51 protein-coding genes, 2 tRNA genes, 1 pseudogene and 1 other annotated feature (1 of these 55 cut by a window edge) are annotated in these 57,671 nt (G+C 42.1%); of the genes and pseudogenes, 31 read left to right on the plus strand and 23 right to left on the minus strand.

Annotation, left to right across the window (positions count from 1 at the left end; all coding sequences use genetic code 11):
* Positions 1-337: 337 nt before the first annotated feature.
* From thrS to Xedl_RS01295, 17 genes are all read left to right on the plus strand, one after another.
* A complete protein-coding gene (gene thrS / locus Xedl_RS01215) occupies positions 338-2,266 on the plus strand; it encodes a threonine--tRNA ligase (RefSeq protein ID WP_074022246.1) in 1,929 nt (642 codons plus the stop codon).
* Between the two features lie 3 nt (positions 2,267-2,269).
* Positions 2,270-2,809, plus strand: a complete 540-nt coding sequence (gene infC / locus Xedl_RS01220; protein WP_074022247.1) for a translation initiation factor IF-3 — start codon at positions 2,270-2,272, stop codon at positions 2,807-2,809.
* A gap of 94 nt (positions 2,810-2,903) precedes the next feature.
* On the plus strand, positions 2,904-3,101 hold the full coding sequence (rpmI, locus tag Xedl_RS01225; RefSeq protein ID WP_006118955.1) for a 50S ribosomal protein L35: 198 nt from the start codon (positions 2,904-2,906) through the stop codon (positions 3,099-3,101).
* 42 nt (positions 3,102-3,143) lie between these two features.
* Positions 3,144-3,500: a 50S ribosomal protein L20 gene (gene rplT / locus Xedl_RS01230; RefSeq protein WP_010847342.1), complete on the plus strand. Its 357-nt coding sequence runs from the start codon at positions 3,144-3,146 to the stop codon at positions 3,498-3,500.
* Positions 3,501-3,604: 104 nt separating this feature from the next.
* Positions 3,605-3,729, plus strand: a sequence feature (Phe leader region).
* 82 nt (positions 3,730-3,811) lie between these two features.
* The gene (pheS, locus tag Xedl_RS01235) at positions 3,812-4,795 is read left to right on the plus strand and encodes a phenylalanine--tRNA ligase subunit alpha (protein WP_074022248.1); all 984 of its coding nucleotides are present in this window, start codon (positions 3,812-3,814) and stop codon (positions 4,793-4,795) included.
* Positions 4,796-4,809: 14 nt separating this feature from the next.
* The gene (gene pheT / locus Xedl_RS01240) at positions 4,810-7,197 is read left to right on the plus strand and encodes a phenylalanine--tRNA ligase subunit beta (protein ID WP_074022249.1); all 2,388 of its coding nucleotides are present in this window, start codon (positions 4,810-4,812) and stop codon (positions 7,195-7,197) included.
* Between the two features lie 4 nt (positions 7,198-7,201).
* Positions 7,202-7,498 carry an integration host factor subunit alpha gene (gene ihfA / locus Xedl_RS01245; RefSeq protein WP_038233943.1) on the plus strand — a complete coding sequence of 99 codons (297 nt, stop codon included), beginning with the start codon at positions 7,202-7,204 and terminating at the stop codon, positions 7,496-7,498.
* 95 nt (positions 7,499-7,593) lie between these two features.
* Positions 7,594-8,589 (plus strand): vitamin B12 ABC transporter permease BtuC, encoded by a 996-nt coding sequence (btuC, locus tag Xedl_RS01250; protein WP_083600249.1) that lies wholly within the window; start codon positions 7,594-7,596, stop codon positions 8,587-8,589.
* A gap of 48 nt (positions 8,590-8,637) precedes the next feature.
* A complete protein-coding gene (gene btuD / locus Xedl_RS01255; protein WP_074022251.1) occupies positions 8,638-9,405 on the plus strand; it encodes a vitamin B12 ABC transporter ATP-binding protein BtuD in 768 nt (255 codons plus the stop codon).
* A 154-nt stretch (positions 9,406-9,559) separates the two neighbouring features.
* The gene (gene arnB / locus Xedl_RS01260) at positions 9,560-10,705 is read left to right on the plus strand and encodes a UDP-4-amino-4-deoxy-L-arabinose aminotransferase (RefSeq protein ID WP_074022252.1); all 1,146 of its coding nucleotides are present in this window, start codon (positions 9,560-9,562) and stop codon (positions 10,703-10,705) included.
* Complete coding sequence (gene arnC, locus Xedl_RS01265; protein ID WP_074022253.1) at positions 10,706-11,683, plus strand: undecaprenyl-phosphate 4-deoxy-4-formamido-L-arabinose transferase; 978 nt, start codon at positions 10,706-10,708, stop codon at positions 11,681-11,683.
* Entirely contained in the window at positions 11,683-13,668 is a 1,986-nt protein-coding gene (gene arnA / locus Xedl_RS01270; protein ID WP_074022254.1) for a bifunctional UDP-4-amino-4-deoxy-L-arabinose formyltransferase/UDP-glucuronic acid oxidase ArnA, read from the plus strand. Before arnC ends, arnA begins: the two co-directional genes overlap by 1 nt.
* Before the next feature lie 41 nt (positions 13,669-13,709).
* Positions 13,710-14,603 (plus strand): 4-deoxy-4-formamido-L-arabinose-phosphoundecaprenol deformylase, encoded by an 894-nt coding sequence (gene arnD, locus Xedl_RS01275; protein WP_074022255.1) that lies wholly within the window; start codon positions 13,710-13,712, stop codon positions 14,601-14,603.
* 5 nt (positions 14,604-14,608) lie between these two features.
* Positions 14,609-16,270 (plus strand): lipid IV(A) 4-amino-4-deoxy-L-arabinosyltransferase, encoded by a 1,662-nt coding sequence (gene arnT, locus Xedl_RS01280; RefSeq protein WP_074022256.1) that lies wholly within the window; start codon positions 14,609-14,611, stop codon positions 16,268-16,270.
* On the plus strand, positions 16,267-16,614 hold the full coding sequence (gene arnE / locus Xedl_RS01285) for a 4-amino-4-deoxy-L-arabinose-phosphoundecaprenol flippase subunit ArnE (protein WP_074022257.1): 348 nt from the start codon (positions 16,267-16,269) through the stop codon (positions 16,612-16,614). Before arnT ends, arnE begins: the two co-directional genes overlap by 4 nt.
* A complete protein-coding gene (gene arnF, locus Xedl_RS01290) occupies positions 16,614-17,000 on the plus strand; it encodes a 4-amino-4-deoxy-L-arabinose-phosphoundecaprenol flippase subunit ArnF (protein WP_074022258.1) in 387 nt (128 codons plus the stop codon). Before arnE ends, arnF begins: the two co-directional genes overlap by 1 nt.
* A gap of 41 nt (positions 17,001-17,041) precedes the next feature.
* Entirely contained in the window at positions 17,042-17,545 is a 504-nt protein-coding gene (locus tag Xedl_RS01295) for a C40 family peptidase (protein WP_422645885.1), read from the plus strand.
* A gap of 70 nt (positions 17,546-17,615) precedes the next feature.
* On the opposite strand, the gene Xedl_RS01300 is transcribed toward Xedl_RS01295, so the two are convergent.
* Positions 17,616-17,981 carry a helix-turn-helix domain-containing protein gene (locus tag Xedl_RS01300; protein WP_074022259.1) on the minus strand — a complete coding sequence of 122 codons (366 nt, stop codon included), beginning with the start codon at positions 17,979-17,981 and terminating at the stop codon, positions 17,616-17,618.
* Positions 17,982-18,106: 125 nt separating this feature from the next.
* On the opposite strand from Xedl_RS01300, the gene Xedl_RS01305 reads away from it, so the two are divergent.
* Entirely contained in the window at positions 18,107-18,739 is a 633-nt protein-coding gene (locus Xedl_RS01305; RefSeq protein ID WP_074022260.1) for a hypothetical protein, read from the plus strand.
* 115 nt (positions 18,740-18,854) lie between these two features.
* Here Xedl_RS01305 and Xedl_RS01310 read toward each other — a convergent pair whose 3' ends face one another.
* From Xedl_RS01310 to ppsR, 7 genes are all read right to left on the minus strand, one after another.
* Positions 18,855-19,649 carry a heme ABC transporter ATP-binding protein gene (locus tag Xedl_RS01310; protein ID WP_074022261.1) on the minus strand — a complete coding sequence of 265 codons (795 nt, stop codon included), beginning with the start codon at positions 19,647-19,649 and terminating at the stop codon, positions 18,855-18,857.
* Positions 19,649-20,650 (minus strand): FecCD family ABC transporter permease, encoded by a 1,002-nt coding sequence (locus Xedl_RS01315; RefSeq protein ID WP_074022262.1) that lies wholly within the window; start codon positions 20,648-20,650, stop codon positions 19,649-19,651. The genes Xedl_RS01310 and Xedl_RS01315 overlap by 1 nt, the downstream gene beginning before the upstream one ends.
* Entirely contained in the window at positions 20,647-21,465 is an 819-nt protein-coding gene (locus tag Xedl_RS01320) for a heme/hemin ABC transporter substrate-binding protein (protein WP_074022263.1), read from the minus strand. The genes Xedl_RS01315 and Xedl_RS01320 overlap by 4 nt, the downstream gene beginning before the upstream one ends.
* Positions 21,462-22,535, minus strand: a complete 1,074-nt coding sequence (locus tag Xedl_RS01325) for a hemin-degrading factor (protein ID WP_074022264.1) — start codon at positions 22,533-22,535, stop codon at positions 21,462-21,464. Before Xedl_RS01325 ends, Xedl_RS01320 begins: the two co-directional genes overlap by 4 nt.
* Before the next feature lie 75 nt (positions 22,536-22,610).
* Positions 22,611-24,647 carry a TonB-dependent hemoglobin/transferrin/lactoferrin family receptor gene (locus Xedl_RS01330; protein ID WP_074022265.1) on the minus strand — a complete coding sequence of 679 codons (2,037 nt, stop codon included), beginning with the start codon at positions 24,645-24,647 and terminating at the stop codon, positions 22,611-22,613.
* A 268-nt stretch (positions 24,648-24,915) separates the two neighbouring features.
* The gene (locus tag Xedl_RS01335) at positions 24,916-25,962 is read right to left on the minus strand and encodes a 3-deoxy-7-phosphoheptulonate synthase (protein ID WP_074022266.1); all 1,047 of its coding nucleotides are present in this window, start codon (positions 25,960-25,962) and stop codon (positions 24,916-24,918) included.
* Between the two features lie 152 nt (positions 25,963-26,114).
* The gene (gene ppsR, locus Xedl_RS01340) at positions 26,115-26,978 is read right to left on the minus strand and encodes a posphoenolpyruvate synthetase regulatory kinase/phosphorylase PpsR (RefSeq protein WP_074022267.1); all 864 of its coding nucleotides are present in this window, start codon (positions 26,976-26,978) and stop codon (positions 26,115-26,117) included.
* 190 nt (positions 26,979-27,168) lie between these two features.
* Between ppsR and ppsA the strand changes: the two genes are divergently transcribed.
* The gene (ppsA, locus tag Xedl_RS01345; RefSeq protein ID WP_074022268.1) at positions 27,169-29,547 is read left to right on the plus strand and encodes a phosphoenolpyruvate synthase; all 2,379 of its coding nucleotides are present in this window, start codon (positions 27,169-27,171) and stop codon (positions 29,545-29,547) included.
* Positions 29,548-29,987: 440 nt separating this feature from the next.
* Here ppsA and ydiK read toward each other — a convergent pair whose 3' ends face one another.
* Complete coding sequence (ydiK, locus tag Xedl_RS01350) at positions 29,988-31,097, minus strand: AI-2E family transporter YdiK (RefSeq protein WP_074022269.1); 1,110 nt, start codon at positions 31,095-31,097, stop codon at positions 29,988-29,990.
* A gap of 214 nt (positions 31,098-31,311) precedes the next feature.
* Between ydiK and ydiJ the strand changes: the two genes are divergently transcribed.
* From ydiJ to Xedl_RS01365, 3 genes are all read left to right on the plus strand, one after another.
* On the plus strand, positions 31,312-34,383 hold the full coding sequence (gene ydiJ, locus Xedl_RS01355; RefSeq protein ID WP_074022270.1) for a D-2-hydroxyglutarate dehydrogenase YdiJ: 3,072 nt from the start codon (positions 31,312-31,314) through the stop codon (positions 34,381-34,383).
* On the plus strand, positions 34,380-34,793 hold the full coding sequence (locus Xedl_RS01360) for a hotdog fold thioesterase (protein ID WP_074022271.1): 414 nt from the start codon (positions 34,380-34,382) through the stop codon (positions 34,791-34,793). Before ydiJ ends, Xedl_RS01360 begins: the two co-directional genes overlap by 4 nt.
* Before the next feature lie 153 nt (positions 34,794-34,946).
* Positions 34,947-35,999 (plus strand): L,D-transpeptidase family protein, encoded by a 1,053-nt coding sequence (locus Xedl_RS01365; RefSeq protein WP_074022272.1) that lies wholly within the window; start codon positions 34,947-34,949, stop codon positions 35,997-35,999.
* A 63-nt stretch (positions 36,000-36,062) separates the two neighbouring features.
* Here Xedl_RS01365 and Xedl_RS01370 read toward each other — a convergent pair whose 3' ends face one another.
* The 5 genes from Xedl_RS01370 to Xedl_RS01390 all read right to left on the minus strand — a co-directional run bounded on the left by Xedl_RS01370 (position 36,063) and on the right by Xedl_RS01390 (position 40,490).
* The gene (locus tag Xedl_RS01370; RefSeq protein WP_047770169.1) at positions 36,063-36,299 is read right to left on the minus strand and encodes a major outer membrane lipoprotein; all 237 of its coding nucleotides are present in this window, start codon (positions 36,297-36,299) and stop codon (positions 36,063-36,065) included.
* Between the two features lie 534 nt (positions 36,300-36,833).
* The gene (gene pykF, locus Xedl_RS01375; RefSeq protein WP_074022273.1) at positions 36,834-38,243 is read right to left on the minus strand and encodes a pyruvate kinase PykF; all 1,410 of its coding nucleotides are present in this window, start codon (positions 38,241-38,243) and stop codon (positions 36,834-36,836) included.
* 517 nt (positions 38,244-38,760) lie between these two features.
* A tRNA-Val gene (locus Xedl_RS01380) sits at positions 38,761-38,837 on the minus strand.
* Positions 38,838-38,869: 32 nt separating this feature from the next.
* Positions 38,870-38,946, minus strand: a tRNA-Val gene (locus Xedl_RS01385).
* A 170-nt stretch (positions 38,947-39,116) separates the two neighbouring features.
* Positions 39,117-40,490 carry an MATE family efflux transporter gene (locus Xedl_RS01390; RefSeq protein ID WP_074022274.1) on the minus strand — a complete coding sequence of 458 codons (1,374 nt, stop codon included), beginning with the start codon at positions 40,488-40,490 and terminating at the stop codon, positions 39,117-39,119.
* A gap of 307 nt (positions 40,491-40,797) precedes the next feature.
* Between Xedl_RS01390 and Xedl_RS01395 the strand changes: the two genes are divergently transcribed.
* Complete coding sequence (locus tag Xedl_RS01395; RefSeq protein WP_074022275.1) at positions 40,798-41,439, plus strand: riboflavin synthase subunit alpha; 642 nt, start codon at positions 40,798-40,800, stop codon at positions 41,437-41,439.
* 83 nt (positions 41,440-41,522) lie between these two features.
* Here the strand turns inward: Xedl_RS01395 and cfa are convergent, their stop codons facing one another.
* The gene (gene cfa / locus Xedl_RS01400) at positions 41,523-42,674 is read right to left on the minus strand and encodes a cyclopropane fatty acyl phospholipid synthase (protein WP_074022276.1); all 1,152 of its coding nucleotides are present in this window, start codon (positions 42,672-42,674) and stop codon (positions 41,523-41,525) included.
* Between the two features lie 310 nt (positions 42,675-42,984).
* Complete coding sequence (gene punC, locus Xedl_RS01405; protein WP_074022277.1) at positions 42,985-44,172, minus strand: purine nucleoside transporter PunC; 1,188 nt, start codon at positions 44,170-44,172, stop codon at positions 42,985-42,987.
* 123 nt (positions 44,173-44,295) lie between these two features.
* Here punC and punR point away from each other — a divergent pair, with 123 nt between their 5' ends.
* Positions 44,296-45,204, plus strand: coding sequence for a DNA-binding transcriptional activator PunR (gene punR / locus Xedl_RS01410; RefSeq protein WP_074022278.1), 909 nt, complete (start codon positions 44,296-44,298; stop codon positions 45,202-45,204).
* Between the two features lie 3 nt (positions 45,205-45,207).
* On the opposite strand, the gene purR is transcribed toward punR, so the two are convergent.
* Positions 45,208-46,233, minus strand: coding sequence for an HTH-type transcriptional repressor PurR (gene purR, locus Xedl_RS01415; protein ID WP_074022279.1), 1,026 nt, complete (start codon positions 46,231-46,233; stop codon positions 45,208-45,210).
* A gap of 501 nt (positions 46,234-46,734) precedes the next feature.
* Positions 46,735-47,313 (minus strand): superoxide dismutase [Fe], encoded by a 579-nt coding sequence (sodB, locus tag Xedl_RS01420; protein ID WP_074022280.1) that lies wholly within the window; start codon positions 47,311-47,313, stop codon positions 46,735-46,737.
* A 361-nt stretch (positions 47,314-47,674) separates the two neighbouring features.
* On the opposite strand from sodB, the gene Xedl_RS01425 reads away from it, so the two are divergent.
* On the plus strand, positions 47,675-48,049 hold the full coding sequence (locus tag Xedl_RS01425) for a Grx4 family monothiol glutaredoxin (RefSeq protein ID WP_074022281.1): 375 nt from the start codon (positions 47,675-47,677) through the stop codon (positions 48,047-48,049).
* 71 nt (positions 48,050-48,120) lie between these two features.
* On the opposite strand, the gene rnt is transcribed toward Xedl_RS01425, so the two are convergent.
* Positions 48,121-48,780, minus strand: coding sequence for a ribonuclease T (gene rnt / locus Xedl_RS01430; RefSeq protein WP_074022282.1), 660 nt, complete (start codon positions 48,778-48,780; stop codon positions 48,121-48,123).
* 178 nt (positions 48,781-48,958) lie between these two features.
* Positions 48,959-49,366: a lactoylglutathione lyase gene (gene gloA, locus Xedl_RS01435; protein WP_074022283.1), complete on the minus strand. Its 408-nt coding sequence runs from the start codon at positions 49,364-49,366 to the stop codon at positions 48,959-48,961.
* A gap of 237 nt (positions 49,367-49,603) precedes the next feature.
* Here gloA and Xedl_RS01440 point away from each other — a divergent pair, with 237 nt between their 5' ends.
* Positions 49,604-49,843 carry a DUF1289 domain-containing protein gene (locus Xedl_RS01440; protein WP_074022284.1) on the plus strand — a complete coding sequence of 80 codons (240 nt, stop codon included), beginning with the start codon at positions 49,604-49,606 and terminating at the stop codon, positions 49,841-49,843.
* Positions 49,844-50,522: 679 nt separating this feature from the next.
* A complete protein-coding gene (slyA, locus tag Xedl_RS01445; protein WP_074019440.1) occupies positions 50,523-50,960 on the plus strand; it encodes a transcriptional regulator SlyA in 438 nt (145 codons plus the stop codon).
* An 80-nt stretch (positions 50,961-51,040) separates the two neighbouring features.
* Here slyA and Xedl_RS01450 read toward each other — a convergent pair whose 3' ends face one another.
* Positions 51,041-51,514 (minus strand): outer membrane lipoprotein, encoded by a 474-nt coding sequence (locus tag Xedl_RS01450; RefSeq protein WP_074022285.1) that lies wholly within the window; start codon positions 51,512-51,514, stop codon positions 51,041-51,043.
* 347 nt (positions 51,515-51,861) lie between these two features.
* Here Xedl_RS01450 and anmK point away from each other — a divergent pair, with 347 nt between their 5' ends.
* The 4 genes and pseudogenes from anmK (at position 51,862) to pdxY (ending at position 56,251) form a co-directional block, all read left to right on the plus strand.
* Positions 51,862-52,971, plus strand: coding sequence for an anhydro-N-acetylmuramic acid kinase (gene anmK / locus Xedl_RS01455; RefSeq protein WP_074022286.1), 1,110 nt, complete (start codon positions 51,862-51,864; stop codon positions 52,969-52,971).
* A 103-nt stretch (positions 52,972-53,074) separates the two neighbouring features.
* Entirely contained in the window at positions 53,075-53,728 is a 654-nt protein-coding gene (pdxH, locus tag Xedl_RS01460) for a pyridoxamine 5'-phosphate oxidase (RefSeq protein WP_074022287.1), read from the plus strand.
* A gap of 267 nt (positions 53,729-53,995) precedes the next feature.
* Positions 53,996-55,267: a tyrosine--tRNA ligase gene (gene tyrS / locus Xedl_RS01465; protein WP_074022288.1), complete on the plus strand. Its 1,272-nt coding sequence runs from the start codon at positions 53,996-53,998 to the stop codon at positions 55,265-55,267.
* Between the two features lie 105 nt (positions 55,268-55,372).
* Positions 55,373-56,251 (plus strand): annotated as a pseudogene (pdxY, locus tag Xedl_RS01470) (pyridoxal kinase PdxY).
* A 62-nt stretch (positions 56,252-56,313) separates the two neighbouring features.
* Here pdxY and fabI read toward each other — a convergent pair.
* A complete protein-coding gene (gene fabI, locus Xedl_RS01475) occupies positions 56,314-57,105 on the minus strand; it encodes an enoyl-ACP reductase FabI (RefSeq protein WP_074022289.1) in 792 nt (263 codons plus the stop codon).
* A 206-nt stretch (positions 57,106-57,311) separates the two neighbouring features.
* A protein-coding gene (gene sapF / locus Xedl_RS01480; RefSeq protein ID WP_074022290.1) for a putrescine export ABC transporter ATP-binding protein SapF crosses the window boundary here: on the minus strand, positions 57,312-57,671 show its 3' end. It continues 450 nt past the right edge of the window; only the last 360 of its 810 coding nucleotides appear in the window; the start codon falls outside the window, past its right edge — the gene reads right to left on this strand; its stop codon occupies positions 57,312-57,314.

Genomic DNA, 57,671 nt, shown 5'->3' on the forward strand with positions numbered 1-57,671 from the left:
TCGGTCCGTTGGGTGATTTGTGATTTTTCGCAATTGATCAGATCGCAAAAACCGGACTGAGTTCCCTCCAAGTGATCTATTATTTTGAAATCTTATTTACTTGCATGGAGATAGTTTAAATATATTCCACAGAGCTATTTTAACACCTACTCTGTATGCTAGTATGTCGGGCGAGTTAGGGCAAATGTACCAGATACATTTTGGAAATGTGACCTTAAATCTGTACACATCTTGCGGAGTGAAGCAAGGATTTGTTTCTAACGTACTGATTAATAATAAATTTGGTTTAATGCACGTGATCTTTCGTGTGGGTCACCACTGTATATAAGGATTTTAAATGCCTGTAATTACTCTTCCTGATGGTAGTCAACGTCAATTTGATCATGCTGTTTCCGTAATGGATGTGGCTCGTGATATCGGTGCTGGTTTGGCAAAAGCATGTATCGCTGGTCGTGTTAATGGTGAATTGGTTGATGCTTGTGAATTAATTGAGACTGATGCCAATCTTGCTATTATCACCAACAAGAATGAAGAAGGTTTGGAAATTATCCGCCATTCATGTGCACATTTGTTGGGCCATGCCATTCAGCAGTTGTGGCCTGATACGAAAATGGCTATCGGTCCTGTTATTGACAATGGTTTCTACTATGACGTTGATTTAGACCGCTCTTTGACGCAGGAAGATATCGAGCTGCTTGAAAAACGTATGCTGGAACTTGCTAAAAAAGACTACGATGTCATCAAGAAAAGGGTTGGCTGGCAAGAAGCGCGTGACACATTTGCGGCTCGTGGTGAAGAGTATAAAATTCAGATTTTGGATGAAAATATTAGTCGTGATGATCGTCCAGGTCTGTATCACCATGAAGAATACGTTGATATGTGCCGCGGGCCGCATGTTCCTAATATGCGTTTCTGCCATCACTTTAAACTGCAAAAAGTGGCAGGGGCATACTGGCGCGGCAATAGTGACAACAAAATGTTGCAGCGTATTTATGGTACAGCATGGGCGGATAAGAAACAGCTTAATGCCTATTTACAACGTTTGGAAGAAGCAGCAAAACGCGATCACCGTAAAATTGGTAAGCAGCTTGACCTGTATCATATGCAGGAAGAAGCACCAGGCATGGCGTTTTGGCATAATGATGGCTGGACAATTTTCCGTGAATTAGAAACTTTCGTCCGCATGAAGCTCAAAGAGTACCAGTACCAGGAAGTAAAAGGCCCGTTCATGATGGATCGTATTCTGTGGGAAAAAACAGGGCACTGGGAAAACTATAAAGAAAATATGTTCACAACTTCATCGGAAAACCGCGAGTATTGTGTAAAACCGATGAACTGCCCTGGTCATGTTCAGATTTTTAACCAAGGATTGAAATCCTATCGTGACTTGCCGTTGCGTATGGCTGAATTTGGTAGCTGTCATCGTAACGAACCATCGGGCGCGTTACATGGTTTGATGCGTGTACGTGGCTTTACTCAAGATGATGCCCATATCTTCTGTACTGAAGATCAAATCCTTCAAGAAGTCAGTAGCTGTATCAAAATGATTTACGATGTGTATAGCACATTTGGCTTTGAGAAGATTGTTGTTAAATTATCAACTCGCCCAGAAAAACGTATTGGTACGGAAAAACAATGGGATGAAGCAGAAGCTGATCTTGCTGAAGCATTAACCCGAAACGGTATTGAATTTGAATACCAGCCGGGCGAAGGGGCATTTTATGGCCCTAAAATTGAATTTACCCTATATGATTGTTTGGATCGTGCGTGGCAATGTGGTACTGTGCAACTCGATTTTTCACTACCAGCACGCTTGAACGCGTCATATGTAGGTGAAAATAACGAACGTAAGATTCCTGTCATGATTCACCGCGCGGTTCTGGGATCGCTAGAACGGTTTATCGGTATCCTGACAGAAGAGTATGCTGGGTTTTTCCCAACATGGTTGGCACCTCAGCAGGTCGTTGTTATGAATATTACTGATGGCCAGTCAGATTATGTACAGGAATTGGTTAAAAAATTGCAAGATGCAGGCATTCGTGCAAAAGCAGACTTGAGAAACGAGAAGATTGGTTTTAAAATCCGTGAACACACTCTGCGTCGTGTGCCTTACATGCTTGTTTGTGGTGATAAAGAAGTCGAATCAGGAAAAGTATCCGTTCGTACTCGCCGCGGCAAAGATTTAGGTAGCATTGTTGTCAGCGAGTTTACAGAAAAACTGCTGACAGAAATACGCAGTCGTAATCTTCGTCAATTGGAGGAATAAGGTATTAAAGGCGGAAAAAGAATTCAACCGGCGCGCCCAAATCGCATTAATGAAGAGATTCGCGCCTCTGAAGTTCGTTTAACTGGATTAGATGGCGAACAGATTGGTATTGTCAGTCTGAGAGAAGCTCTTGAGAAAGCTGAGGAAGCTGGTGTTGATTTAGTTGAAATCAGCCCAAATGCCGAACCGCCGGTTTGTCGTATTATGGATTACGGCAAGTTCCTCTATGAGAAGAGTAAATCAGTCAAAGAACAGAAAAAGAAACAAAAGGTTATTCAGGTTAAGGAAATTAAATTCCGTCCTGGTACAGATGAAGGCGACTATCAGGTCAAACTACGCAACCTGATTCGTTTTCTGGAAGATGGCGATAAAGCCAAAATCACCCTGCGTTTCCGTGGGCGTGAAATGGCACACCAGCAGATTGGTATGGAGATGCTTAACCGTATCCGTGACGATCTGAGTGAGCTGGCAGTGGTCGAATCCTTCCCAACGAAGGTTGAAGGCCGCCAGATGATCATGGTGCTCGCTCCTAAGAAGAAATAGTCAGGCAAACAAGTAATGGGTTCCGGTTAATTTTGGCTGGAATCTATTCGCCTTACTAGTTCGTTGTAATTAACAATGCGAAGTGGAAATTAAAATGCCAAAGATTAAAACAGTACGCGGCGCAGCTAAACGCTTCAAAAAAACCGCAAGCGGCGGTTTCAAGCGTAAGCACGCTAACCTTCGTCACATTCTGACTAAAAAATCAACTAAGCGTAAGCGTCATTTACGTCCAAAAGGCATGGTCTCCAAAGGGGATCTGGGCCTGGTTGTTGCTTGTCTGCCATACGCATAAGCAATTTTTTAGATTAGAACTCAGAGACGATAGGAGAAGTATATGGCTCGCGTAAAACGTGGTGTTATTGCCCGTGCACGTCACAAAAAAATTCTGAAACAAGCGAAAGGTTACTACGGTGCTCGTTCGCGCGTTTATCGTGTTGCTTTCCAGGCTGTTATCAAAGCTGGTCAGTACGCTTACCGTGACCGCCGTCAGCGTAAACGTCAATTCCGTCAATTGTGGATTGCACGTATCAACGCTGCTGCACGTCAGAACGGCATGTCTTACAGCCGTTTCATCAATGGCCTGAAAAAGGCTTCGATTGAAATCGACCGTAAGATCTTGGCTGACATCGCTGTATTCGACAAAGTAGCATTCGCTGCTTTGGTTGAAAAAGCGAAGGGCGCTCTGGCATAAGTCAGGTTAAAAGAGGGAGCTTGCTCCCTCTTTTACTTTTTTCCAAAATGTGGCTTACTGTTGATCAAATGATGATCAGCAAAAGGAATGCAGGAGAAAGAACACAAATGATAAAGTTAGTCTTTTTTCGTTTCTTTTTTTACTTTAACACCTGAGATCAGGGGGCTTCGCGCGTAAGAAAAGAAACGAAAAATAGCGCTTGAGCCTCCAGTGTGGAGGCTTTTTTATTTTTATGGCCTCGTTAGTCGAATAACATGAGGACATAGTCGATAACAACTAAAGGGCCGTCAGGCCAAAGGAAGAGGAAAACGATGTCACATCTCACTGAGCTGGTTGCAAAGGCAAAAGCAGCCGTGGAAGAAGCCCAGGATGTTGCCGCGTTGGATTTGGTGCGAGTTGAATACCTGGGAAAAAAAGGCCATTTAACCCTCCAGATGTCATCGCTGCGTGACTTACCCGCCGAAGAACGTCCAGCGGCAGGGGCTGTCATTAATCAGGCAAAACAAGAAGTTCAAGAAGCCTTGAATGCGCGTAAGGCAAAGCTGGAAGCTGAGATTTTGAATGCGCGCTTGGCGGCAGAAAAAATCGATGTTTCATTGCCTGGCCGTCGTATGGAAAATGGTGGCTTGCACCCTGTGACCCGCACGATTGAACGTATTGAAACTTTCTTTGGCGAGTTGGGCTTTTCTGTTGAGTCTGGCCCGGAAATCGAAGATGACTATCATAACTTTGATGCTCTGAATATTCCTGCACACCATCCTGCGCGTGCTGATCATGATACTTTTTGGTTTGATGCGACGCGTTTGCTGCGTACCCAGACTTCTGGAGTACAGATCCGCACGATGAAAGAACGTCAGCCACCAATCCGTATCATTGCGCCGGGGCGTGTGTACCGTAACGATTACGATCAGACACATACTCCAATGTTCCATCAGGTAGAAGGGTTGATTGTTGATAAAAATATCAGCTTTACCAACCTGAAAGGAACATTGCATGACTTTTTGAATAACTTCTTTGAAGAAGATATGCAGATACGTTTCCGTCCTTCTTATTTCCCATTTACAGAACCCTCCGCAGAAGTTGATGTGATGGGCAAAAATGGGAAATGGTTAGAAGTTTTGGGTTGCGGTATGGTGCACCCTAGCGTATTGCGCAATGTTGGTATTGATCCTGAAATTTATTCTGGTTTTGCTTTTGGCATGGGAATGGAGCGTCTGACCATGCTGCGTTATGGTGTGACAGATTTGCGGGCATTCTTCGAAAATGATTTGCGTTTCCTCAAACAATTTAAATAAGGCGGGTATATCACATGAAATTCAGTGAACTCTGGTTACGCGAGTGGGCAAACCCAGCCATTAATAGTGAAGCATTGTCTGATCAAATCACCATGGCTGGTTTGGAAGTTGATGGTGTTGAAAAAGTGGCAGGTCAATTCCACGGTGTATTTGTTGGTGAAGTTGTTGAATGTGGACAACATCCAAATGCAGATAAATTACGTGTCACAAAAGTTAATATCGGCGGCGAACGTCTGCTGGATATTGTTTGTGGCGCACCTAATTGTCGTCAAGGGCTTCGTGTTGCTGTCGCTACAATCGGCGCTGTGCTGCCGGGTGATTTTAAAATTAAACCGGCTAAATTGCGTGGTGAGTCGTCAGAAGGCATGTTGTGTTCGTTTTCTGAACTAGGTATTTCTGACGATCATGATGGCATTATTGAACTGCCAGCAGATGCGCCAATTGGTGTTGATCTGCGTGATTACATGAAATTAGATGATAACGCGATCGAAATCAGCATTACACCAAACCGTGCTGACTGCCTGAGTATCATGGGGGTTGCCCGTGACGTTGCGGTTATCAATAAATTGTCCATGACAGAACCGCAAATTGAAGCGGTTAAATCAACTACAGATGCAACATTCCCTATTCGTGTTGATGCTCCTGAAGCCTGCCCACGTTATATGGGGCGCGTGATCAAGAATGTGAACGTCAAGGCAACTACTCCATTGTGGATGCGCGAAAAATTGCGTCGGGGTGGAGTTCGTTCTATTGATCCGGTTGTTGATATCACCAATTATGTTTTACTCGAATTGGGCCAGCCATTGCATGCGTTCGATTTAGAACGTTTGCAGGGTTCAATTATTGTGCGTTTTGCTGAACAAGATGAAAAACTCACTCTGTTGGATGGCAATGAAGTAGAACTTTCTGCTGAGACACTGGTTATTTCTGATGAAAAGCAAACACTTGCTATAGCGGGTATTTTTGGCGGGGAATATTCTGGTGTTAATGCTGAAACTCAGCATATTATGCTAGAGTGCGCGTTTTTTGCACCACTGGCGATTACTGGCCGTGCTCGCCGTTATGGTCTGCATACCGATGCTTCTCACCGTTTTGAACGTGGTGTTGATCCACAGCTTCAGCACAAAGCGATGGAATATGCCACTCAGTTGTTGATCGACATTTGTGGGGGAGAAGCAGGAGAAATCGTTGATGTTGCTAGCGAATCTCACTTACCAAAGTCAGCAACGATTACGCTTAACCGCGATAAATTGGATCGTTTGATTGGTCATCATATTACTGATGAACAAGTAACAGATATCCTGACGCGTTTAGGCTGCCAGGTAACAGTTCAGGATGGTAGCTGGCAAGCTGTTGCACCTAGCTGGCGTTTTGATATGCAAATCGAGGAAGATCTTGTTGAAGAGGTCGCTCGTATTTACGGTTATAACAACATTCCTGACGTCCCAGTGCGTGCAGATCTGATTATGACTTCACATCGTGAAGCTGATTTGCCATTGAAACGGGTTAAAACAATGCTGGTGGACAGAGGTTATCAAGAAGCGATTACTTACAGCTTCGTTGATCCCAAAGTTCAGAAATATCTTCATCCACAGGAAGAAGCATTGATCTTGCCTAATCCGATATCGGCGGATATGTCTGCAATGCGTTTGTCCTTGTTGACAGGATTATTGACCACTGTTGCCTATAACCAAAACCGTCAACAAAACCGTGTTCGTTTATTCGAAACAGGGTTACGTTTTGTGCCGGATGCCAATGCGGAACATGGAATTCGTCAGGAATTAATGCTCGGCGGTGTTATTGCAGGAAATCGGTTCGAAGAGCACTGGTCGATTGAAAAACAAGCAGTTGATTTCTTTGATTTGAAGGGTGATTTAGAATCTGTTTTAGAACTGACAGGTAAACTATCTAACATTTCCTTTAAGGCAGAAGAACATCCTGCTTTACATCCTGGGCAAAGTGCTGGGATTTATCTGGAAAATAATTACATTGGTTATATCGGTGTTGTTCATCCAGAACTGGAGCGTAAACTTGACTTAAACGGCCGTACCGTGGTATTCGAGTTGTTATGGACTGGTCTGGTAAACTGCGTGATCCCTGAGATGAAAGAAGTTTCTCGCTTCCCATCTAACCGCCGCGATATCGCCATCGTTGTGCCTGAAAATGTAGCCGCAGAAGATGTTCTGGCTGAATGTAAGAAAGTTGGCGTAAATCATATAGTTGGCATAAACTTATTTGACGTGTATTGTGGTAAAGGTGTCGCGGAAGGCTACAAGAGCCTTGCTATTAGCTTAATCTTGCAGGATACCATTCGTACACTGGAAGAAGAAGAAATTGCTGTGGCTGTCAACAAATGCGTTGCTGCATTAGAACAGCGATTCCAAGCATCCTTGAGGGACTGAACTTATGGCGCTTACTAAAGCTGAAATGTCAGAAAATCTGTTTGAAAAACTGGGTATTAGCAAGCGTGATGCTAAAGATCTGGTAGAAATGTTCTTTGAAGAAGTTCGTCGTTCTTTGGAGAATGGGGAGCAAGTGAAATTATCTGGATTCGGCAACTTTGATTTGCGAGATAAAAATCAACGTCCAGGCCGTAATCCAAAAACAGGTGAAGATATTCCGATTACGGCTCGCCGTGTTGTCACTTTTCGCCCCGGCCAAAAACTGAAAAACCGAGTGGAAAAGGCGTTACCCAAAGAATAACTACATAAAAAGGCCGCATTTTGCGGTCTTTTTCTTATCTTTTATATTTATTTGCTCAGTGGAAAGAGCATTTATTTCCTAACATGGCCTCACACATGCGCTCTGTTTATGAGTTGATCACCTATCAGAGAAAACGTAACCATCGGGTGATGGCGGTTTTGTCTGTCCTGTTCGTTATTTTGTTCATGTTGTCATTATGTGCCGGTGAAATTTGGTTTTGGCCTGATCAATGGTTATCGGAGCCTGCCCAGTTGTTTATTTGGCAGTTGAGATTGCCCAGAGCGATTGCAGTGATAGTGGTTGGTGCGAGCTTAACGCTGTCAGGGGCAATTATGCAGGCTCTGTTTGAAAACCCGTTGGCAGAGCCAGGATTGCTTGGGATCAGTAATGGTGCTGGTGTTGTCGTGGTATGTTTAATACTTATCTTTCATGGCATTGCGCCATTGTGGTTATTAAGTGCTGGTGCGGTATTTGGGGCATTTTTCATGACTGCAATTTTGCTGGGGTTTTCCAGAAAACATCAAATGACTAACGCTCGTCTGTTATTGATTGGTGTTGCATTTGGTGTGATCTTTGGCGCCTTGATGACATGGATGGTCTATTTCAGTACCAGTTTAGATCTCCGTCAATTGATGTATTGGATGATGGGAAGTTTCAGTGGTGTTGATTGGCGCCAAAAATGGCTGATTGTTGTATTGTTCCCCGCTATTTTATGGTTAAGCAGCAAAGGCAACATTTTGAATTATCTCTCTCTTGGGGAATTACAGGCTCGGCAATTAGGTGTGTCTCACCATAAATGGCGTAATGTGTTTGTATTGGTAATCGGATTATTAGTTGGTTTGAGTGTTGCCCTTGCGGGAGCGATCAGTTTTATCGGTTTGGTTATTCCCCATATCTTAAGATTGATTGGCTTGACTGATTATAAAGCATTACTTCCGGCCAGTGCATTGGCTGGAGGCAGTGGTTTACTGTTGGCAGATTTAGTTTCCCGTTTGTCATTATCTCATGCAGAAGTGCCAATCGGGGTTGTCACGGTAACCTTAGGTTCACCAATTTTTATATGGCTTTTATTAAGAACACGTCATTATTAAGAAATACCGTTTTGCTTGTTAATGCAGATAAGGAGATGGGGGCAAAACATGATCGGTCAGCCGATTTTGGAACTGGATAATGTGAATGTAAACAATAGATTAATTTCACTGTCTGAATCTGTTACGGCAGGAAAACAAATTCATCTGGTGGGGCTCAATGGTTCAGGGAAAAGTACACTGCTTGCCGCAATTGCGGGTGTTTTATCCTATAGCGGTACTATTTGCTTGCATGGTCGGAACTTGCAGGATTACCGCCAGCACGAATTGGCAAAGCGCCGAGCCTGGTTCTCCCAATCTTCTTCTGTTCCTGTCATGCCGGTTTTTCAATACTTAGATATGTTCCGCCCTGAATGTGCGCCTTTAGCTCAAAGTGAACATGTGTTGTATGAACTTTGCCAGCAAATGAAACTTCTGCCATTGCTTTCTTCGTCAATTGGTCAACTCTCCGGCGGAGAGTGGCAGCGGGTCAGATTGGCAGGCACGTTTTTTCAGATATGGCCGGAGCTGAATCCTGATGGGAGTTTACTCTTACTTGATGAGCCGACAAATAATTTAGATATCACCCAACAAGCTATTTTAGATAAGTTAACAAAAAGATTTTGTGCATTGGGGGGAACCGTATTATTGAGTAGTCATGATCTTAACCATACATATGAACAAGCGACAGAAGTATGGTTGCTCTTGCATGGAAGATTGTTAGTATCAGGTCTGCCACAGAATGTAATGACAGAACGAAATTTGTCAGAAGTTTTTGAGGCCAATATTGGACATATCAGAAATGCCAGCTATAAATTATGGAGGGTCAGCCACGTGTAGTTCTCGTAAGCAAATCCACCATAATCATTGCTTGCTATCTACTTTTGGTGTTTGGTTGACCATAATTTGTTTTACGTTGATGTTTTGTTAAAGAACCATCATCTAAAATTGATCAATTATAACACAATTAGGATATACAAGGCATAAGGCGGTTATGGATAGTTTTTTGCCATTTTCTCGTCCTGCAATTGGCAGTGAAGAGATTGAAGCGATAGAGAAAGTTCTACACTCAGGTTGGATTACGACAGGCCCACAAAACCATCAGTTAGAGCAAGATTTTTCTCTTATGTTTGGATGCAAACATGCTATTGCTCTATGTTCTGCTACGGCGGGAATGCATTTGGCTTTGTTGGCGTTAGGCATAGGCCCAGGTGATGAAGTTGTTACGCCTTCCCAAACTTGGGTTTCCACTATCAATATGATTTGTTTGTTAGGCGCTGAACCTGTCATGGTTGATGTTGACCGTGATACGTTGATGGTCAGTGCAGAAACAATCAAAAAAGCGATTACTCCCAAAACCAAAGCAATTATTCCCGTCCATTATGCGGGAGCGCCTTGTGACCTTGACGCTCTTCGCGCTGTCGCTCAAAAAGCCAATATTCCCTTGATTGAAGATGCAGCCCATGCTGTCGGCACCCGTTATAAGAATGAATGGGTCGGAGAGCGAGGTACTGCAATCTTTTCTTTTCATGCCATTAAAAACATGACCTGTGCAGAAGGTGGCATGTTCGTTACCGATGATGATGAGCTTGCCCAACGGGTTCGTTGTTTAAAATTTCATGGTTTAGCTGTCGATGCTTTTGATAGACAAATTCAGGGTAGGAAACCCCAAGCGGAAGTGATTGAGCCGGGTTTTAAATACAACCTATCAGACATTCATGCAGCAATGGCAGTTGTGCAACTAGGCAAACTGGCATCAATGAATGAACGTCGTCGGGAGTTGGTGGCTCGCTATGCTGATGCTTTTATTGATTCACCATTGCAAATGCTGAAAGTTCCCGAATATGCGCATTTGCATTCCCATCACCTTTTTATGGTACGTGTTGACAAAAATCTCTGTGGTATTGACCGCGATACTTTTATGGCACGCTTAAAGGACAGAAATATTGGCACAGGTTTGCATTTTAGAGCCGCGCACACACAAAAATATTATCGTGAGCGTTATCCACAACTTTCCCTGCCTGTATCTGAGTGGAATTCGTCAACGCTTTGTTCATTACCGCTTTTTCCAGATATGAGCAATGACGATGTAGATCGTGTCGTAAATGTGATAACTGAAATTCTTTCGGAGCGTAAGTAAGTGACATTTGAGAAGATCAAAAAAGTTTCAGTCGTTATTCCTGTTTACAACGAAGAAGAAAGTTTACCCCAGTTACTGGAAAGAACTCTCGCAGCGTGCCAAAAATTAGAACAGAAATACGAATTAATCTTGGTCGATGATGGCAGCCATGATAGTTCTGCCGAGATCTTAACTCAGGCGGCTGAATCTCCAAAAAATCATGTGATTGCGATTTTACTTAACCGTAATTATGGACAACATTCAGCAATTATGGCTGGTTTCCATCAAGCTGATGGTGATCTGGTTATTACACTGGATGCTGATTTACAAAACCCACCAGAAGAGATCCCCCGTTTGGTTAAAACGGCAGAAGAAGGATATGACGTTGTGGGTACACGTCGTATTCATCGTCAGGATTCTTGGTTCCGTAAAACTGCGTCTAAGATAATCAATGCGATGATAACCAAGGCGACGGGACGTTCAATGGGCGATTATGGTTGTATGTTGCGCGCCTATCGACGTCACATTGTATGCGCGATGCTGCAATGCCATGAACGCAGTACGTTTATTCCCATCCTTGCCAACACCTTTGCACGTAAAACAATAGAAATTGATGTAGCCCATGCCGAGCGTGAGTTTGGCGACTCCAAATACAGTTTTATGAAACTGATAAACCTGATGTATGACCTTCTGACGTGCTTAACAACTGCACCATTGCGGTTATTAAGTGTCGCGGGAAGTATCATTGCCATAGCAGGTTTTTTATTGGCGGTGTTATTGATTGTTCTACGCCTTATATTTGGTTCAATGTGGGCTGCTGAAGGGGTGTTTACCCTGTTTGCTATTCTTTTCATGTTCATCGGAGCACAGTTTGTCGCCATGGGGCTGTTGGGTGAATACATTGGTCGAATATATAACGATGTCCGTGCTCGTCCGCGCTATTTTATTCAAAAAGTGGTCGGAGTTAAGAAGACTAACGATAATCAGGAAGAAAGCTAATGAAAGCAGTTATTTTTGCCTATCACGATATTGGTTGTGTCGGACTTAATGCATTAGTCAAAGCGGGTTTTGATGTTCAGGCTGTATTTACTCATACCGATGATCCCAATGAAAATCATTTTTTCTCTTCTGTTGCACGTATTGGTGCTGATTTGGGTTTACCCGTGTTTGCGCCAGAAAATGTGAATCACCCGCTTTGGGTTGAGCGCATTCGTGAGATGAAGCCCGATGTCATTTTCTCTTTTTACTATCGCAATATGCTTAGTCAGGAAATTCTGTCACTGGCTGAAAAAGGGGCATTTAACCTTCATGGCTCTTTGCTACCGAAATATCGTGGTCGTGCTCCGGTTAACTGGGCAATACTCAATGGAGAGAGCGAAACCGGTGTAACATTACATAAAATGCTGGAAAAGCCGGATGCGGGAGACATTATCGCGCAACAGTCTGTTCAGATAGCTGAAAATGATACTTCCTTAATAGTTCATGGAAAAATAGGCGAAGCGGCAGTTGAGCTATTGGATCATATTCTGCCGCAAATAAAATCAGGCCATTATCCATCAGTTCCACAGAATGAAAGTCAGGCAACTTATTTTGGCCGCCGCACCGCCGAAGAGGGTGAAATAGTGTGGAATAGGTCTGCCAAAGAGATTAATAACCTAGTCAGGGCAGTGACAGAGCCATATCCAGGAGCGTTTACTTTTCTTGGTGAGCGTAAGATTACAATTTGGCGTTCACGGCCACTAAATCAATCCCACGGAAAACGCCCTGGAACCGTAATTTCGGCTGATCCATTTGTGATTGCTTGTGGTGATGGTGCACTGGAAATTATCAGCGGACAAGGGGAGTCAGGGCTTTATGTACAAGGTAATCGATTAGCTCTTGAGATAGGCATTGTAGCTGGGGCTTATGTTGGCCCCAAAGCGACAACCCAAGTCAGTCGTCGTAAGCGTGTACTCATTTTGGGCGTCAATGGGTTCATTGGTAATCACCTGACTGAACGATTGTTGAGTGATGGCAATTATGACATTTACGGGATGGACATTGGCTCTTCCGCCATTGAACGATTTATTGGCAATCCTCGCTTTCACTTCATCGAAGGTGATATCAGCATTCATACCGAATGGATTGAATATCACATCAAAAAATGTGATGTCATCCTGCCATTAGTGGCAATTGCAACTCCGATTGAATATACCCGTAATCCTTTGCGAGTATTTGAACTGGATTTTGAAGAGAATCTTAAAATTGTCCGTTATTGTGTTAAGTACAATAAACGGATTATTTTCCCATCCACATCCGAGGTTTACGGTATGTGTGATGATACAGAATTTGATGAAGATACTTCGCGTCTGATTGTGGGACCTATTAATAAACAGCGGTGGATCTATTCAGTTTCAAAACAATTACTTGATCGAGTCATTTGGGCATATGGCTCGCAAGAAAGTCTGAAATTTACCTTATTCCGCCCATTTAACTGGATGGGTCCAAGGCTGGATAACCTAAATTCAGCGCGTATTGGGAGTTCAAGAGCCATTACCCAATTAATTTTGAACTTGGTGGAAGGTTCTCCGATTAAACTGGTGGATGGAGGAGAGCAAAAACGCTGTTTTACGGATATCCATGATGGTATTGAAGCACTGTTCAGGATCATCGAAAACCGGAATGGGTTATGCGATAACCAAATAATCAACATCGGTAATCCAACAAATGAAGCGAGCATTCGCCAGTTGGCTGAAATGCTATTAGCTAGCTTTGAGAAACATACATTGCGAGGGCATTTCCCCCCATTTGCTGGGTTCAAGAAAATTGAAAGCAGTAGTTATTACGGGCAAGGCTATCAGGATGTTGCCCACCGCAAACCCAGCATTAAAAACGCAGAGCGTCTGTTAGGTTGGAAACCCACTATTGATATGAAGCAAACCATTGATGAAACATTGGATTTTTTTCTGCGTGGAGCAGTTGAAGAATCCAAAGGAAAAAACTAAAAAGTCAATTGGAAAACGAGGAAGAGAGCGGGAAGGGCGTAATGAAAAAAGTTGGTTTGAGAATTGATGTGGACACTTATCAAGGCACTAAGGAAGGTGTACCACGGTTGCTTGAAGTGTTACAAAAGCACCATATTCAAGCCAGCTTTTTCTTCAGTGTTGGTCCAGACAATATGGGGCGTCATTTATGGCGCCTGTTGCGTCCGAAGTTTCTCTGGAAGATGCTGAGATCAAATGCGGTGTCTCTCTATGGTCTGGATATTTTGTTGGCTGGTACAGCTTGGCCAGGGAAAAAAATCGCAAAAGATTTAGGGCATTTGATGAAACAAACAATGGATGCAGGCCATGAAGTGGGTTTACATGCATGGGATCACCAAGGTTGGCAGGCAAAAGCCGGGCGTTGGTCGGAGAAGGAATTAACAGAACAGGTGAAGTTAGGGGTTGACGCTTTGGCAAAGGCAACAGGGAAAGCCGTCACATGCTCAGCCGTTGCGGGTTGGCGAGCCGATGAACGTGTTCTGGCTGTTAAACAGCGTTTTGGTTTTGATTACAACAGCGATTGCCGCGGAACACATCCATTCAGGCCACTTTTACCTGATGGACAAGTGGGAACTGTACAAATTCCTGTCACATTACCTACCTATGATGAAGTTGTTGGAACACAAGTCAGCGATGCAGATTTTAATCGCTTTATTCTTGAAGCGATTAAAAGTGATCATGGAGTTCCTGTTTATACGATCCATACCGAAGTCGAAGGGATGTCGAAATCTGAACAGTTTGCGACATTGCTGGATATGCTCCATCAACAAGATATTCAGTTCTGTAAATTAAGCCATTTGTTACCAGAAAATAGGGATACGCTCCCTGTTGGGAAAATTGTTCGTGCGGATTTTCCTGGTCGTGAAGGCTGGTTAGGTTGCCAACAAGAGGTATAACGCAGATGTTGAATACTCGGACGAGTAAAGCAGGAGCCGCTCTGATGGCTCTTTTTTTTGTTCTTACTTACTTATTGCCTCTGAATAGTCGTCTATTATGGCAACCGGATGAGACTCGGTATGCTGAAATTAGTCGGGAAATGTTGCAACGTGGGGATTGGATCGTCCCTTACTTCTTGGATATTCGCTATTTTGAAAAACCAGTAGCAGGATATTGGATCAACAATATTAGCCAGTGGATTTTTGGAGACAGTAATTTTGCTGTTCGTTTTGGCTCTGTGTTCAGTATCCTAATCAGCACATTTCTTCTTTATCGTTTGGCAATAATGATGTGGCAATGTCGCCAGACGGCTTTCGTTTCCAGCCTGATTTATATTTCCATGTTTATTGTTTTTTCCATTGGCACTTACAGTGTCCTCGATCCTATGTTTTCTTTATGGATCACAGCAGGAATTGTGAGCTGTTATTGGGTGCTTAAGGCGGTGGCGATCCAAGAACGAATTTTGGCATGGTCTGTTTTGGGATTGGCCTGTGGGATGGCTTTTATGACAAAAGGGTTTCTGGCATTGGCGTTACCCGTGATTGCCATGCTGCCCATAACGATATACCAGAGACGCTTTTGGGAAATGGTTCGTTTTGGGCCTCTTGCCGTGATTTTTGCTATTTTAATCAGCCTGCCGTGGGTGATTGCAATTGCTGCGCGTGAGCCGGATTACTGGCATTATTTCTTTTGGGTAGAGCATATACAGCGTTTTGCTTCTGAGAAAGCGCAGCATATTGCACCTATTTGGTATTATTTACCCATATTGATCTTAGGCGTGATCCCGTGGTTAGGATTACTACCAGGTGCTTTAATCAAAAGCTGGCAAGAGAAAAAAAGTCATCCGGAAATGTTTTTCTTGTTTTGCTGGTTTGTTGTTCCATTGATATTTTTTAGCATCGCAAAAGGAAAATTGCCGACTTACGTTTTACCCTTTATCGGCCCTTTAGCATTGATGATGGCAAAATATGGTGTCGATTGTGTCAAAAATGGCAATATGAATGCGTTGAAAATAAATGGATTAATGAATGTTTTTATCGGATTAATCGCCATTTTAGCCCTTTTTGCTATGGAAACCTTAAAATCTCCTCCACTTTATCAACCTGATGAATGGTTGAAATGGATTATGGGAATTATTGCCTTTGGTGTTTGGGGGGGGATTGGTTTTCTTTGTTTTATTCACGATGGTAAATATTGGCTATGGGCTGCCGCTTGTTCAATTATGCTCAGTTTATCTATAGGTAGCGCATTACCTGACAAGACAATCAATTCCAAACTTCCTCAGCATTTTATTCAACAAAACAAAAAAGAGTTAGCTGATAGTCAATATATTTTGACCCAATCGGTTGGCGTTGGTTCGGCGATTGCGTGGGAATTAAAACGCAGTGATATTTATCTACTCGATCGTCCAGGGGAATTAAAATATGGGCTTGATTATCCTGACAGCCGATACCGATATATCACGGAGAAAGCATTTCCTGCGTGGCTGGCGAAAGCACGTAAAAAAGGTCAAGTTGCTGTTGTTTTCCTATTACCCTCAGGAGGTGAATTGTCTGAATTACCAGAACCCGATTTTGTGCGGCGTAATCATAGATTCGTGCTTGTGATTTATAAGAAACAGCCATGAGCAGCAATATAATATTATTGATTTTGGTTAGCTTGCTGACTTGTGCGGGGCAATTATGCCAGAAGCAGGCGGTTAGTTGTTGGCAGGAAAAAGATACCCCGCATAAAGTGGTATTGATGGTGATATGGCTGTCCAGTGCTATTCTTCTGTTAAGTATAGGAATGATATTTTGGTTGCGATTATTGCAATTTTTTCCACTGAGCATTGCTTATCCTATGCTTAGTATAAATTTTGTTATAGTGACTTTGATTGGGCAATTTTTATATCAGGAAAAGGTGGGGTTAAAGCACTGGATGGGGGTTTTTGCCATTATGTTTGGCATCTTATTGATGAGCTTAAGTTAATGAAAGGTTATCTTTGGGGAATTGCGAATGTTCTGCTGATCACTGTAGCGCAATTGTTACTGAAATGGGGAGTTGCCCGTCTGCCAGAACTTACGTTATCAATGCATTGGCTGGATATCAACTGGCTTTGGGCGAATCATAATCCTTTGCTGATGGTTATGGCTGGATTGGCGGGTTATGCACTATCCATGTTATGTTGGTTTTTTACATTGCAATATTTGGCGTTAAATAAAGCGTACCCTCTTATTAGTTTGAGTTATGTCTTTGTTTATTTAATGGCGGTTTTACTACCTTGGTTTAATGAAACTATTTCGCTGTTAAAAACGTTGGGATTTTTTTTCATCTTATTGGGCGTTTGGTTAATCAGCAAACCAGAAGCAAAATAGTAAAAGTTTGTTGTTTCTATGTGGTGATTGAGGAAAAAGTGATGACTGAGGGAAAGCGGATAGTAATAAGTATAAAGCATTTATGCTTATTATTGAGTTTCGTTCTTATTGGATGTAGCAATCCTGTTTCCAGGCCTGACTCGTCTCCACTGAAGGTGGCTCTCTCTGATCCGATAAGAGTTATTGCTCAGTTAAAAGATCAACTTGAACGATGGCAGAATACGCCCTATCGCTATGGTGGCATGGATAGACGTGGTATCGATTGTTCCGGTTTTGTGTACCGAACTTTTTCTGATCGCTTTGGTATCCAGCTTCCTCGCACGACCAGTGAACAAACACAAATAGGCACGCGGATAAGTAAAGATGATCTGAGGCCAGGGGATTTGGTTTTTTTCAAAACCGGCAGTGGAAAAAGTGGATTGCATGTGGGTATTTACGAGATTAATAATCAGTTTATTCACGCATCCACAAGTAAGGGCGTAATACGTTCATCTCTTGATAATGTGTATTGGCATCGTGTTTTTTGGCAAGCCCGTAGGATTTAACGTCACTGCCATCTTATTGTTTTATTATAAATAGGATTCCGAAATATTGGTGTTATTTTGGATTACGTGCTTATTCTTCACAATGTAGGAACGTCTTGAGCTCAGGCAAGTGTCCATTTTCCCGGAATTTAGCGGGCGTAGTATTAAAATGTTTTTTAAATATTCGGGTAAATGTAGCTTGAGAGCTAAAACCATATTGAAGAGCAATATCAAGAATGGGTAAGTTGCCTTCACGTAAAGATCTGGCCGCTTCATGAAGACGACGACGGCGCACATATTGACCTAACGTACAGCCTTTCAATTCCTTAAAAATTCGTTGTAAGTGCCATTTTGAGTAACCACTTTTGTGGGCTATAGCATCTATTTTGATGCCTTCAGTCCGTTGAAGTTGGCTTTCTAACCATCTTACAATATCGTTGATAATATTTTCTAACATGTTTACCTTCCACATGGGCGAGGGTTTGCTAAAAATACACAGACTAATAATTAGTAAAGTTATGTGTGAGCCATTTTAAGAATTTCTTTTTTATCGTATACGCAAAATGTGCGGTCGAGGATGTCATGCAGTCGGATATTATCTATTTAACCAGAAAGCTGACTTTTTTTATTTTCTACGCATTAGTGATAGCAGGAGTTACAGGTTTACTCTTTTTGGATGTTAATTACCTGAAAAATGGTGTTCGGGAAGATTCACTGACTGAGATTTTTCAGGAGTTAACGTTGCTGATTATTGCTGTTTTGTTGTTTTATGAAGTAAAGAAAAATGTAAAACTGCGCCCGTCATTGGTATTAATGGCTGGTTTTTTCAGTTGTCTTCTGATTAGAGAATTAGATATCTATTTTGATAATCTCTTTTTTCATGGTGCATGGTCATGGTTTGCCATTCCGCTCGCTTTAGTCTGTATTGGTTACGCCTGTAAAAATGGGCAGCAAACTTTTGCCGGACTCGTCCATTTCACACGTCACCAAAGCTATCCGATGATGGCTTGTGGCCTGTTGTGTGTACTGGTGTTTTCCCGTTTATTTGGCATGGGGGCGCTATGGCAGGGACTGATGGATGAACATTTTAACCGGACGGTTAAAAATATGGTGGAAGAAGGCTGTGAAATGTTGGGTTATGCTCTGTGTTTTATTGCTACACTTTGGTATCTTCCTTCAGCCCGCAAACAGCGTATTTCTAAAAATATTCATTAATTTCAAACCATTTTGAACCCAATTTTTACTTATTCAAGGCAAAATTTGCCGATCACAACAAAATTTGCCTTTTTTATCTGCATCTCACTATAAAAAGGGAATAAATGCTAACCTTTTATTGCCGGAGATAGATTTGTGGCTGATGAGTTTCAGGATGCTGCATAACACCCAAATCGGCTTGATACCATTGCTTAAGAATATCGTCACGCAGTACATCTTGTGGAGTACCGGAGGCGACTAATCGGCCTTTATGCAATAAGATAATCTTATCGGCGTAAAGTGATGCCAGATTCAAATCATGCAGTACACAACAGGCAGCAATCGGCTGCTGTCGTGTCAGGCGGTGAACCAATCGTAATGTATGTTGCTGGTGATAAAGATCCAATGCTGACGTGGGTTCATCCAAAAACAGACAAGATTCGGTAGGTTCAGGGTGCCAAAGTTGAGCTAAAACTCTTGCCAGTTGAACCCGTTGTTGTTCTCCCCCAGATAATTGCTGATAATTCCTGTTTCTCAGCGCTTCACACTCTGTCAGTGCAATCGCTTCATCAATGGCAGTTTTTTTGTGGGCATTTTCATGGGGAACACGTCCCATAGCGATGACTTCCTCTACGCTAAAGGGAAAGGTGAGGGCGCTATATTGCCGCATGACGGCACGAATACGAGCTAACTGCTGAGTTGGCCAGCGGGAAATGGGAATTCCTTTTAACAGACAATCTCCTGAACTGGGTAGGACATAGCCAGTCAATAGACGCAATAGTGTTGATTTTCCCGCTCCGTTTGGGCCAATAATTGCTACAACTTCCCCTTGACGCAGGGAAAGGGAAACCTCCTTGATTATCTGACGCTGCCCGATGAAATAATTTAAATTTTGCGCTTCAAGTAAATTATTTGACATGATCGGTTCCATTATGAACGGTTTCTTGATGGCTTAAGAATGAGCCATAAAAAATAGGGGGCACCGATCAAACCAGTGATGAGGCCTACTGGCATTTCAGCAGGAGAAACTAATGTTCTGGCTAATGTGTCGGCTTTTAACAGAAGACAGGCACCACCTAGGGCAGATATCGGCAGTAACCAGGTATGATCGCCCCCAAACCGTTGTCTGGCAAGATGCGGGATAACTAACCCAATGAAACCAATGACACCGGTCAAGGCAACCGCACATCCAACTAATAAGGCGCTTAACAGCAATAATTGATATTTGGTGCGTTGGACATTAACACCTAAATAGTGCGCTTCTTCATCACCCAGTTGCAGCAAATTGAGTTTACGTGACTGACTGATTGTCAGTATACAAACAGGAATAATGAGTGATGCCGCAATAGCTAGTGTTGGCCACTCGATTTGACTGAGTGAACCCATCATCCAAATGGAAAATTGGCGTAATTGCTGGTCGTTACTGATATAACTCAATACACCAATAAATGATGAACATAGTGCATTAATGGCAATGCCGGCAAGGAGTAGCTTTGACAGGTTGCCGTGGTTATATTTATTGAGGGTGAATATCAGGGATGATACCAATAAACTGCCGATAAACGCGGCAATAATATGTCCGTACAATGCAATGCTGGCAGGTAAAGCGAAAGGCAACACAATAAACATTGCGACGGTAAGTGCTGCACCACTACTAATCCCTAATAATCCAGGATCGGCCAGAGGATTACGGAATAACCCTTGCATGACCGCACCAGATATAGCCAGCGCTCCTCCAATGAGGATCGCCAGCAAAATACGTGGTAACCGAATATTTAACCAAATTTGCCACTGTGGATCATCCAAAGAGGATTGCCACAGTGTTTTAAAAGAGAGTGGCAATGCCCCCATATTTGCTGAACTAATTGCCAGAAAAAACAACAATAAGCTCAGTACTATCACACCGAGACTGGGGGAGCGGGAATGACTCATTGCACTTTCTCCGCGGCATCACGGACTTGTTTCATCACAGCAGGTGTTTGCAGACCAAATCCAAGCAGGCCCATTTCATCAATAATCACGACCTGTTTTTTCTTTCCTGCGGGTGTGAAATTTAACCCAGGAAGTTGCCAGACTTTATCCATTCCACCCAATGTTTTTAGCCCTTCGGTGCTGACGAGTAGTAAGTCCGGCTTGCTGGCAATAACACCTTCTTGAGATAAAGGACGATACCCTTGGAAGCCTTGCATCGCATTTTTTGCACCAATAGCACGAATAATTTGATCGGCTGCGGTTTTTTGACCTGCGGCCATTGGCATGATACCACCATGACTCATGACAAAGATGACTTTGGTGGAAATATCTGACGTAGCGATATTTGCGAGTTGTTGCCGATATTGGGCAACCAATGCTTCGCCACGTTTTTCCTGGTTGACCGCCTTAGCGACGGTCATGATTTTTGCAGGAACGGCTTCTAACGAGGTTTCGCTGGTTACTTTAATGACTTTTACACCGGAATCTTCGACTTGCTTGAGTGTCAGGGAAGGTTGAGCCGACTCACTTGCAATCACGAGTGATGGGCGCATGGATAGGATCCCTTCTGAATTCAGCATCCTCATATACCCGATATCGGGTAAGGAGAGTAGTTCCTTGGGATTTTGGCTGGTACTGTCCCTTGCGACAACGTGCTGTCCTTCGCCAAGTGCAAAAACAATTTCAGACACATCGCCACCAATGGTAACAATGCGTTCAGCAGAGAACACATTGCAAGAGATGGCAAGCATAAATGTTAGAAGCCATTTTTTCATGCTACACAAGTTTCCTGTTCTGATTGCAGTTTAGGTAAAGCAGCAATTTGTTCACGCCATTGAGCTTGTTCAGGAGTGCCTTCAGTGCGTTGGCCGTACAACTGTGCGATTTGGTTGCCACTGGCATCAAACAATTCAAGACTGGTGACGAAGCCACAATCGGTTGGCTTGCGGGTCACCCAACTTTCCGCGATGGCACTTTCAATCAGGTGCAGCGTGAAATTGCGGTTGAAAATGTTGAGCCATTTCTGGGGAGAATTTTCTTCCTGATAAGGCATCAGACGTTCCAATTTACCCGTGAAAATCTGGACACAACCACGATTTCCGACAAAGATCATGATCTCGTTTTGATCTTTATAGGCAACGTCAATAAGTTGAGTGAGCGCTGAATTATCCACACGATAAGCCAAATCATCTTTAACCGCATTGAAAATCTGCTGGCGGTTAAGATTGTGGCGTTTCATCATGATGAAGAATTGATGAACGTCAGTCATGGCGCGCCATTCCTCATCTAACTGTGCTTTCAGTTGTTCTGTGACTTTTGCATGTTCAGCTATTTCTTCCGGTTGGATTTCCAGCGCGGGGTTTTCACCAGTCTGATATTTTTCGATCAGTGCATCCCATGCAGCCATATCGGTGTTGCTGGTGGCATAGACTTTATGCAACGCATCGCCTTGGCGGTCAAAGAATTGAATGCTGTGACGCACTCCATTCTTGGCGGGTTCAATCAAGGAGAACACGCTGCTCCAGTGATCGAAGAATAGACGCAGGTCAAGCTCACGCGGATTAAGGATCAAACCAACATGTGGGCTAAATTTGGTATTTTCGTAGCGGCCAATATGTTCATGAACGGCGAAGTCATTACGGGTAATTGCCTTGGTTTCACCAACTGTAGCCAGTTCCTGAAGCAGAGTCGGCGCGTCAATATTCAAACGTTTTGCGTCGATACCGACACGGCTATGCAATAACTCTCCTTCGCTGACGTTAAGGTAAGCTGCCAGATCGCGGGCATACTTAGCTTTGTTTTCTGCCTTGGCTTGTAAATAACGTTCATAAAGTGATTGATTCACAGTTGCTAGCTCCTTAAAAAACGGGGTTTAAAAACAATTTTTTTCTAAAATTGAGATAATAGTTTGTTTGTTCTTTTACCACTGGTAGCTCACAAACAGTTTGGCATTACGGCCATGCTGTGGTGCTCCCAGCGATGAGTAGTAGGTTTTATCAAAAGCGTTACCCAGTACAACGGAGGTAGTTAGACCTTTTAATGTTCCAGTGCCATGGTAGCTGACGTAGAAGTCATTGACGCCATAACCAGCGTATTGGAGGATTTTCTGGCCACGTTCATTCCTATCACCGTTTACTCCTCTGAGGTTAGTCTGTTGGGTAAATTTACCAATCCATCCGATAGAGAAATCCGTGTTAGATAATGGAATATCCAATGTGCTGGTTAGGATGTCAGGGGTCAGTGCTCCTATAGAGGCTCCAGTTTGTTCGTTCTTACCCGTTGTACGGTTATAAGCGAGATCCCATGAGAACCAATCAGAGTCATACGTCATAGAAATATCCCAGCCCCAAATTTTAGCCTTTGGAATATTAAAGGATGTCGTAAACCTCATATCAGATGTCACAGTAGAAGATATGTAATCTTTTGCTTGAGTATCAAAATAGCTGGCTTTAAATTTCAAACCATCATTGTTGGCTAAAACATCATCGAAACGTAGTCCGAAGCCATATTCCTGAGTTTCATTGCTTTCAGGGCGTAGGTTTGGATTGGGTTTCCAGTAGTTTCCAGGAAAATGTCTGGAATCGTTATACATTTCGCCCATAGTCGGGGCACGGAATGCCTGGGAATAAGAAGCAAATAGCATTGACCAATCTGTGGGGGTAATACTAATGGCACCTTTTGATGACCACTTATCGGCACTGATATCATCATATTTGCTATTTGTGGCTTTGTAATTGTCGTAACGTGTACCCACAATAAATGAAACAGGTAAATCACGCAGGGTCATTTCGTCTTGGATCCAGCCAGATGCGAAATGAATATTTGCGTTAGGAAAACCTTCTACAATGCTGCTACTTGGCTTTTGTTTTTGTTTATAGGTTTCACCACCATAGGTCAATTGGTGTGCTGCAAAGGTCGTGGTGCCAAAATGGGAGCGGTTTTCAAGCTTTATACCATAAGTTTCTTGTTTACGGCCTTCAAAGCCCTTGTCTTTGCTTCTGTTATTAATATTGATATCGGAATAATAAATATCTGCTTTGGCATTTAACCAGCCATATTTTGCTGGATTTAATTGATAAGACAGTTGAGCATCACGTTGTACAGTGGTGCGATCTATCCGTTGACTGTTATCTTTGTCTAGAAGTTGTGGATTTTTAGGTTCATGTGCTTCATTACGGTAATAGCGCAGGTTACCGCTGAGCTTTTGGTTGTCGTCTATTTTCCAAGAACCTTTTGCCAATAGGTTACCAATGGTTTCGTCATTATGATCTTTGACGCCATTCCCGAAACGGATATTGCCTACATCACGGGTACCAAATGCAACTACCCCATCAAGCTGTTCTGTTTTACCGAATGCGGCTCCCCCAAATCCCAGACTGTGGTCACCGCTCCCTGCGCGACTAAAGATCCGAAAACCCGTATTTTTGCCTTCTTCCAATAAATCTGTAGCATCGACGGTTTGATAGGCAATAACGCCACCCAAAGCACCACTGCCATATAGTAGTGCTGATGGGCCACGGACAACTTCAACCTGTTTGATCAATGCAGGATCGAGGAATATGCCATTGAGGTGTCCGGTATCGGTTCCTTGCCGAATACCATCAACAAGAGTCAAAACCCCTTTTTGGGTATAACCCCGAATGCTGATATCTTGTCCATTGGCACGACCAATGCCAGCGACATCAATTCCCGGAATATTGTGCAGTAAATCATTTGCGTTGCCTGCAACCTGATTGCTGGCAGAATTGCTTTCAATGACTGTAACCATCATAGGGGCTTCAAAACTGTCACGTTGGTTGCCAGTGGCATAGACAGTTACAGTGTCTTTGGAAGATTTCTCTTTCTTGGAATGTATTGTATCCGAAGGTACTGTGGTGGCATTCGCAGAAGATAAACTTGCGAAGATGAGTACACTTAATGTAGCCAGTTTCAGGTTTGGTGATTTAATTAAAGTCATGCAAGTCAATTTCCATGGTGAAATAGCGTGTTCCTATGAACACAATCAACGGATATATCACTGTTATTCAGCAGTGATTTTGTTGGATGTTTTATTTCATTGAACAATAATTATTCTGATATTGAGAATAATTATCGTTTCAACTGTGGTTAACTTCAAGCTCTTTTTTCTTCACTTGAAATGGTGTTTTAATATTTTGATTTTAAATGATTTACTTCTTTAGATGATTGGCTCCGACGGTCGGCAGGAGCCAAAATAAGGAAAGGATTCAGGAACGATTTCTCATGGCTTGGTCAAGAATATTGATAAATTCTTCCGTATCCTGCCAACCAAGGCATGGATCGGTAATAGATTGGCCATATGTCAAAGCTCCTTCTTTGGTAACTTTTTGAGTTCCTTCGACTAAAAAACTTTCAGCCATAACACCAGCAATAGCGGTTGAGCCAGATTGGATTTGTTCGCCAATATTTTTTGCTATATCCAATTGACGATGATGGACTTTCTGGCAATTAGCGTGGCTGCAATCCACAATTAAACGTTCAGGTAAGTGAAATTCACGTAATTTCTGGCAGGTTACCGTAATATCTTCAGCACTGTAATTCGGTTTTTTCCCACCACGCATAATAATATGTCCATAGGGATTTCCACTGGTTTGATAAATAGTCATCTGACCATTTTTATCTGGGGACAAAAACATGTGCTTGGCTCGCGCTGCACGCATTGCATCAATAGCGATAAGTGTATTGCCATCCGTTCCGTTTTTAAAACCAATTGGACATGACAAAGCAGAGGCCATTTCTCGGTGAATTTGGCTTTCCGTTGTTCTGGCGCCGATTGCTCCCCAACTAATTAAATCGGCAATATATTGACCCGTGACCATATCCAGAAATTCTGTAGCAGTCGGGACGCCTAATTCATTGATATCAATTAGTAGCTTACGAGCCAGGGTGATCCCTTTATTAACCCGGCAAGAGCCGTCCAACATAGGATCTGAAATTAAGCCTTTCCAGCCAACAACGGTTCTCGGTTTCTCGAAATAGGTTCGCATTACAATTTCCAGATTTTGCTGGTATTTTTTGCGCAGGGTGTGTAAGCGAGAGGCATAATCAAGGGCGGCATCAACATCATGAATGGAGCAGGGACCAATAATGACCAATAGACGTTGATCCTCCCCTGTTAGGATAGATTGAATACGCTTTCGTGACAATGTCACATTTTGTAATATTTTGTCTGATATAGGATATTGTTCTGCAAGCGTTTTAGGTGTGATTAGGCTATCAATGCGGAGGGTTCTTAACTCATCTGTTTTGTACATATACTTTCTTTCTCGGATTCTACTTCTTATTGAGACAGAGTCTGAAATGACTGGGGAATTACAATAACTCAACCCCCAGTAAATTCAACAGACAATCATAATATTTGCGCGAGAAAGTGTTGTGAATAAATATTGTTAAATATGTTTTGAAATTAGAACATACGGCGTTTTAATCCCATGCTGTCAATAATTTTGGTCGAAATCTCTTCGACAGAATAATTAGTTGTATTCAGGTAATTGATCTTATTTTTTCGGAATAAAGCCTCAACTTCAGCGATTTCAACCCGACATTGTCGCAATGAAGCGTAACGGCTATTTTCACGCCGCTCTTCACGGATAGCAGCAAGCCTTTCTGGGCTAATCGTCAGGCCGAATAATTTATGCTGAAAGGGTTTTAAAGCGGCGGGTAACTGCAAATTATCCATATCATCTGCGGTAAAAGGATAGTTTGCAGCCTGAATACCAAATTGCATGGCAAGATAGAGGCTGGTTGGTGTTTTCCCGCACCGAGATACACCAAGAATAATGACTTGCGCCTGATCAAGATTACGTAATGAAATACCATCATCATGGGCGAGAGTGTAATCAATAGCCGCAATGCGTGCATCATATTGCCCCAAATTTTTTCTAGATAAACCGTGGGTTCGGTGTAATTCTGGTTTGGGTTCGATGCCAATTTCTTGCTGCAATGGTGCAACTAATGTTTGCACAATATCCTGACAAAATCCGTTGCTGAGGGTAATAATACTTTTAACTTCATCCGAAATGATGGAATAAAAAACTAATGGCTTAATTTGGGTTTGCTGGTATATCGCATTGATTTGATCTCTGACTTTCTCAGCTCTGGTTTTGCTCGTCACGAAAGGTAAGGTATAGGAAGTAATAGCAATTGGAAATTGGGATAACACGGCATGGCCTAATACTTCCGCCGTGATTGCTGTTCCATCAGAAATAAAAAATACACTGCGTTTCGGTGTTTCATTTTCCGCAGTTTGGGGAGGATGGGTGTCTATCATGATCTCTCTTCTTTTATCGTTATGCCCTTAGGATTTTTTCCGAATTATACCCGTAAAAAAATAATATTGTTGGGTTGATCGATTCACCTTTCTATATCTGGCAAGACAATGTGCTAGGCTATTTCCTGCTGTGAAGTGCAGCTTTAATTTTCCGATTTGTACCTCCGAATGTAAAAAAGGATAGTTTCTAATGTCCAATAGTGGCCTCACCCCAAACAATGTGCTCTGGTATAACCAATTAGGCATGAATGATGTTAATCGGGTTGGTGGTAAAAACGCCTCGCTTGGCGAGATGATCACCAATCTGGCTGAACTGGGCGTGTCTGTTCCTAATGGTTTTGCGACAACGGCACAGGCATTTAATGATTTTCTGGAACAAAGTGGTGTGAACCAGCGTATTTATCAATTGCTGGATGAAACCAATGTTGATGATGTTAATCAATTGGCTAAAGCTGGTGCGCAGATCCGTCAGTGGGTGATTGATACGCCATTGACAGTCCAGCTTGAAAAAGATATTCGTGATGCCTATCTGCAATTGTCTGAAGGCGAGCCTGATGCCTCTTTCGCCGTGCGCTCTTCTGCAACAGCGGAAGATATGCCAGATGCTTCTTTTGCTGGACAGCAAGAAACTTTCTTGAATGTGCAAGGCATTGACGCGGTGATGGTGGCTATCAAGCATGTCTTTGCATCCCTTTTTAATGATCGTGCCATTTCTTACCGCGTCCATCAGGGTTATGACCACCGTGGTGTTGCACTTTCTGCCGGTATACAACGCATGGTGCGTTCTGATTTGGCTTCGTCTGGGGTGATGTTTACGATTGATACTGAATCAGGTTTTGATCAGGTTGTGTTCATTACATCTGCTTATGGTTTGGGGGAGATGGTTGTGCAGGGGGCGGTAAACCCTGATGAATTTTATGTCCACAAACCGACGTTGAAGAACAATCGGCCTGCAATAGTGCGCCGTAATCTTGGCTCTAAAAAAATCCGCATGGTTTATGCAGAGAGTAAAGAGCATGGGAAGCAAGTGCGAACAGAAGCTGTCTCAGAGGAATTGCGCAATCGTTTCTCTTTGGCCGATAGTGAAGTGGAAGAGTTGGCCAGACAGGCTTTGCTGATAGAGAAACATTATGGCCGTCCGATGGATATCGAGTGGGCGAAAGATGGACACAATGGCAAGTTATATATTGTTCAGGCTCGTCCGGAAACGGTTCGATCAAATCAGCAAGTCATGGAACGTTACCAACTCAATGAGCAAGGCAATGTCTTGATAGAAGGTCGGGCAATTGGGCATCGTATTGGTGTTGGAACAGTCAAGGTTATCCACAATCTTAGTGAGATGGATCGCATTCAAGTGGGAGATGTCTTAGTCACCGATATGACTGATCCGGATTGGGAACCGATCATGAAAAGAGCAGCCGCTATTGTCACCAATCGTGGTGGACGGACTTGCCATGCCGCTATTATTGCTCGTGAACTGGGTATTCCTGCTGTTGTTGGTTGTGGCGATGCGACTGAACGTTTGCAAGAAGGCCTACAGGTAACGGTTTCTTGTTCAGAAGGTGATACGGGGTACGTTTATCAGAATAAATTAGACTTTAGTGTTCAGAGTTCCCAAATTGATAAACTGCCGGAATTGGATGTGAAGATCATGATGAATGTGGGTAATCCTGATCGCGCATTTGATTTCGCTTGCTTGCCAAATGAGGGGGTTGGTTTGGCTCGACTGGAGTTTATCATTAACCGAATGATCGGTGTGCACCCTCGCGCACTGCTTGAATATTCCAAACAACCTCTTGAGCTGCAAGAGCAAATTAACTCGTTGATGGTTGGTTATGATAATCCGATTGAGTTTTATGTAGGGAAATTGACGGAAGGGATTGCAACGCTCGCAGCGGCATTCTGGCCTAAGCGTGTGATTGTTCGCTTATCAGATTTCAAATCCAATGAATACGCGAACTTAGTGGGTGGAGACAGGTATGAGCCACATGAAGAAAACCCAATGCTGGGTTTCCGTGGGGCAGGGCGTTACGTTTCTGACAATTTCCGTCAATGTTTTGCTTTGGAGTGTGAGGCGATCAAGCGGGTACGCAATGTGATGGGGTTGTCTAACGTTGAAGTGATGATCCCGTTTGTGCGTACCGTTGCTCAGGCGGAAGCGGTGATAGCGGAATTGGCATCTCAAGGTTTGAAGCGCGGTGAGAATGGCTTGAAAGTCATCATGATGTGTGAAATTCCATCGAATGCGTTGTTAGCAGATCAATTTCTTGAATATTTTGACGGCTTCTCAATTGGCTCAAATGATATGACGCAATTGGCTTTGGGATTAGATCGCGATTCTGGTGTGGTATCCGAATTATTCGATGAACGTAATGAAGCGGTGAAACAATTGCTTTCTATGGCAATTCGAGCAGCTAAACGGCAGGGGAAATATGTTGGTATCTGTGGGCAAGGACCTTCGGATCATGAAGATTTTGCTCAATGGCTAATGAAGGAAGGAATTGACAGTTTATCATTGAATCCTGATACAGTCGTGAAAACGTGGATTGCGTTAGCTGAAAATAATTAGCTGGAAATAACTCATCGCATTTAATTCAAATATAAAAGCCTGTTAAGATACTTTCAGGCTTTTATATTTTATGTCACATGATTTTTGAATGCAAAAAAAAAGCCTATCATGGGCTGACAGGCAAAGACTACACACAGCAATATATATTACTTTATGGAACCTAGCCTATGGCGTTATAGGCCTAGGTAGCAATACTCTGGGAAACATTTGTTTCGATGAAATGAATACTAATTTAATAAGTTGGCTTATTCATTAAGAATCCTCTTAATAAATAGAGATTAGAAAAGAAATTTTGTGAAAATAACTTTTTTGCAACAATTTTTTGCAGTAGGTTTTATTTTTTTCGAAAAATAACTTTGTATTTTGGATAGAATCTTGATGATATATTTACTAGTTTTATAATTGCGCGAAAATATTATTTTTTTCGCGCAATCATTTGGTTATTTTATGTGCTTTTTCCCGAAATGTTTTTTTATGTCTGTCATTTTTTCTTCGGGCTTAGGAACTTCATTCATCCACGCCAATAGTAAGCTGTAAGAAACAGCCAATACAACAGGCCCAATAAATAGCCCGATGACACCCAATGAAAGTATCCCGCCGATGACACCAGTAAGAATTAACACCATAGGTAAATCAGCCCCAAGACGGATCAGGAAAGGGCGCAGGACACCATCCATTGTGGTTAATATCAGGCTCCAGATAATTAAAATGGTTCCCCAGGTTGTTTCTCCCGTCCAATAAAGCCATGCAATAGATGGAACGAGAACAAGCAGAGGCCCAAGCTGGGCAACACAGCATACAAACATCAGTACTGTCAATATCATTGGATACGGAATGCCGACAATGGCCAGTCCAATTCCGCCTGCAATGGCTTGAACCAATGCCGTTACCACCACGCCAAGAGCGACGGCTCGGATGGATTGGGCAGCCAGCAACACGACGGCATCCCCTCGTTTATCTGCCAGCCGGATAGCAAAATGGCGGATACTCAGCATCACCTGATCACCTTTCCAATAAAGTAATACACTAAACATGACCATCAGTGCCAGATGGAAAAGAAAGCGCCCTGCATTAGCCGCTTGGGTGAAAAACCAGGTTGCTGCTTTACCGATGTAAGGGGGAATTTTGTTGAGAAGCATGTTACTGCCATCAGCAATCAAATCCTGCCATTTAAGATATAAATCTTTACCAATGACAGGTATCCGATTAAGCCACTCCAACTGTGGAAGTTGGAAAGAGGAAGGCGATTTTGCCCATTCAATCAATGGCGCACTGTTTTCTACCAGGCTGCTGACAAGTAATGCAATAGGGATAACAAACAACAAAACTAATAGCAACGTCATGATAGAAACTGCAATCCAGCGTTTTCCCCATAATCGTTGTTGTAATTTCTCCAATAATGGCCAGGTTGCGATAACTACCATTCCTGACCAAATAAATCCTAAAATAAAGGGACTTAAGACCCAAAAGCTGGTGGTAATGAGCAATAAAATGAAGAATAGAGCAAATAATAGTTTAGGTAAATCTGGGTGTGATTGTGATTTTTCCATGAAATCATTTCTCAAGTAATTAAAAGTGGTATTGGCAGTAACAACGGTAATTAAATATAACGTTATTTCACTGGTTGCTCAAAATCGATAAATATTGTGATATGGTTGAAAGCCTGCCTACTCAGAAACCAGAAAATTATCTTAGTTACGTTATCCAAGATAGTATACAGATAAAGCAATGTGGATATTTATTAGAATAAGGGGCAATTAGCCAATGATCCCACGTATATCACAAGCCCCCCATGTCAGTGAACTGGCACAGGACTATTTGACTGCACTGAAAGAAGTTGGTTTTACTGGAGATACCGCCAGTAGCTATGCCGACAGGCTGACTATGGCGACAGATAATAGTATTTATCAACTATTACCACAAGCCGTTGTATTTCCTCGTTCCAGTGCCGATGTTGTATTGCTGACAAGAATAGCAGAAGAGAAGCGTTTTAAGACTCTGACCTTTACCCCACGCGGCGGGGGAACGGGCACGAATGGGCAATCACTTAACAATGGCATTGTGGTGGATATGTCCCGTTATATGAACCGCATTCTGGAAATCAATCCAGAGCAAGGATGGGTAAGGGTAGAAGCCGGTGTTATCAAAGATCAGCTTAATCAATATCTAAAACCTTTCGGTTATTTTTTCTCCCCAGAACTTTCAACCAGTAATCGTGCCACGTTGGGCGGTATGATCAATACCGATGCTTCCGGTCAGGGATCGTTGGTTTATGGCAAAACCTCGGATCATGTATTGGGTGTACGCGCTGTTCTACTGGGAGGGGAAATGTTAGATACCCGTCCTATGAGCACAGCATTGGCGGAATCGATTGCCCAAGAAGAGAGCATCGTTGGTTGTATTTATAAAACGGTATTGGAGCGTTGCCGCGAACAACGGCAATTAATCATTGAGAAATTCCCTAAACTCAATCGATTTCTGACGGGATACGATTTACGCCATGTATTCAGCGACGATATGCAGTCTTTTGATCTTACCCGTATTTTGACGGGTTCTGAAGGTACGCTGGCCTTCATTACTGAGGCGACACTGGATATCACGCCGTTACCTAAAGTCAGACGACTGGTAAATGTCAAATATAACTCCTTTGATTCTGCCCTGCGTAATGCCCCCTTTATGGTCGAAGCCAAGGCGCTCTCAGTTGAGACGGTAGATTCGAAGGTACTCAATCTGGCGCGTGAAGATATCATCTGGCATTCAGTGAAAGAACTGATTACTGATGTGCCTGATAAGGATCTGCAAGGCCTGAATATTGTCGAATTCAGTGGTGATGATGAACAGAAAATTGATCAGCAGTTGCAGGCGCTTTGCTTACGCCTTGATGAATTGATAGAAAAAAATCAGGCGGGCATTATTGGCTATCAGACGTGCCATGAGTTAGTGGATATTGAGCGCATTTATGCCATGCGAAAAAAATCCGTTGGATTGTTAGGCAACAGTAAAGGCCCAGCTAAACCTATTCCGTTTGTCGAAGATACCTGTGTTCCTCCTCAACATCTTGCCGATTATATCGCTGAATTTCGCCAGCTTTTGGATAATCACAACTTGAATTACGGCATGTTTGGACATGTAGATGCAGGTGTTTTGCACGTGCGTCCTGCGTTGGATATGTGTGATCCTCAACAAGAAATTTTGATGCAACAAATTTCTGATGAAGTTGTTCATTTGACGGCCAAATATGGTGGTTTGTTATGGGGAGAACATGGGAAGGGTTTTCGGGCAGAATATAGCTCTGCCTTTTTTGGTGAGGTCTTGTATAACGAACTGCGCCGAATAAAAGCGGCGTTTGATCCTCTCAATCGACTGAATCCGGGGAAAATTTGTCCACCCATTGGAGTCGATGCCCCAATGATGAAAGTCGATGCAGCCAAGCGTGGAACTTACGACCGTACCATCCCGATCAATGTCAGGGAGGCATTCCGCGGAGCGATGGAATGTAATGGTAATGGATTATGCTTCAATTTCGATGTCAGAAGCCCAATGTGTCCATCAATGAAAATCAGTCAGCACCGCATACACTCCCCCAAAGGCAGGGCGACCTTGGTAAGAGAGTGGTTGCGGCTTTTGACAGAACAAGGGATTGAACCCAAATTGTTGGAGTATGGGCTGGATCAAGCGAGTCCCAGTTTACGCGGGCTGATTGAAAAGACACGGCATAGTTGGCGGGCGTGGCGAGGTGAATATGATTTTTCACATGAAGTTAAAGAGGCAATGTCAGGTTGTTTAGCCTGTAAAGCGTGTTCAACACAATGCCCGATCAAGATCGATGTTCCTTCATTTCGTTCACGTTTCTTAGCGTTGTACCACAGCCGTTACTTGCGTCCATTGCGTGATCATATTGTTGCTAATGTTGAACACAGTACGCCATTAATGGCAAAGGCCCCGCGAGTATTTAATTTTTTTCTGAAGCAACCGTGGGTACAAAAAATTAGCCGGCATACCATTGGCATGGCTGATCTACCGTTACTCTCCTATCCGACATTGCAGCAACAACTTGCCGGTCATTATGCTGCAAGGACAACTCTGGAACAGTTGGAAGGCTTATCGTCACTACAGCGTGACCAACATGTGCTTATTGTCCAAGACCCTTTTACAAGTTATTACGATGCGAAAGTGGTCACCGATTTTGTCTTGCTGGCAGAAAAGTTGGGGTATAAACCGGTCTTATTGCCCTTTTCACCCAATGGAAAAGCCCAGCATATTAAGGGGTTCTTGAATCGATTTGCCAAAACCGCGGAAAAAACGGCTGACTTCCTTAATCGGATAGCGCATCTGAATATTCCTATGGTAGGTGTCGATCCTGCTTTAGTTCTGTGTTACCGAGATGAATACAACGCTATTCTCGGTGAACGGAGAGGGAGTTTTAACGTTCAGTTAGTACATGAATGGCTGACCAGCATTCTACCGGAAACAATGTCACAAGAAAAAAACGATAATTCAATATCCAGACATGACTGGTATCTCTTTGGCCACTGCACCGAAGTGACAGCATTGCCTAATAGCGGTAAACAGTGGGCTGATATCTTCTGCCATTTTGGTCATCAATTGAATCAAGTCAGTGTCGGCTGTTGCGGCATGGCGGGTACATATGGTCATGAAAAGAAAAATCTGGAGAAATCCATTGGCATCTACAAACTTTCATGGGCTCCGGCACTGAAAAATTTGTCCTTAGAACATTGCCTGAGTACAGGGTATTCATGTCGCAGCCAGGTGAAGCGCATAGAAGGAAAATTACTTAAACATCCATTACAAGCCTTATTGGAGATAATGCCGTGATTTGGAAACGTAATATAGATGTAAATACACTTAATCAATTTAATGGTGAGTGTATGGTAAAACATGTAGGGATCGAATTTACCCAACTTGGCGAGGATTTTATCGAAGGAACAATGCCAGTCGACCAACGAACTAAACAGCCATTCGGGATCTTGCATGGCGGAGCATCTGTGGTATTGGCTGAAACACTCGGTTCGATTGCTGGTTATCTTTGTTCGGAAGGCGAACAGAAAGTGGTGGGGGTAGAAATTAATGCTAACCACCTTAAATCAGTTCGTGAAGGTGTGGTTAAAGGGGTTTGCAAACCTGTCCATCTTGGCCGTTCACATCAGGTCTGGCAGATTGATATCTACAATGATCAGCAACAATTATGTTGCACATCTCGCCTGACAACGGCCATTTTATCTTAGCTATTTTGTTTTTTTATTCCTGTCAGTATTTCACTGGCAGGAACAGCCGAATATATACACCTCTCTTTAATAACTACGAATGAGATAGAATAGTTTTGTAAAATAGACTATTAATTAACCACAAACATTCAATATCATTTTCAGGAAGCACGTATGAAGCGATCTTTAACTGTTATCGGCATGTTCTTGATTGGCATGTTGTCGTTAAGCGGATTGACTAATATCGCCCATGCTATCGAGTATCCATTGCCTCCTGCTAATAGCCGTCTGATTGGCGAAAATTCTACCTATACTGTGCCCGATGACGGGCGCCCGTTAGAATCCATTGCAGCCAAATACCAAATAGGATTATTGGCGATGTTGGAAGCAAATCCTGGGGTTGATCCCTATTTACCTAAACCTGGCACTGAGTTAATTATTCCATCACGGATGCTGCTTCCAGACACGCCTCGTCAAGGAATTATTATCAATCTGGCTGAACTTAGGCTCTATTATTTCCCTGAGGAAAAAAATTATGTTGTTGTGTACCCTATTGGAATAGGGCAACTTGGGCGTAACACGCCGACTATGACAACATCAGTCAGCCAATTGATTAAGAACCCGACATGGACACCCACCGTTAATATTCGCAAGGATTATGCTAGTCGGGGAATTATTTTACCTGCCGTAATACCCGCAGGTCCAGATAATCCAATGGGGGATTTTGCCTTACGTTTAGCCGCTGGGCGTGGTGAATACCTGATCCATGGAACAAATGCGAATTTTGGCATTGGTATGCGTGTCAGCTCAGGATGTATTCGTTTGCGGCCTGATGATATCGAAGCCCTGTTTCAGACTGTTCCGCGAGGAACGCGTGTCCAGGTCATTAATGAACCGGTGAAATATGCCATAGAGCCAGATGGTAAGCGCTATGTGGAAGTTCATCAGCCACTTTCTAATAAAGAGACAGATGATCCACAAACAATGCCTATTCCACGTTCTGAAGGCTTAGTGAAGTTTATTAATAATCGTGCAACAGATGAATTCCGTGTTGATCAAGCTATTATTCGCCGTTCAGGAATGCCAGTACAGGTGAATAATGGGCAAGTGGAAAAGGCGATTTTAGATCCAATTGAAGATACGGAAGAAACGGTTACCTCAGGAATTAAACCGGCCAAGATACCGCTATTACATCAGCCAGGGCCGATTTATCAACCTGAAACGTAAGGAATAGGAATGGCGTACAGAGGTACGCCATTTTTTAGCAACAATTTCTACCTACTGTAAAGATTATTTCTTGTATGAACGAACTTGGTTATCAAGGCGCTGGTTCGCGCGAGCAGCTTCATCTCTGGCTGATTGTACATCAGAACGGATAGAACTGAGATCACTGCTCAATTGGTCAACTTTAGAACCGAGAGTTTGAACCTGAGAGGCGAGTTGCTCAACTTTAGTCGCGCTTGAGCAACCCGCTAACAGAGTAGAAGCCAGAATTACTGCACCAAATACAACTTTAGTACGATTCATCACATTACCCTCTAGATTAAGTTAATCTCCAAGTAGCTATCTAAGTATTACACAAACTATTTTAGAAAGAGAATAAATTTTTGCTATGAAAAAATTTTTACCATTTTTTATTTCAAAATAAATCAGTAATTTTTTGATATCGACAATAAAGGGTTACCGAATAAATGATTTAACCAGAATAATCTTAACTGTTGCGTGATGTCTATTCCATTTTTGTCTTTTCATCATAATAAACATAGTGCTACTTATCTGTTTAATTAATTTAATGATAAAAGGATAATTGAATCAATATTGTTAAATTAACATGAATTATTGTTATATAAAAAATCCGCAGAGATAAACATAATTGAATGAAAATAGTAAAATATTCTTGTATTTAGCAGTAACTTGAAATAAGAATATTAGTTTATAACGTTCACTACGACGATTGTGCACCATAGAAATATAAAAAGCCCAATTTGCATAAATATGGGCTTCTTTATGATTCCAGTACTGTCCAAATTTAGACAGCACTGTTGTTTAATTTATATAGTCTTATAGCACGTGAACGGAGGAAGTGTTTGTGGTGCCACTAGGTACTAATGCACCAGATACCATGACAACGATATCGCCTTTGTGTGCCATACCACTTGCTAATGCCGCTTCTTTACCAATACGGTAAAAATCATCGGTAGAGGCGATTTCTTTGACAACCTGAGTGGAAACACCTTTGATCAACAGCAATTGGCGGGCAGTGATTTCATTGGTTGTTAACGCAAGGATTGACGCATTAGGGAAATATTTGCGGATAGATCGTGCAGACTTACCACCATATGTTGCCACAACAATTAATGGAGATTCCAATTTCTCTGCGATTTCAACCGCACCACGGCACACGGCTTCGGTAACGCGCAGTTTCTGAGTTCTGGTATGTTCAATTCGGCTGCCCATAACGCGATCTGTGCGTTCACAGATTGTTGCCATGATAGAAACGGCTTCAACAGGATATTTTCCTTTCGCACTTTCGCCAGAAAGCATCACAGCATCTGTGCCATCTAAAATAGCGTTAGCAACATCGCCAGCTTCAGCACGGGTAGGACGTGGGTTTTTGATCATTGAATCCAGCATTTGGGTTGCAGTGATAACAACCTTACGCGCTGAATTACATTTTTCGATCATCATTTTTTGTGCGAAGATAACTTCTTCAACTGGGATTTCAACACCCAGATCACCACGGGCAACCATGATACCGTCAGATGCTTCGAGAATTTCATCGAAGTTATTCAGACCTTCCTGATTTTCGATTTTAGAAATGATTTGGATGTGTTCGCCGCCATGCGCTTTCAGGTGTTCACGGATTTCCAGAACATCGGAACGTTTACGGATAAAAGACGCCGCAACAAAATCTACGCCTTGCTCACAACCGAAGATCAAGTCTTGTTTATCTTTTTCTGCTAGTGCTGGCAGGTTGATGGAAACATTTGGCAGGTTAACGCCTTTGTTTTCACCCAAGTCGCCGTTGTTCAATACTTCACAGATGACTTCGGTCGCGGTAGTTTCTTTAACTGTCATGGCAATCAAACCATCATCAACCAATACGGTGTTTCCTGGTTTTAGATCTTCTGGCAGTCCTGCATAAGTCACGGCGACACGATCTCGATTGCCGATAACAGATTTATCTGTTGTAAAAGTGAAGGTTTGACCCGCAGTAAGGGAGACGTCATTGCCATCTTCCAGTTTTATGGTACGGATTTCAGGACCCTTAGTATCCAGTAAGATTGCTGCTTTTTTGCCAGTTTTTGCTGCGACCGCGCGAATGTTTTTAATGCGTTGACCATGTTCTTCGTAATCACCGTGAGAAAAGTTCAGGCGCATCACATTCATACCCGCATTAAGCAGTTCGGTCAATTTCTCTTCGGATTCTGTTTTTGGCCCGATAGTACAAACAATTTTGGTTTTTTTCATGACAATCTATCTACTGATTTAATGGATTAAAAGAGTGAATCACTAGCCATTAACATTTATGCCTGCATCATCTGCTGTTTTCAGTTGCGCAACATAGTGGAATGGATAGCAATGGAAAATGGATAGCAGTAAGCGTCAAATGGTTTTTCAGCGTGAAGTTAGGTATGTGTAGATATGTGGATTTAGTTCGACTAATCATCTGTAATTTTTTCTGGATTCGGTAAATTAATTGGCTGAAACCATTCAACTTATGACATAAGCGTATTATAGAGACTAATTTCTGTGAAATGAATCAAAAAATGGCTCTGGCAAGGATTTCCATACAGAAAAGAGAAGATAGTTATGGTTCATGATTAAAGAAATCAGAGAGTTGTTGCGCAAACAAGATATGATTGAATTTTTGAGTACACAGGTAGATTGGGTTGCTATTTAGTTCATGAACCAAGAAGGTATAGAATGAAAAAACTGGAAAAAGTTAAAAAGAGTATAAGGAAAGTATGAGGTGATAAATTAGATATGGTGCGTCCGAGTGGACTCGAACCACCGCCCCCCACCATGTCAAGGTGGTGCTCTAACCAACTGAGCTACGGACGCACATTAAGATTCTTTTTTGTCAACCAGATATTTGGTGCGTCCGAGTGGACTCGAACCACCGACCCCCACCATGTCAAGGTGGTGCTCTAACCAACTGAGCTACGGACGCAATCTAAATTTTCGTGGCTGACAACGGGGACGAATATTAGCGGGCACTGAGCTTTCTGGCAAGGGGAAAAATGCAAATTCTTGTTCAATTGCTCGCATTTACATCTTTTAGCATGAATTCGCAGCTTTTTCCCCTTGTATTGGTAAATCAGGACACTGAAATGTGCTGAATTAACGGGTAGAACGTTTCAGAACATAATGGGCGGGCTGTTTTTGTGTCCACAGAATACGGTAACCCATCATAAATGCTGATGCGGTTAAACCGATAATAAACCCAATCCAGAAACCCTGAGGTCCCATCGGCTTAGTGACATAATCAGTCAATGCCAGAATATAACCACTGGGCAGCCCTAAGATCCAATAAGCAATAAAAGTGATAAAGAAAATAGAACGTGTATCTTTGTATCCGCGCAATACCCCTGATCCAATGACTTGAACTGCATCGGAAAGCTGGTAAATAGCAGCAAACAGCATCAAGTGGGAGGCGAGAAGAACAACCTCAGGGTTATCGTTGTACATAAACGCAATGTGTTCACTAAACAGTATCGTGAAAGTTGCTGTCACACAGGCAATAATCAAGCCAACAATAATACTCGTATATGCAGATATCTTAGCACCTTCTGTTGATTGTTGGCCCAGGTTGTAGCCAACGCGAATGGTTACCGCTATCCCCAATGACAGCGGGAACATAAACATCATGGAGCTGAAATTGAGAGATATTTGATGCCCTGCAACGGCCACGACCCCAAGTGGAGAAACCAACAGTGAAACGATAGCAAACAGAGTAACCTCAAAGAACATCGCCAAAGCGATGGGCAGGCCAAGCAGTACAATACGTTTCTGTGTATGCCATTCAGGGCTTGCAAATTTGTGGAATGTTTGGATATCTTTTTGGGAAGGCGAGTACTTCACATAGACAAGCAACAACAGGAACATCACCCAGTAAACAGTCGCCGTTGCAACACCACAACCTACACCACCCAATGCAGGCGCACCAAATTTACCATAAATAAAAATATAGTTAACGGGAATATTGACCAGTAATCCGGCAAGGCCAATGACCATTGCTGGTTTGGTTTTCGATAATCCTTCACATTGACCACGCAAAACTTGATAAAACAAATAACCTGGCGCTCCCCACATGATGGCATGGATAAATTCCGTGGCTTTTTGTGCCAATGCAGGATCAATATTATGTTGTGCTTCTATAATAAATCGGCTGTTATACAGTATTGCGATGGTCAAGATAGCGAGGAAGGTTGCAAGCCAAAACCCTTGCTGGATCTGGCCTGCAACATTTTTTCTCTGGCCTGAGCCATTCATGTGTGCCACGATTGGTGTCAAGGCGTATAATAAGCCTTGGCTAAACAGAATGGTTGGTAGCCAGATTGATGTACCAACAGCAACCGCTGACATTTCAACAGCACCAGCTTTACCAGCCATGACGGTATCGACGAAACCCATCGCAGTTTGTGAAAACTGTGCGATGACAATAGGGATCCCTAAAGCGAGCAAACTACGCGCTTCATTTAAATATTTCTGCACGTACTACACCTTTTTTGATTGAAAATTAACGAGAAAAACAAGAAATATTTTGCGAGCAAACGATGTTAATGGAAAATATATCGCTTATAAGCTGCCATATTGTATAGGACTCATTTTATTAATCCAATCATTGCACGATATTTATACTCAACGTGATTGAAGCAACACTCAACTGAAACTAAACTCAACCAAAATAATGTGTTAAATAAAATGATATTTAAACAAAATGCTGTTTAAACAGCATTTTGTTTAAAAATGGTGAGTGGGTTAAACTAATCCACCAGATAAAATTATGAAAGAGGTTCCCATGTTTACAGGTATCGTTCAGGGAAAAGCACCAATAGTTGCCATTGATGAAAAAATGCATTTTCGAACTCATATTGTTAAATTTCCGGCTGAATTATTACCTGGAATTGAAACGGGCGCTTCTGTTTCCCACAACGGTTGCTGCCTGACTGTAACTAAGATCGATGGTGATTTAGTCAGTTTTGATTTAATGAAAGAAACATTGCGCCTGACCAACCTTGGTGAACTGAGGGTAGGTGATTTAGTCAATCTGGAAAGGGCGGCTAAATTTGGTGATGAAATTGGTGGACATTTGATGTCCGGTCATGTTATTACGACAGCAGAAATTGCCAAGATCTTCACTTCTGAAAATAACCATGAAATATGGTTTCGAATTCACGATAAACAATTAATGAAATATATTCTGCATAAAGGATTTGTTGGTATTGACGGAATTAGCCTAACAATTGGAGATGTGGTCAATAATCGTTTCTGTGTTCATTTAATTCCAGAAACATTGGAGCGTACAACTTTGGGTAAAAAACGTTTGGGTGAAAAGGTTAATATTGAAATTGATCCACAAACTCAAGCGGTTGTAGATACCGTTGAACGGGTTGTGGCTCAGCAAGCACAAGAAAAACAATGGCTACAGACGGAAGAATAATAAAGAAATATTTCTATATTCGATAAAACGCGAAAGCTACAGAAATGGTGTTTCTGTAGCTTGGGGAAATTTCGTTATGGGAGCTATCTAGGTACTCTTAATCCTTTTTCGATACCTCGTGGACTGAACACTATCTGCCATAACTGTATATCTCTTGCACGGAATGCACCAGCACAGGCATTCAGATAATAACTAAACATTCGCTTGAAGCGTGGGCTGTAGTTATGCTCTATTTCATGCCAACTGGCAGTAAACCGCTCATACCATGCCATTAATGTCCGGTCATAATCGGCCCCAAAGTTGTGCCAATCTTCCATGACAAACTTTCCGGCAGTTGCTTTAGCAATTTTGGCGATTGAGGGTAAGCAGCCGTTGGGGAAAATATATTTGCTGATCCATGCATCGGAACCTAATTTATCAATATTGGAACCGATGGAGTGGAGCAGGAACAAACCATCCGGTTTCAAATTCTTTTTCACTATATTGAAATAATTATCATAATTTTTAGGGCCAACGTGCTCAAACATGCCGACGGATACAACGCGATCAAACTGAAGGTTAAGGTTGCGGTAATCTTCAAGGATAATTTTTACATTCAGATCCTTACAGCGTTCTTGTGCATATTTCTGTTGTTCGGCTGAAATCGTTACCCCTGTGACAGATACACCGTAATTTTCTGCCGCATAGGCAGCCAAACCTCCCCATCCACAACCAATATCCAATAAAGTCATGCCTGGAGACAGTTGTAGTTTTTCGCAAACCAGGCGCAGCTTATGAGATTGTGCTTCTTCCAGTGTGTTGGCATCTTTCCAATAACCACAAGAATATTGCATGTTAGGATCAAGCATACGAGTAAACAGATCATTACCTAAATTATAATGTTCCTCACCTACAATCCAGGCGCGTTTGGGAGATTGTAAATTAAATATACGAGAGGTAATTATCTTGAAGATGTCTTTGGTATTTTTGGGAATACAATGCTCTAAGCCGACCCGTAATATTTTATGAAAGAAAATATCAAGGCGATCACATTCCCACCAGCCATCCATATAACTCTCACCCAGACCCAAGGAACCCTCTTTCAATACGCGTTTATAGAAGTCAGGGTTTTTAACACGTATGTCGAAAGGGCGCTTGCCATTGATATCAATATCAGCTTCCTGGAGCAATTCGTGGGCAATCCTATGCCAAGGATTAGTGATTGTTTTTTTACCTTCAACGAAAGATGAACTCATATACTCTCCAACATTTGTGTGATGGAATTTTAAGGTGTCACTTTGTAGCTGATTTTTATTATATAAAACCTCGAAGGTTTATTGGAAAATAATATAGAATTTGCATTGAAAAGCACATATTGCCTATTCATCCTGAAATTAAGTAGAGCGTCAATGCCCTAAAAGACCTCAAATTCCGAATTTTTAGAATAATGAATCCGTATGAGTATATGAGCGAAATGATATTTAAACAATCATCTAAAGGTCACATAATGGCGTAACCCTTAGATAATAATGTTCTTACCTATTATTTTTTGGAAAATTATTATATTTATGCTTGGTGGTTTTTTTTAATACCTTGTTTTTGCAACCAATAACCGACAGCCATTGGAATAACCGTAAGCGCCATTATTGTTGTCGTTGATAAAAGAGGATACTCCATAAATACAGAGACGATCATACTTGCGACAAAACAGAGTCCCAATTGCAGGGCATTTTGTAATGCAGCCGCTTTACCACTATGCTGAGGATAAACAGACAGAGCATTTGCTACTGCAATTGGATAGGATGCACCATTCATTGCCGCCATCACACAAAAAGGAATAAGAATGGCGATAAATGAAGGCTCACTTAATATGGAAATCAAATAAATAGTGATCATACTTACAGCATAACCCATCAGCAAAAATGGGAATACTGTTTCACTTTTCACTTTCTCCAATAAGATACGGCAACCATACCCGCCAATCATAAATGCCAGAGTTTGGGGAATATAACTTAACCCAATATCAGTAGGATCATAACCCATATCTTTCAAAATTGTTGGTGAACCTGTTAGCCAGGCAAAAAAACCTGCGCTGCAAGATGCATAAATCAATACATTTCCGTTAAAAATTGGGGAAGTTAATAATGTAAAGAAAGAAACTGCCTTTTTATCGGCGTGAGTTTCGATATTAGTACGCTTATTGTCCAGAAAAAAGGTGGGTATTAACAGCAATATCGTTACGATCATTAAAACAAGGAAAATGATTCTCCAACCATTATGCGTTAATAACCATGCGCCTAACAAAGGAGCAAGAGCAGGGGAAAGAGCAACCAAAGGCATGATCATAGCAAAAACACGTTTGGTTCGTTCTGCATCATACCTATCAACGACTAAAGCCTGCCAGGTCACCGCAGCGGAACAAATACCAACCGCTTGCATAAATCTCAATATCAGTAACTGGATAGGATCTGTTATCCAAAGCATACCTAAACAACTAATGGAAAACAGGGATAGACCGATAATAAGAACAGGTTTTCTACCTAAACGGTCAGATAATTGACCCCATAAAAGTTGGGCAAAAGCAAATCCGGCAAGAAAAATGCTGAGGCTCGCACTGATAGCATTAGTTGATGTACCTAGTTCTGCTTTCATTGCATCAAAAGCGGGCAGATACATATCGATGGCTAAATAGCCTAACATGCTTAAGCCCGCGAGATAAGACATAAATGGAATGGAGTTTTTATTTGTTGTCATTGTGTTAATAACTTAGTTTGGTAATGGATAAGGAAATATTGGGCTTATTTTATATAGCATGATTTTTACTTGTGAAACGGTAATATTTGCACCATGTTGTGAAAAAAATTGAAAGGAAGATATATGTGGTCTGAATACTCTCTGGAAGTCATTGATGCAGTTGCCAGAACAGGAAGTTTCAGTGCGGCTGCGTCAGAACTTCATCGTGTGCCTTCTGCTGTCAGCTATACGGTAAAACAGCTTGAAGAATGGCTGGCTGTATCTCTATTTGAACGTCGTCATCGTGATGTCGATTTAACAGAAGCAGGGGCAATTTTTGTTAAAGAAGCGCGTTCTGTTATCAAAAAAATGAATCACACTCGGCACCAATGCCAACAGGTTGCCAATGGTTGGCGGGGGCAATTTAGTATTGCGGTTGATCAGGTCGTGAAACCAGAGCGAACGCTTCGGCTAATTTTGGATTTTTATCGCCATTTTCCAGATATTGAGTTACTTATCTATCCTGAAGTTTTCAATGGCGTATGGGATGCTCTGGTGGATGGTCGAGTGGATGTTGCCATCGGTGCGACACGTGCTTCTCCTGTTGGTGAGCGATATAGCTTCAGGGATATGGGGTTCATGCCTTGGTTGTGTGTAGCCAGTCCTGAACACGAACTGGCAGTCATATCGGAAAAATTGAATGATGACCAAATGCGGCCTTATCCCAGTTTATGTCTCGAAGACACTTCGCGCAGCTTACCTAAGCGCGATACATGGGCCTTGAATAATCAACGGCGATTGATTGTTCCTGATTGGAATGTTGGATTAAGTTGCTTGATGGATGGATTGTGTGTAGGCATGGTGCCCAAACATCGTGCACTGCCGCTGATCCGTAAAGGCAAGCTGATTACACTTGAGCTTGAACAACCATTGCCTGATAGCCCATGCTGTTTGACATGGTCGCAAAAAAGCCACTCGCCGGCATTAAGCTGGTTACTTGATTATCTGGGGGATAGCGAAACGCTTAATGCCGAATGGCTGCAAGAAAGTTAACCGTCAGCGGCGATAATCGATAAAAGGTCCATCTGCAACAGAGCGCCGCTCAACAAGGCGTGGATGGACTTCAATAGTTTGTGCATCCTCACGTTTATTGATGATCCTGTCCAGTAACATTGAAAAGGCCATTTGCCCTAAACGCTCTTTGGGTTGGTGGATGGTTGTCAATGCAGGTGTAAAATAGCGGGCATTGCGAATATTATCATAACCGATGATTGAAATATCTTGTGGAACACGCAATCCCAACTCGTCAGCGGCACAAATCGCACCCATAGCCATGACATCTCCACCACAAAAAACAGCGGTTGGGCGATGTTTTTGATTCAGGATTTTGTACATAGCTTGATAACCGGATTCAGGTTCAAAATCACCTTGTACAATCCACTCATCCCGAATGGCGATATTGGCTTCTTTTAGTGCCTTGAGGAAACCTTGGTGGCGCCCCCCCCCAGTATTTCTTGCCAATGGTCCAGGGATGGAGGCAATATCACGATGACCGCGTTCAATGAGATAACGGCCAGCCAGGTAACCACCGTGAAAGGCATTATCAATAATTGCATCGGTAAAATCGCCTCTGGATTCCCCCCAATCCATAACCACCATAGGAATATTGCGATAGCCTTCTAACATGCTCAAAAGTTGCTCTGGATATTCTGAACACATTACCAGCAAACCATCTACGCGTTTTTGTGCCAGCATTGCGAGATAAGCTTTCTGTTTATCGAGGTTGTTATGAGAGTTACATAAAATCAGAGTATAGCCTTTGCTATAGCAGCTATTTTCAACAGATTCTATAATCTCAGCAAAGTAGGGTGCTTCACTTGATGTTGCCAGCAATCCAATGGATTTGGTGTGGTTCACTTTCAAGCTGCGGGCAACGGCACTGGGGGAATAATTCAATTCTTTAATAGCAGCCCAAACTGCGGCCTTGGTATCTTCGGCGACGAAACGGGTTTTATTGATAACATGGGATACGGTTGTGGTTGAAACACCAGCGTGTTTAGCCACATCTTTAATCGTTGCCATGAAAAAAGGACTCCTGACCTTCTGGTCTAATTTATATACCCTTTATCTTTCTAATCGGGTATAGCTATTTGTTAATCGTTTGCCAATATATTTATATACGGGGTGATGGTTGGCAATAATTTAGCGGTAAACTTTGGATTTTGTCTGATCTAACTCAAAAGTGAAAGTAATAATCGATGCTATAAAGAGTATGGATTAGATATTGCGGTACGATTTTTCGATAATATGACAAATAATCGCCTAAAATTTATGGTGTTGAGGTGTTTTAATTTTCACATTGAGGATGTTCTATGGATACAGATCTGAAATTGGGATTATTGGCCGCCAGTAGTGCATTAATCATGATTGTTTTTCTGGGGAGCCTCTGTCTGAGTTGACCAAGATCTAAAAGAAGAATTTATAGCCCACTTACTTTAAGGGCGGGTTCTCCAGCATACGAAATTGTGCAAATGAAGGAAAACCTGCCCTTATTATTTCAAGTCAGTATAAGAATTAATCTTATTAAGCTAGGTTTTCTTCAACAAATTTCCAGTTGACCAGAGCCCAGAAGTGCTCCAAATATTGAGGGCGTGCATTGCGATAATCGATGTAATATGCGTGCTCCCAAACATCAACGGTCAGTACTGGCTTATCTTCACCAGTCAATGGGGTTGCTGCATTAGACGTGTTAACGATAGCCAGAGTGCCATCGGCTTTCTTGACTAACCAAGTCCAACCAGAACCAAAGTTTTTCAAGGCTGCATCTGTGAACTGCTGTTTAAACTCAGCAAAAGAGCCGAAGGCAGTGTTGATAGCGTCTGCTACTTTCCCGGTTGGTTCGCCACCACCATTTGGTGACAGGCTATGCCAGTAGAAAGTATGGTTCCAGACTTGTGCGGCGTTATTGAAGATACCACCTTCAGATGTTTTGATAATTTCTTCCAGAGATTTTCCGGCAAAATCAGTCTCTTTGGTCAGATTATTCAGGTTTACAACATAAGCATTGTGATGTTTGCCGTAGTGGTATTCCAGGGTTTCTGCAGAAATGTGTGGTTCCAGGGCATCTTTGGCATAAGGTAATGCTGGTAATTCAAAAGACATTGCATGCTCCTTTTTAATATCGGGTTTTTGGCTCCGCAAACCATGGCTTAGACACTAACCATGGGCAGGGCAAATTTAAGCTTATTATCGTGTTACTATTTTGATAATTATCTTAACAACTTTTCTGCTAAATAACAGGGAAAAAGATGCTATCACGCTGCGAACTGGTGCAGAACTAAACTTAACATGGATTGAATACAGTCAGTTGGGGGAGAAATATCTAATGATCATTTGCTGCAAGTCATGGCAAAAATTTGCCATGTAAAGTTCACGGTAGAAAAATTAGCATAGAAAGTGGTATTCTGAATCAATCTTTATCTTATGTTAATAAATAACGCTTGCAGTTTTTAAGGAAGCAAAAATGACTAATACAAACACTAACACGGTTACTGATACGACGGTTGATGCAGTCATTGAAAAAATCGAACGCCAGATCAGAGAAAATCCCATTCTGTTGTACATGAAAGGCTCACCAAAATTGCCAAGCTGTGGTTTCTCTGCACAGGCAGTTCAGGCCTTATCAGCTTGTGGTGAACGTTTTGCTTATGTGGATATCCTGCAAAATCCAGATATCCGTGCTCAATTACCTAAGTATGCCAATTGGCCGACTTTCCCTCAGCTTTGGGTTGATGGTGAGTTGGTAGGAGGTTGTGACATCCTTGTTGAGATGTATCAACGTGGTGAACTACAAACATTGATCAAAGAGACTGCCGACAAGTATCGTGATCAGGAATAAGGTCAGTCATTCATCTGAATAATGGCTACTTTTTATAGCCCCATATTTTGACAGGTATGGGGCTTGCTTTTTTAGGATTCGCAGTTAGCGCTATCAATAGATGGTAGTGGCCAACCACCTAGTCGTTTCCAGCGATTAACCAGTTCACAGAAAAGTAGAGCCGTTCGGTCAGTATCATAAAGAGCGCTGTGAGCCTGATTACTGTCAAACGGAATTTCCGCTGTGATGCAGGCTTTGGCAAGAATTGTCTGGCCGAGAACCAAGCCACTGAGTGCAGCGGTATCAAAAGTAGCGAATGGATGGAATGGATTGCGTTTCAAACCAGCACGTTCAGCAGCAGCCATAACAAAACTGTGATCAAAATTGGCATTATGAGCGACTATAATCGCACGGTTACACTTCGTATCTTTCATTCCCTTACGGATCATTTTAAAAATTGCATGCAAGGCAGTGTATTCACTGACAGCGCCTCGCAAGGGGTTCGTAGGATCAATGCCAGTGAAAGCGAGAGCGGCAGGATCAAGATTGGCCCCTTCAAAAGGCTCGATATGAAAATGCAGTGTATCGGCAGGCGTTAGCCAGCCATTTTCATCCATTTTTAAAGTAATTGCAGCAATTTCAAGTAAAGCGTCTGCGCGCGCATTAAAACCAGCGGTTTCGACATCAATGACAACGGGATAGTAGCCACGAAAGCGTCCACTTAATATATTTTGATCATTTTGATTAGACATCTGATTTTCAGTTCTTAGTTTCAGGATTCTGTTTTTGATTCTGTAATAGCGGATATTATGACAAAATTTGGTGTGTCTTGCAGGAGTAATGCTTATCCGAAGAGGAATTAAAGGGCAATATGCCCTTATTTAAGTATGTAATTAATTTCTAACTATAACTCGATAGCTATTGATAGAGTTAGTTACCTAATGCATTGCTGGCACTTGAATTTTCGATGAGTTCAATCTTATAGCCATCAGGATCTTCAACAAATGCAATAACGGTTGTTCCACCTTTAACAGGTCCTGCTTCACGAACAACTTTCCCCCCAGCAAGTTTGATGCGTTCACAGGTTGCTGCAACATCATCAACGCCCAAAGCGATATGTCCAAATGCAGTTCCCATTTCGTAGTTTTCAACACCCCAATTATAGGTTAGCTCAACAACAGCGCCTTGACTTTCGTCGGTGTAACCAACAAACGCGAGAGAATACTTATACTCTGAATTTTCGCTGGTGCGAAGTAAACGCATACCCATGACCTGAGTATAGAAATCAATTGAGCGCTGCATGTTGCCAACACGGATCATAGTGTGGAGTAAACGCATGATTACCTCTTGATCTTTATAATTTTATTGCGAAACATAAGCTTATTACAAAACTGTGCTCACATATTTGCATGTGTTGGTTAACTATAGCGTGTATAGATCAAATAATTCAAATTATCCGGTTTATTTAGCTTTAGCATTTTATTTTGAAATGTCATAGCTGAAGTTTATACTGGTCAATAAATAGCCTTGATTATAGGGGTGTTTGATAAACTTATAGATATAGGGGAGGATGAGATGACTGAACAATTAGAATTCTTTGCTATTCCCAATCCTTGCCGAGGCGTTTGCGAATCAGATCCTCGTGGTTTTTGCCAAGGATGTTATCGTAGTAGGGAAGAACGGTTTATATGGATGAAATTATCGGATAGTGAAAAAAGAGAAATATTGCGGTTATGTCATCAGAGAAAACTAAGGGGGCTGAGAAAGAAGGAAGATGAAAAAAATATTATTCTGATACAACCTGATTTATTTTAACTCTACTCTAAATTGATTAAGAAATATCATTTATATGAATAATAGTTTAGGATGATCACAAAAAATTAAGAAGTATTATTAGTTACAAATGATATATTATGTATATTACATTTCTTTTATTTGAGATAAGTCACTTCAAAATATCACTTCTATTGCCTATCGTAATCGTTACAGTAAAATTTCTTATTAAAGAATTATTTATTGAACATAAAATGATCTATTTTGTTATCTTATTGTTTTTTATATTATTTATTTCAATATTATCAATCATTGTAAGAGAAAAATAATATTAATGTAAAAATATATAGATTAGTATTTGGATGGCGGTTATTCTTATAGAACTTTAACTGAGTGGAAACGTATATATTTTGGGGGGTTGTATTTTTTTTGTTGATATTTAAACTTAAACTAGTTTAGTTGGAAGATTATTTTATACAGTTTATATCGTTGGTGGATTAATGCGCGATTTTATTCGGTGTGCCGTACAATTTCGCTCTTTAGGGCGACGAAGATGTCAACTTTGAGTAACAAGCCAACACGATACTAATTAGGTAATTAGCGAAATTGCTGACTCTGCTAATGTAAGCATGATATAGAGTACGTATCTATTATTCAGATGAATAAACTGATTGGATAATTCATTGATGTTATATGAGTCTCTAATTATAAGGAGGAGTAATTGGAATTGACATTGGGATCAGATCTTGCACGTTTAGTCCGTATTTGGCGCGCTTTAATTGATCATCGTTTGAAACCGTTGAAATTAACTCAGACGCATTGGGTTACTCTATACAATATTAGTCAACTACCACCTGAGCAGTCACAGATACAGCTCGCAAAAGCTATTGGTATTGAGCAACCATCTTTGGTAAGAACACTTGATCAATTAGAAGAAAAGAAATTGATTACACGCCATACATGTGCCAATGATCGACGTGCAAAAAGAATCAAATTAACCAAAGAATCAGAAAATTTTATTAGAGAAGTGGATAGTGTTATTGATTCGACAAGAAAAGAAATTTTGGAGGGAATTACTCATGATGAGTTAATTCTGCTTGCTTCTGTAATAAAGAAAATTGAAAAAAATATTAACCAATTGCACAAACAGGTAATTTAAAAATTAAGCGATAATAAAATCGCGGCCCAGATCTTGTTACTGGTAAACCGCGATTTTTTGTCTTGCGTTATTTGCACATTTTAGAGAGGTGATACAGTCAAAGAATCTCCGCTATTTGCGATCCTGACACGTTGTCCTCTGTTGAACACGATGCTGTCTAACTTCTGTACTATGATGATGCTTTTTCCGCTGTCCATACGAATTTCTAGCTCAACACCTTTCGTTTGGTCTAAAGCACCTTCGATTTTTTGACCCGCCAGACCACCAGCAATAGCCCCCGCAGCGGTGGCAAGCCTTTGACCAGAACCATCACCAACTGTATTACCTAGTAATCCACCCAAAACAGCACCACCAATGAAACCTAACATATTAGGATCACCAGTTTGTTTGCCTTTAATTGTGACGGGGCGTATAGACAGAATGGTACCATAGGTCACAGTTTGAGCTTGTTTGGCTTGACCAACAGAGTAAGTATCACTAGAAAGTGCTCCCATGTCTGCACAGCCAGACAACGAGGTTACTATAACTGCGCCAACCAGGAAACGTTTTAACATAATCACTCCTAATTTTAATGCCCGATTAGGGAAGCTTGATAATAAACTGATCACCAAGTGTTCGGCTACTCTATCTAGTAATGGATACTATTGTTAGCAGCAGAACCAATAAATTTGCATGCTACTAATAATGCACAATTACATATAATAAGTATTCACGATGAACTCTGAAAGGAATAATTCCTGACCAAAAGCTTAGCATGTTTTGTGAAGGGCTTTCCAAAACTCAGATTTTATCTCTGATAATAATCATTAAGTATATATAGTCCAAATAGATGTGCTTTATAGTTTATGCGAGATTAAAGGTAATGCACATGTTAAATGTAATCCATAATAGGGGAGTGTTTATGAAATCAGGACGTTATATTGGTGTGATGTCTGGCACCAGTATGGATGGGGTTGATGTTATTTTGGCAGAGATTAGTGATAAAATTGTTATTCAACAAGTGAGTTATAGCCATCCTTTTCCGCAAGAGCTTAAACAAAAATTACTTTCCATTTGTCAAGGACAGCAGACAACTTTATCCATGGTTGGGAGATTTGACTATGAGCTTGGTACCCTCTTTGCGCAAGCTGTTCAAGGATTACTGAATAAAGCAGAACTGACTGCAAATGATATTATAGCAATCGGGTGTCATGGGCAGACCGTATGGCATGAGCCGGACGGTGAAAAACCTTTTACCATGCAAATCGGTGACAATAACCGTGTAGCAGCACTGACCAATATTACAACGGTCGGTGATTTCAGACGGCGTGACATGGCTTATGGTGGTCAGGGAGCCCCTTTAGTGCCAGCTTTCCATATGGCGGTATTGGGTCATCCGACAGAAAGACGTATTATTTTAAATATTGGTGGAATAGCAAATATTTCAGCACTTCTGCCTAACTCAGCCGTTAAGGGATATGATACCGGACCGGGTAATATGTTGATGGATGCCTGGACATGGCGACATAAGCAGTTACCTTACGACAAAGATGCACAGTGGGCTAGTGAAGGTTCTGTTGATGAATCCTTGCTCCAAAAGATGCTTTCTGATCCCTATTTCGCACGTACTGCACCGAAAAGTACAGGGCGTGAATACTTTAATATGGCATGGTTAGAAAAACAGTTGGCTGATCTTCCTGATGTTGCACCAGTGGATGTTCAAGCCACATTGGCTGAACTAACGGCTGTAAGCATTGCCCAGCAAGTTATGTTGAGTGGTGGATGTGACCGTCTTCTGGTATGTGGCGGCGGGGCGCGTAATCCTCTCGTAATGAACCGTTTATCGGCTTTGTTGCCAGGTACTGAAGTAACTACGACAGACAAATATGGCTTAAGCGGTGACGATATGGAAGCACTGGCATTTGCCTGGCTGGCATTCCGAACAATGTCTGGATTGTCTGGTAACCTGCCATCAGTCACAGGTGCGGATAGAGAAACGATTTTAGGTGCAATTTATCCGGTTGTCAGATAATTGGTTGGATAATGGTCAGTTAACAGATGATCATTATTAGAAGACAGTTAGCTAACAGATAACAATGATATGCTAATACGCATTAATAAATCGAGAGTTAGAAATGTCAGAAAATAATGAAACAGATATCGCAGAACTGCGCCGTGAATATATACGTGGTGGCTTAAGGCGAAAAAATCTTACTGAAGAACCGATTGAACTCTTTGAATGTTGGTTAAAGCAGGCTTGTGAAGCGAAGCTCATCGATCCGACGGCAATGTGTATTGCCACAGTAGATGAACATGGGCAACCTTATCAACGTATTGTTCTATTAAAACATTTTGATGCTAATAACCTGATATTCTATACCAATCTTGGCAGCCGTAAGGCAAAACATCTGGCCCAGAATAACCGGATCAGTCTCCATTTTCCTTGGCATCAATTGGAACGACAGGTCAGTTTTCTCGGCAGAGCTGAGCGTTTATCTCCGGTTGAGGTTGTAAAATATTTTCATAGCCGTCCCAAGGATAGCCAAATTGCAGCTTGGGCTTCCCAGCAATCCTCAAAGATTTCAACCAGAAGCATTTTGGAAGGGAAATTTTTGGAGTTGAAACAGAAATTCCAAAATGGTGAAGTACCTCTTCCAGGTTTTTGGGGGGGATTCAAGGTCAAATTTGACTCAGTCGAATTCTGGCAGGGCGGTGCCCATCGTCTTCATGATCGTTTCCTGTATCAGCGTGAAGGTGATAAGTGGAATGTTGAACGTTTGGCGCCTTAACAACAGTCTTTACGTAAACTCCTAAACTAATAAAGTCTAATAAATTGCAAATTACAGCCTATCAAGCAGTGATTTGCAAAGTAGGGGGTAATTACTGTTTTTAATACTGGCACTTATAGGACTGGCGTTTTATTCTATAGCACTTGATTTATCACAAGATGCTTATATATATCCGACAGGCTTCACGTTGTCGCGTAGTTAACAAGGCGGCAACGTGGAGAAGAGTATAGAGATATAAGCAAAGTATACAAACCGATGGAGTCATTAATGTCTAGCAATAACCTGATTAAACAACTGCAAGAGCGGGGCCTTGTTGCCCAGGTAACGGATGAAGAGGCGTTAGCTGAGAGACTGGCGCAAGGTCCGGTTTCTCTCTATTGTGGCTTCGATCCTACCGCTGACAGCTTGCATTTGGGCCATCTGGTTCCCTTGCTGTGTTTAAAACGATTCCAACTTGCTGGTCACAAACCTATTGCGTTGGTTGGTGGGGCGACAGGTTTGATTGGTGATCCAAGCTTTAAAGCAACGGAACGCAAATTGAACACAGAAGAAACGGTCGGAGAATGGGTTGAAAAAATTCGTAACCAGGTTTCCCCGTTCCTTAGTTTTGAGGGTGCAAATGGTGCAGAATTAGCCAATAACTACGATTGGTTTGGTCAAATGGATGTGTTGACTTTCCTGCGTGATATCGGTAAGCACTTCTCCGTCAATCAGATGATCAACAAAGAAGCAGTAAAACAACGCCTTAACCGTGATGATGTTGGTATTTCGTACACTGAGTTTTCTTATAACCTATTGCAGTCTTATGACTTTGCAAATTTGAATAGAAAATATGGTGTTGAATTACAAATTGGTGGTTCAGACCAATGGGGTAATATTACTTCAGGTATCGATTTGACTCGTCGCTTGAACCAGAAACAAGTGTTTGGCATGACCGTACCGCTGATCACCAAATCAGACGGAACTAAATTTGGTAAAACAGAAGGTGGTGCAGTTTGGTTGGATCCGAAGAGAACCAGCCCATACAAATTTTACCAGTTCTGGATTAACACAGCAGATGCAGATGTTTACCGTTTCCTGAAATTCTTTACTTTCATGAGCAGTGAAGAAATTAATGCACTGGAAGAAGAAGATAAAAACAGTGGTAAAGCTCCACGTGCTCAATATGTATTAGCAGAACAAGTTACGGGTCTGGTGCATGGCGAAAAAGGTCTTGCGGCGGCGAAGCGTATTACTGAGAGTTTATTCTCAGGCGCTATTGCTGATTTAACCGAAGAAGATTTCGCTCAACTGGCACAAGATGGCATGCCAGCCATTGAACTTGAAAAAGGTACTGATCTGCAACAAGCATTGGTCACAGCTGAATTTGTTCCTTCCCGTGGGCAGGCGCGTACTATGATTAGCTCTAATGCGGTTTCCATCAACGGTGAAAAACAGTCCGAACCTATGTATGTATTTACGGATAGTGATTGTTTATTTGGGCGTTATAGCTTATTACGCCGTGGTAAAAAACATTATTGCCTTATCAATTGGAAGTAATTAATTAATATCATTAAGGGCAACGATAATGTTGCCCTTAATGTATCTGGTGTCTTGATAAATATTATCTATTCATAAATTAAAAATAATAAACTAGGCCTTATCATGAATAATGTTCTTTCAATTCAGTCTCATGTTGTCTTTGGTCATGCAGGAAACAGTGCGGCTGTTTTTCCGATGCGTCGTATGGGGGTGAACGTATGGGCATTAAATACGGTTCAATTTTCAAACCATACCCAATATCCTCAATGGCGTGGTTGTGTAATGCCGCCGGAACATTTGACTGAAATTGTGCGGGGAATTGGTGACATTAATAAACTCGCATCCTGTAATGCAATCCTGAGTGGTTATATTGGTTCTGCGGAGCAGGGAAATTATATCCTTGATATCGTGAAGCAGGTTAAAAAAGCTAACCCTGATGCCTGGTATTTCTGTGACCCTGTAATGGGACATCCAGAAAAAGGATGTATAGTTGCGCCAGGGGTTGCTGAATTTTTGTGCGATAATGCACTACCTGCCAGTGATATTATTGCACCTAATTTGTTGGAACTTGAAACATTAACTATGCGGAAAATTGGCAGTGTAGAACAAGCTATATCCGCCGCGCGTGAGTTATGTGAAAAAGGTCCCAAGATTGTCTTGGTCAAACATTTGAGCCGTGCAGGTTATCAGGCCGATTGTTTTGAAATGCTTTTGGTAACGAAAGAACATAGTTGGCATGTTAGCCGCCCACTAATTGATACAGGATCGCGTCAACCTGTTGGTGTTGGAGATTTAACGAGTGGTTTGTTTCTCGCCAATCTATTGAAAAACCCATCTTTGGCAAATGAAACATTGCAAGCTGCTTTAGAACATGTTGTGGCTGCGGTCTACTAAGTCATGTTGGCGACCCAACAGAGTGAGGAATATGAATTACAGATTGTTGCCGCACAAGATAAGATAGTCGCTCCAGACCATCAATTTCATGCTGTCAGAATAGACTAATAACAAAAAACAGTCCCACCCATAATGTTATGGACGGGACTGTTTTTAATATACTGACGAGCTTATGGTTTTAACTCTAACTCATTCATGGCAGCGATGCTGAAACCACCATCAACATGCAAGATCTCACCGCTAATACCACCAGCCAGATCTGAGCACAAGAAGGCAGCCGCATTACCGACATCTTCTGTTGTCACAGTGCGGCGAATAGGTGTAACCGCTTCACAGTGTGCCAGCATCTTACGGAAGTCTTTGATACCAGAAGCAGCCAGAGTACGGATTGGGCCCGCAGAGATACCATTAACACGAACACCTTCAGCGCCCATCGCATTTGCCATATAACGCACGTTTGCTTCCAGAGATGCTTTCGCCAGACCCATGACGTTATAGTTAGGAATTGCACGCTCTGCACCCAAATAACTCAAGGTGAGCAGGGCAGAACCCGGATTCAACATATTACGGCAGACTTTTGCCATTGCGACAAAGCTGTATGCACTGATGTCGTGCGCAATTTTGAAGCCTTCACGGTTAACAGCATTAACATAATCACCATCAAGCTGGTCAGCCGGTGCGTAACCGATAGAGTGAACAAAACCATCGAATTTAGGCCATACTTTACCTAATTCAACGAACAATGCGTCAATACTTTCATCTTCAGCCACGTCACATGGCAGAACGATATCTGAATTCAGTGATGCGGCGAATTCTTCGACACGAGGTTTCAGCTTGTCATTTTGGTAAGTGAAAGCCAGCTCTGCTCCTTGATCGTGCATTGCCTTGGCAATTCCATAAGCAATAGACAGTTTGCTGGCGACGCCAGTAATGAGAATGCGCTTGCCGGTCATGAAACCCATAGCAGTATCCTTATTGTTCTTTATGATCAAAATTGTTCTTTGTGATCAAACACCAAAAGTCATGGCAAAACAGAAATAATTAATAGTTAACCATAACTACGGTATTTATGGTGAATAAACGGGGATGATTCTACCATGCCGGAGGAAAATGTGGTGAGTTTCCCATTCTGTTCCGATCAGTGATTAAAATACATCCAAGAAAAACATTAGGTGATATCTTGTCGCCATGCTTCAGCAGACAGGGCTTCACCAAAATGGCTGGCTATCAATTTGCGGGTAATATCATGCAGCGGGGAAGCCAGAACCTCCGCTGTATTACCACGCTCGACAACCTCCCCTTGATGCATGACCAGTACTTGATCACTGATATGTTTCATCATACCGAGATGCTGAGTGACATAGATATATGAAATACCCTGTTTTTCCTGTAATTCCAGCATCAAGTTGATGATTTGGGAACGCATCGACATATCAAGGGATGCCAGGGCTTCATCGGCAACAATGATTTGTGGTTGCAATATTAAAGCCCGAGCCAAAGCCACCCGCTGTTTCTGTCCTGATGCCAG

This window comes from Xenorhabdus eapokensis, assembly GCF_001908105.1.

What these genes read in the sequence shown, in the direction of transcription:
- thrS (WP_074022246.1), top strand. Translation starts at nt 338, where the DNA reads ATGCCTGTAATTACTCTTCCTGATGGTAGTCAACGTCAATTTGATCAT.
- rpmI (WP_006118955.1), top strand. Translation starts at nt 2,904, where the DNA reads ATGCCAAAGATTAAAACAGTACGCGGCGCAGCTAAACGCTTCAAAAAA.
- rplT (WP_010847342.1), top strand. Translation starts at nt 3,144, where the DNA reads ATGGCTCGCGTAAAACGTGGTGTTATTGCCCGTGCACGTCACAAAAAA.
- pheS (WP_074022248.1), top strand. Translation starts at nt 3,812, where the DNA reads ATGTCACATCTCACTGAGCTGGTTGCAAAGGCAAAAGCAGCCGTGGAA.
- pheT (WP_074022249.1), top strand. Translation starts at nt 4,810, where the DNA reads ATGAAATTCAGTGAACTCTGGTTACGCGAGTGGGCAAACCCAGCCATT.
- ihfA (WP_038233943.1), top strand. Translation starts at nt 7,202, where the DNA reads ATGGCGCTTACTAAAGCTGAAATGTCAGAAAATCTGTTTGAAAAACTG.
- btuC (WP_083600249.1), top strand. Translation starts at nt 7,594, where the DNA reads ATGCGCTCTGTTTATGAGTTGATCACCTATCAGAGAAAACGTAACCAT.
- btuD (WP_074022251.1), top strand. Translation starts at nt 8,638, where the DNA reads ATGATCGGTCAGCCGATTTTGGAACTGGATAATGTGAATGTAAACAAT.
- arnB (WP_074022252.1), top strand. Translation starts at nt 9,560, where the DNA reads ATGGATAGTTTTTTGCCATTTTCTCGTCCTGCAATTGGCAGTGAAGAG.
- arnA (WP_074022254.1), top strand. Translation starts at nt 11,683, where the DNA reads ATGAAAGCAGTTATTTTTGCCTATCACGATATTGGTTGTGTCGGACTT.
- arnD (WP_074022255.1), top strand. Translation starts at nt 13,710, where the DNA reads ATGAAAAAAGTTGGTTTGAGAATTGATGTGGACACTTATCAAGGCACT.
- arnT (WP_074022256.1), top strand. Translation starts at nt 14,609, where the DNA reads ATGTTGAATACTCGGACGAGTAAAGCAGGAGCCGCTCTGATGGCTCTT.
- arnE (WP_074022257.1), top strand. Translation starts at nt 16,267, where the DNA reads ATGAGCAGCAATATAATATTATTGATTTTGGTTAGCTTGCTGACTTGT.
- arnF (WP_074022258.1), top strand. Translation starts at nt 16,614, where the DNA reads ATGAAAGGTTATCTTTGGGGAATTGCGAATGTTCTGCTGATCACTGTA.
- Xedl_RS01295 (WP_422645885.1), top strand. Translation starts at nt 17,042, where the DNA reads ATGACTGAGGGAAAGCGGATAGTAATAAGTATAAAGCATTTATGCTTA.
- Xedl_RS01300 (WP_074022259.1), bottom strand. Translation starts at nt 17,981, where the DNA reads ATGTTAGAAAATATTATCAACGATATTGTAAGATGGTTAGAAAGCCAA.
- Xedl_RS01305 (WP_074022260.1), top strand. Translation starts at nt 18,107, where the DNA reads ATGCAGTCGGATATTATCTATTTAACCAGAAAGCTGACTTTTTTTATT.
- Xedl_RS01310 (WP_074022261.1), bottom strand. Translation starts at nt 19,649, where the DNA reads ATGGAACCGATCATGTCAAATAATTTACTTGAAGCGCAAAATTTAAAT.
- Xedl_RS01315 (WP_074022262.1), bottom strand. Translation starts at nt 20,650, where the DNA reads ATGAGTCATTCCCGCTCCCCCAGTCTCGGTGTGATAGTACTGAGCTTA.
- Xedl_RS01320 (WP_074022263.1), bottom strand. Translation starts at nt 21,465, where the DNA reads ATGAAAAAATGGCTTCTAACATTTATGCTTGCCATCTCTTGCAATGTG.
- Xedl_RS01330 (WP_074022265.1), bottom strand. Translation starts at nt 24,647, where the DNA reads ATGACTTTAATTAAATCACCAAACCTGAAACTGGCTACATTAAGTGTA.
- Xedl_RS01335 (WP_074022266.1), bottom strand. Translation starts at nt 25,962, where the DNA reads ATGTACAAAACAGATGAGTTAAGAACCCTCCGCATTGATAGCCTAATC.
- ppsR (WP_074022267.1), bottom strand. Translation starts at nt 26,978, where the DNA reads ATGATAGACACCCATCCTCCCCAAACTGCGGAAAATGAAACACCGAAA.
- ppsA (WP_074022268.1), top strand. Translation starts at nt 27,169, where the DNA reads ATGTCCAATAGTGGCCTCACCCCAAACAATGTGCTCTGGTATAACCAA.
- ydiK (WP_074022269.1), bottom strand. Translation starts at nt 31,097, where the DNA reads ATGGAAAAATCACAATCACACCCAGATTTACCTAAACTATTATTTGCT.
- ydiJ (WP_074022270.1), top strand. Translation starts at nt 31,312, where the DNA reads ATGATCCCACGTATATCACAAGCCCCCCATGTCAGTGAACTGGCACAG.
- Xedl_RS01365 (WP_074022272.1), top strand. Translation starts at nt 34,947, where the DNA reads ATGAAGCGATCTTTAACTGTTATCGGCATGTTCTTGATTGGCATGTTG.
- Xedl_RS01370 (WP_047770169.1), bottom strand. Translation starts at nt 36,299, where the DNA reads ATGAATCGTACTAAAGTTGTATTTGGTGCAGTAATTCTGGCTTCTACT.
- pykF (WP_074022273.1), bottom strand. Translation starts at nt 38,243, where the DNA reads ATGAAAAAAACCAAAATTGTTTGTACTATCGGGCCAAAAACAGAATCC.
- Xedl_RS01395 (WP_074022275.1), top strand. Translation starts at nt 40,798, where the DNA reads ATGTTTACAGGTATCGTTCAGGGAAAAGCACCAATAGTTGCCATTGAT.
- cfa (WP_074022276.1), bottom strand. Translation starts at nt 42,674, where the DNA reads ATGAGTTCATCTTTCGTTGAAGGTAAAAAAACAATCACTAATCCTTGG.
- punC (WP_074022277.1), bottom strand. Translation starts at nt 44,172, where the DNA reads ATGACAACAAATAAAAACTCCATTCCATTTATGTCTTATCTCGCGGGC.
- punR (WP_074022278.1), top strand. Translation starts at nt 44,296, where the DNA reads ATGTGGTCTGAATACTCTCTGGAAGTCATTGATGCAGTTGCCAGAACA.
- purR (WP_074022279.1), bottom strand. Translation starts at nt 46,233, where the DNA reads ATGGCAACGATTAAAGATGTGGCTAAACACGCTGGTGTTTCAACCACA.
- sodB (WP_074022280.1), bottom strand. Translation starts at nt 47,313, where the DNA reads ATGTCTTTTGAATTACCAGCATTACCTTATGCCAAAGATGCCCTGGAA.
- Xedl_RS01425 (WP_074022281.1), top strand. Translation starts at nt 47,675, where the DNA reads ATGACTAATACAAACACTAACACGGTTACTGATACGACGGTTGATGCA.
- rnt (WP_074022282.1), bottom strand. Translation starts at nt 48,780, where the DNA reads ATGTCTAATCAAAATGATCAAAATATATTAAGTGGACGCTTTCGTGGC.
- gloA (WP_074022283.1), bottom strand. Translation starts at nt 49,366, where the DNA reads ATGCGTTTACTCCACACTATGATCCGTGTTGGCAACATGCAGCGCTCA.
- Xedl_RS01440 (WP_074022284.1), top strand. Translation starts at nt 49,604, where the DNA reads ATGACTGAACAATTAGAATTCTTTGCTATTCCCAATCCTTGCCGAGGC.
- Xedl_RS01450 (WP_074022285.1), bottom strand. Translation starts at nt 51,514, where the DNA reads ATGTTAAAACGTTTCCTGGTTGGCGCAGTTATAGTAACCTCGTTGTCT.
- anmK (WP_074022286.1), top strand. Translation starts at nt 51,862, where the DNA reads ATGAAATCAGGACGTTATATTGGTGTGATGTCTGGCACCAGTATGGAT.
- pdxH (WP_074022287.1), top strand. Translation starts at nt 53,075, where the DNA reads ATGTCAGAAAATAATGAAACAGATATCGCAGAACTGCGCCGTGAATAT.
- tyrS (WP_074022288.1), top strand. Translation starts at nt 53,996, where the DNA reads ATGTCTAGCAATAACCTGATTAAACAACTGCAAGAGCGGGGCCTTGTT.
- fabI (WP_074022289.1), bottom strand. Translation starts at nt 57,105, where the DNA reads ATGGGTTTCATGACCGGCAAGCGCATTCTCATTACTGGCGTCGCCAGC.